The sequence below is a fragment of the Micromonospora sp. NPDC005252 genome (genome assembly GCF_042872475.1).
Taxonomy (GTDB): Bacteria; Actinomycetota; Actinomycetes; order Mycobacteriales; family Micromonosporaceae; genus Micromonospora.
Window position 1 is genome coordinate 141,491 of record NZ_JBIAKN010000010.1, and the last position, 53,294, is coordinate 194,784.

General features: G+C 73.0%; 50 protein-coding genes. 21 read left to right on the forward strand and 29 right to left on the reverse strand.

Annotation, left to right across the window (positions count from 1 at the left end):
* Positions 1-113: 113 nt before the first annotated feature.
* The 3 genes from ACFYPH_RS25070 to ACFYPH_RS25080 form a co-directional block, all read right to left on the reverse strand.
* Positions 114-1,517: a cellulose binding domain-containing protein gene (locus tag ACFYPH_RS25070; protein WP_354860452.1), complete on the reverse strand. Its 1,404-nt coding sequence runs from the start codon at positions 1,515-1,517 to the stop codon at positions 114-116.
* 133 nt (positions 1,518-1,650) lie between these two features.
* Positions 1,651-2,406: a membrane protein insertase YidC gene (locus ACFYPH_RS25075; protein ID WP_354860453.1), complete on the reverse strand. Its 756-nt coding sequence runs from the start codon at positions 2,404-2,406 to the stop codon at positions 1,651-1,653.
* A gap of 99 nt (positions 2,407-2,505) precedes the next feature.
* Positions 2,506-2,799, reverse strand: a complete 294-nt coding sequence (locus ACFYPH_RS25080; protein ID WP_354860455.1) for a DUF6412 domain-containing protein — start codon at positions 2,797-2,799, stop codon at positions 2,506-2,508.
* A 209-nt stretch (positions 2,800-3,008) separates the two neighbouring features.
* Here ACFYPH_RS25080 and ACFYPH_RS25085 point away from each other — a divergent pair, with 209 nt between their 5' ends.
* The 3 genes from ACFYPH_RS25085 to ACFYPH_RS25095 are packed head-to-tail and all read left to right on the forward strand — an operon-like array spanning position 3,009 to position 6,590.
* Positions 3,009-4,145: a glutamate--cysteine ligase gene (locus ACFYPH_RS25085; RefSeq protein WP_355063594.1), complete on the forward strand. Its 1,137-nt coding sequence runs from the start codon at positions 3,009-3,011 to the stop codon at positions 4,143-4,145.
* A 24-nt stretch (positions 4,146-4,169) separates the two neighbouring features.
* Positions 4,170-5,549, forward strand: coding sequence for an FAD-dependent oxidoreductase (locus ACFYPH_RS25090; protein ID WP_355063596.1), 1,380 nt, complete (start codon positions 4,170-4,172; stop codon positions 5,547-5,549).
* A 27-nt stretch (positions 5,550-5,576) separates the two neighbouring features.
* Positions 5,577-6,590 (forward strand): LacI family DNA-binding transcriptional regulator, encoded by a 1,014-nt coding sequence (locus ACFYPH_RS25095; protein ID WP_387185045.1) that lies wholly within the window; start codon positions 5,577-5,579, stop codon positions 6,588-6,590.
* Positions 6,591-6,697: 107 nt separating this feature from the next.
* Here the strand turns inward: ACFYPH_RS25095 and ACFYPH_RS25100 are convergent, their stop codons facing one another.
* The 3 genes from ACFYPH_RS25100 to ACFYPH_RS25110 all read right to left on the reverse strand — a co-directional run bounded on the left by ACFYPH_RS25100 (position 6,698) and on the right by ACFYPH_RS25110 (position 9,568).
* Positions 6,698-7,651, reverse strand: a complete 954-nt coding sequence (locus ACFYPH_RS25100) for a carbohydrate kinase (protein WP_354860459.1) — start codon at positions 7,649-7,651, stop codon at positions 6,698-6,700.
* On the reverse strand, positions 7,648-8,913 hold the full coding sequence (locus ACFYPH_RS25105; RefSeq protein WP_387185048.1) for an AGE family epimerase/isomerase: 1,266 nt from the start codon (positions 8,911-8,913) through the stop codon (positions 7,648-7,650). The genes ACFYPH_RS25100 and ACFYPH_RS25105 overlap by 4 nt, the downstream gene beginning before the upstream one ends.
* 229 nt (positions 8,914-9,142) lie before the next feature.
* Positions 9,143-9,568 carry a nucleoside deaminase gene (locus ACFYPH_RS25110; RefSeq protein ID WP_387185051.1) on the reverse strand — a complete coding sequence of 142 codons (426 nt, stop codon included), beginning with the start codon at positions 9,566-9,568 and terminating at the stop codon, positions 9,143-9,145.
* A 186-nt stretch (positions 9,569-9,754) separates the two neighbouring features.
* Here ACFYPH_RS25110 and ACFYPH_RS25115 point away from each other — a divergent pair, with 186 nt between their 5' ends.
* Positions 9,755-10,621, forward strand: a complete 867-nt coding sequence (locus ACFYPH_RS25115) for an aminoglycoside phosphotransferase family protein (RefSeq protein WP_387185054.1) — start codon at positions 9,755-9,757, stop codon at positions 10,619-10,621.
* Between the two features lie 59 nt (positions 10,622-10,680).
* Here the strand turns inward: ACFYPH_RS25115 and ACFYPH_RS25120 are convergent, their stop codons facing one another.
* From ACFYPH_RS25120 to ACFYPH_RS25130, 3 genes are read right to left on the reverse strand one after another with little or no spacing between them, the layout of a single operon-like run.
* Positions 10,681-11,490 carry an Fpg/Nei family DNA glycosylase gene (locus ACFYPH_RS25120; protein ID WP_387185056.1) on the reverse strand — a complete coding sequence of 270 codons (810 nt, stop codon included), beginning with the start codon at positions 11,488-11,490 and terminating at the stop codon, positions 10,681-10,683.
* A 56-nt stretch (positions 11,491-11,546) separates the two neighbouring features.
* A complete protein-coding gene (locus ACFYPH_RS25125; RefSeq protein ID WP_387185059.1) occupies positions 11,547-11,747 on the reverse strand; it encodes a DUF397 domain-containing protein in 201 nt (66 codons plus the stop codon).
* Positions 11,740-12,627, reverse strand: a complete 888-nt coding sequence (locus ACFYPH_RS25130; protein WP_387185062.1) for a helix-turn-helix domain-containing protein — start codon at positions 12,625-12,627, stop codon at positions 11,740-11,742. The genes ACFYPH_RS25125 and ACFYPH_RS25130 overlap by 8 nt, the downstream gene beginning before the upstream one ends.
* A 376-nt stretch (positions 12,628-13,003) precedes the next feature.
* Here ACFYPH_RS25130 and ACFYPH_RS25135 point away from each other — a divergent pair, with 376 nt between their 5' ends.
* From ACFYPH_RS25135 to rocD, 4 genes are all read left to right on the forward strand, one after another.
* The gene (locus ACFYPH_RS25135; RefSeq protein ID WP_387185065.1) at positions 13,004-13,258 is read left to right on the forward strand and encodes a hypothetical protein; all 255 of its coding nucleotides are present in this window, start codon (positions 13,004-13,006) and stop codon (positions 13,256-13,258) included.
* 111 nt (positions 13,259-13,369) lie between these two features.
* Positions 13,370-14,239 (forward strand): thrombospondin, encoded by an 870-nt coding sequence (locus ACFYPH_RS25140; RefSeq protein WP_387185068.1) that lies wholly within the window; start codon positions 13,370-13,372, stop codon positions 14,237-14,239.
* Positions 14,240-14,896: 657 nt separating this feature from the next.
* Positions 14,897-15,712: a dimethylargininase gene (ddaH, locus tag ACFYPH_RS25145; protein WP_354860482.1), complete on the forward strand. Its 816-nt coding sequence runs from the start codon at positions 14,897-14,899 to the stop codon at positions 15,710-15,712.
* A complete protein-coding gene (gene rocD, locus ACFYPH_RS25150; protein WP_355063790.1) occupies positions 15,712-16,926 on the forward strand; it encodes an ornithine--oxo-acid transaminase in 1,215 nt (404 codons plus the stop codon). Before ddaH ends, rocD begins: the two co-directional genes overlap by 1 nt.
* A 129-nt stretch (positions 16,927-17,055) precedes the next feature.
* On the opposite strand, the gene ACFYPH_RS25155 is transcribed toward rocD, so the two are convergent.
* From ACFYPH_RS25155 to ACFYPH_RS25185, 7 genes are all read right to left on the reverse strand, one after another.
* Complete coding sequence (locus ACFYPH_RS25155; RefSeq protein WP_387185070.1) at positions 17,056-18,213, reverse strand: FHA domain-containing protein; 1,158 nt, start codon at positions 18,211-18,213, stop codon at positions 17,056-17,058.
* Positions 18,210-18,503: a 4a-hydroxytetrahydrobiopterin dehydratase gene (locus ACFYPH_RS25160; protein WP_354860475.1), complete on the reverse strand. Its 294-nt coding sequence runs from the start codon at positions 18,501-18,503 to the stop codon at positions 18,210-18,212. The genes ACFYPH_RS25155 and ACFYPH_RS25160 overlap by 4 nt, the downstream gene beginning before the upstream one ends.
* Positions 18,504-18,630: 127 nt before the next feature.
* On the reverse strand, positions 18,631-19,683 hold the full coding sequence (locus tag ACFYPH_RS25165; protein WP_354862674.1) for an acyl-CoA desaturase: 1,053 nt from the start codon (positions 19,681-19,683) through the stop codon (positions 18,631-18,633).
* A 134-nt stretch (positions 19,684-19,817) separates the two neighbouring features.
* A complete protein-coding gene (locus tag ACFYPH_RS25170; protein ID WP_387185073.1) occupies positions 19,818-23,252 on the reverse strand; it encodes an SCO7613 C-terminal domain-containing membrane protein in 3,435 nt (1,144 codons plus the stop codon).
* A 47-nt stretch (positions 23,253-23,299) separates the two neighbouring features.
* Positions 23,300-23,620 carry a divalent-cation tolerance protein CutA gene (cutA, locus tag ACFYPH_RS25175; protein ID WP_234590601.1) on the reverse strand — a complete coding sequence of 107 codons (321 nt, stop codon included), beginning with the start codon at positions 23,618-23,620 and terminating at the stop codon, positions 23,300-23,302.
* 9 nt (positions 23,621-23,629) lie between these two features.
* Positions 23,630-24,646 carry a 1-acyl-sn-glycerol-3-phosphate acyltransferase gene (locus ACFYPH_RS25180; protein ID WP_354862676.1) on the reverse strand — a complete coding sequence of 339 codons (1,017 nt, stop codon included), beginning with the start codon at positions 24,644-24,646 and terminating at the stop codon, positions 23,630-23,632.
* Entirely contained in the window at positions 24,646-25,479 is an 834-nt protein-coding gene (locus ACFYPH_RS25185; RefSeq protein ID WP_354862678.1) for a patatin-like phospholipase family protein, read from the reverse strand. Before ACFYPH_RS25185 ends, ACFYPH_RS25180 begins: the two co-directional genes overlap by 1 nt.
* A gap of 165 nt (positions 25,480-25,644) precedes the next feature.
* On the opposite strand from ACFYPH_RS25185, the gene ACFYPH_RS25190 reads away from it, so the two are divergent.
* Entirely contained in the window at positions 25,645-27,144 is a 1,500-nt protein-coding gene (locus ACFYPH_RS25190) for a serine/threonine-protein kinase (RefSeq protein WP_355138026.1), read from the forward strand.
* Between the two features lie 15 nt (positions 27,145-27,159).
* On the opposite strand, the gene ACFYPH_RS25195 is transcribed toward ACFYPH_RS25190, so the two are convergent.
* The 9 genes from ACFYPH_RS25195 to ACFYPH_RS25235 all read right to left on the reverse strand — a co-directional run bounded on the left by ACFYPH_RS25195 (position 27,160) and on the right by ACFYPH_RS25235 (position 36,697).
* The gene (locus ACFYPH_RS25195; RefSeq protein WP_387185077.1) at positions 27,160-28,272 is read right to left on the reverse strand and encodes a glycosyltransferase family 4 protein; all 1,113 of its coding nucleotides are present in this window, start codon (positions 28,270-28,272) and stop codon (positions 27,160-27,162) included.
* A 100-nt stretch (positions 28,273-28,372) separates the two neighbouring features.
* Positions 28,373-29,032, reverse strand: coding sequence for a BON domain-containing protein (locus ACFYPH_RS25200; protein ID WP_354862682.1), 660 nt, complete (start codon positions 29,030-29,032; stop codon positions 28,373-28,375).
* A gap of 187 nt (positions 29,033-29,219) precedes the next feature.
* On the reverse strand, positions 29,220-30,851 hold the full coding sequence (locus ACFYPH_RS25205; protein WP_354858524.1) for a trypsin-like peptidase domain-containing protein: 1,632 nt from the start codon (positions 30,849-30,851) through the stop codon (positions 29,220-29,222).
* A gap of 62 nt (positions 30,852-30,913) precedes the next feature.
* Positions 30,914-32,473, reverse strand: a complete 1,560-nt coding sequence (locus ACFYPH_RS25210; protein ID WP_355063620.1) for a HAMP domain-containing sensor histidine kinase — start codon at positions 32,471-32,473, stop codon at positions 30,914-30,916.
* Positions 32,470-33,171 carry a response regulator transcription factor gene (locus tag ACFYPH_RS25215; RefSeq protein ID WP_030336721.1) on the reverse strand — a complete coding sequence of 234 codons (702 nt, stop codon included), beginning with the start codon at positions 33,169-33,171 and terminating at the stop codon, positions 32,470-32,472. The genes ACFYPH_RS25210 and ACFYPH_RS25215 overlap by 4 nt, the downstream gene beginning before the upstream one ends.
* 86 nt (positions 33,172-33,257) lie before the next feature.
* On the reverse strand, positions 33,258-33,869 hold the full coding sequence (locus tag ACFYPH_RS25220; RefSeq protein ID WP_355063622.1) for a PadR family transcriptional regulator: 612 nt from the start codon (positions 33,867-33,869) through the stop codon (positions 33,258-33,260).
* Positions 33,866-34,690 carry a DUF4097 family beta strand repeat-containing protein gene (locus ACFYPH_RS25225; RefSeq protein WP_354858518.1) on the reverse strand — a complete coding sequence of 275 codons (825 nt, stop codon included), beginning with the start codon at positions 34,688-34,690 and terminating at the stop codon, positions 33,866-33,868. The genes ACFYPH_RS25220 and ACFYPH_RS25225 overlap by 4 nt, the downstream gene beginning before the upstream one ends.
* Before the next feature lie 295 nt (positions 34,691-34,985).
* The gene (locus ACFYPH_RS25230; protein WP_354858516.1) at positions 34,986-35,918 is read right to left on the reverse strand and encodes a lysophospholipid acyltransferase family protein; all 933 of its coding nucleotides are present in this window, start codon (positions 35,916-35,918) and stop codon (positions 34,986-34,988) included.
* On the reverse strand, positions 35,915-36,697 hold the full coding sequence (locus tag ACFYPH_RS25235; RefSeq protein ID WP_387185084.1) for a GNAT family N-acetyltransferase: 783 nt from the start codon (positions 36,695-36,697) through the stop codon (positions 35,915-35,917). Before ACFYPH_RS25235 ends, ACFYPH_RS25230 begins: the two co-directional genes overlap by 4 nt.
* Before the next feature lie 151 nt (positions 36,698-36,848).
* Here ACFYPH_RS25235 and ACFYPH_RS25240 point away from each other — a divergent pair, with 151 nt between their 5' ends.
* From ACFYPH_RS25240 to ACFYPH_RS25250, 3 genes are all read left to right on the forward strand, one after another.
* A complete protein-coding gene (locus ACFYPH_RS25240; RefSeq protein WP_387185087.1) occupies positions 36,849-37,496 on the forward strand; it encodes a hypothetical protein in 648 nt (215 codons plus the stop codon).
* A 140-nt stretch (positions 37,497-37,636) separates the two neighbouring features.
* The gene (locus ACFYPH_RS25245; protein ID WP_355063629.1) at positions 37,637-38,572 is read left to right on the forward strand and encodes an ABC transporter ATP-binding protein; all 936 of its coding nucleotides are present in this window, start codon (positions 37,637-37,639) and stop codon (positions 38,570-38,572) included.
* Positions 38,569-39,393, forward strand: coding sequence for an ABC transporter permease (locus ACFYPH_RS25250; RefSeq protein ID WP_355063631.1), 825 nt, complete (start codon positions 38,569-38,571; stop codon positions 39,391-39,393). Before ACFYPH_RS25245 ends, ACFYPH_RS25250 begins: the two co-directional genes overlap by 4 nt.
* Positions 39,394-39,469: 76 nt before the next feature.
* Here the strand turns inward: ACFYPH_RS25250 and ACFYPH_RS25255 are convergent, their stop codons facing one another.
* The gene (locus ACFYPH_RS25255) at positions 39,470-39,877 is read right to left on the reverse strand and encodes a hypothetical protein (RefSeq protein WP_354858505.1); all 408 of its coding nucleotides are present in this window, start codon (positions 39,875-39,877) and stop codon (positions 39,470-39,472) included.
* Entirely contained in the window at positions 39,874-40,212 is a 339-nt protein-coding gene (locus tag ACFYPH_RS25260) for a hypothetical protein (RefSeq protein ID WP_354858503.1), read from the reverse strand. The genes ACFYPH_RS25255 and ACFYPH_RS25260 overlap by 4 nt, the downstream gene beginning before the upstream one ends.
* Before the next feature lie 266 nt (positions 40,213-40,478).
* On the opposite strand from ACFYPH_RS25260, the gene ACFYPH_RS25265 reads away from it, so the two are divergent.
* From ACFYPH_RS25265 to ACFYPH_RS25285, 5 genes are all read left to right on the forward strand, one after another.
* Positions 40,479-44,228: a multifunctional oxoglutarate decarboxylase/oxoglutarate dehydrogenase thiamine pyrophosphate-binding subunit/dihydrolipoyllysine-residue succinyltransferase subunit gene (locus tag ACFYPH_RS25265; RefSeq protein WP_387185092.1), complete on the forward strand. Its 3,750-nt coding sequence runs from the start codon at positions 40,479-40,481 to the stop codon at positions 44,226-44,228.
* A 122-nt stretch (positions 44,229-44,350) separates the two neighbouring features.
* Positions 44,351-44,530, forward strand: a complete 180-nt coding sequence (locus ACFYPH_RS25270; protein WP_355063637.1) for a DUF6104 family protein — start codon at positions 44,351-44,353, stop codon at positions 44,528-44,530.
* 105 nt (positions 44,531-44,635) lie between these two features.
* Positions 44,636-45,331: a DUF998 domain-containing protein gene (locus tag ACFYPH_RS25275; protein ID WP_355138037.1), complete on the forward strand. Its 696-nt coding sequence runs from the start codon at positions 44,636-44,638 to the stop codon at positions 45,329-45,331.
* Between the two features lie 138 nt (positions 45,332-45,469).
* The gene (pta, locus tag ACFYPH_RS25280) at positions 45,470-47,539 is read left to right on the forward strand and encodes a phosphate acetyltransferase (RefSeq protein WP_354858496.1); all 2,070 of its coding nucleotides are present in this window, start codon (positions 45,470-45,472) and stop codon (positions 47,537-47,539) included.
* Positions 47,536-48,651, forward strand: a complete 1,116-nt coding sequence (locus ACFYPH_RS25285) for an acetate kinase (protein WP_363937247.1) — start codon at positions 47,536-47,538, stop codon at positions 48,649-48,651. Before pta ends, ACFYPH_RS25285 begins: the two co-directional genes overlap by 4 nt.
* Before the next feature lie 43 nt (positions 48,652-48,694).
* On the opposite strand, the gene ACFYPH_RS25290 is transcribed toward ACFYPH_RS25285, so the two are convergent.
* Positions 48,695-48,868, reverse strand: coding sequence for a hypothetical protein (locus ACFYPH_RS25290; protein ID WP_234588635.1), 174 nt, complete (start codon positions 48,866-48,868; stop codon positions 48,695-48,697).
* A 157-nt stretch (positions 48,869-49,025) separates the two neighbouring features.
* Here ACFYPH_RS25290 and ACFYPH_RS25295 point away from each other — a divergent pair, with 157 nt between their 5' ends.
* Together ACFYPH_RS25295 and ACFYPH_RS25300 are read left to right on the forward strand one after the other, a co-directional pair.
* Positions 49,026-49,916 carry an alpha/beta hydrolase family protein gene (locus tag ACFYPH_RS25295; protein ID WP_387185098.1) on the forward strand — a complete coding sequence of 297 codons (891 nt, stop codon included), beginning with the start codon at positions 49,026-49,028 and terminating at the stop codon, positions 49,914-49,916.
* Positions 49,917-50,002: 86 nt separating this feature from the next.
* Complete coding sequence (locus ACFYPH_RS25300; protein WP_355063644.1) at positions 50,003-50,548, forward strand: nucleotidyltransferase domain-containing protein; 546 nt, start codon at positions 50,003-50,005, stop codon at positions 50,546-50,548.
* On the opposite strand, the gene ACFYPH_RS25305 is transcribed toward ACFYPH_RS25300, so the two are convergent.
* Complete coding sequence (locus ACFYPH_RS25305) at positions 50,430-50,891, reverse strand: MerR family transcriptional regulator (RefSeq protein WP_355138047.1); 462 nt, start codon at positions 50,889-50,891, stop codon at positions 50,430-50,432. The genes ACFYPH_RS25300 and ACFYPH_RS25305 overlap by 119 nt on opposite strands.
* 90 nt (positions 50,892-50,981) lie before the next feature.
* Between ACFYPH_RS25305 and ACFYPH_RS25310 the strand changes: the two genes are divergently transcribed.
* Both ACFYPH_RS25310 and ACFYPH_RS25315 read left to right on the forward strand, forming a co-directional pair.
* Positions 50,982-52,031, forward strand: coding sequence for an aldo/keto reductase (locus ACFYPH_RS25310; RefSeq protein WP_387185102.1), 1,050 nt, complete (start codon positions 50,982-50,984; stop codon positions 52,029-52,031).
* A 126-nt stretch (positions 52,032-52,157) separates the two neighbouring features.
* Positions 52,158-53,123 (forward strand): alpha/beta hydrolase family protein, encoded by a 966-nt coding sequence (locus ACFYPH_RS25315; RefSeq protein WP_387185105.1) that lies wholly within the window; start codon positions 52,158-52,160, stop codon positions 53,121-53,123.
* Positions 53,124-53,294 lie beyond the last annotated feature (171 nt).

Genomic DNA, 53,294 nt, shown 5'->3' on the forward strand with positions numbered 1-53,294 from the left:
CCCGGCGGGGGGGGCGGGGGGGGGGGGGGGGGGGGGGGCGCGGCCGGGGGGGGGGGGGGGGGGGGGGGCCCGCGGGGGGCCCCCCCCCCCCCCGGGCCGGGCGCCCCCGCCGCTCAGGGCAGGGTGTCCAGGTGCGGGGCCACCGTGCGGGCGAAACCGTTGCCGTTGCTGACGTCCCAGTTCACCGACCAGGTCATCGCTCCCCGGATGCCGGGGTAGGTGCGCGGCGGCCGGAAGCTGCCGCAGTTGGTGCCCCGGGCCAGACAGTCCAGCGCGGCGTTGACCACGCTGGGCGCGACGATGCCGCCACCGGCCGCGCCCGGTCCGGCGGGCAGGCCGAGACCGACCTGGTCGGGGCGCAACCCGGCCTCCAGTTGGATGCAGGCCAGCGCGACGATGAAGTTCACAGTGCCCTGGGCGTACGCGGCGTTCTGGTCGCAGCCGAGCATCGCCCCGGAGTTGTAGAACTGGGTGTTGACGACTGTGAGGATGTCCTTGATGTCGAGCGCCAGCTTGAAGTAGCCGCCGGCCGGGTTCTGCATGTCGATGGTCTGCGGCGCCATCGCGATGATCAGACCCGACCCGACCTTGGCCCGCAGCGCGCGCAGCGCCTGCGCCATGTACGTCGGGTTGAGCCCGTTCTCCAGGTCGATGTCGATCCCGTCGAAGCCGTAGCGGGCGATCAGCGCGGCGGCCGTGTCGGCGAAGACGGTGGCCGAGGCGGCGTCGTTGACCGTGACCCGCCCGGCCTCGCCGCCGACGGAGAGGATGACCCGTTGGCCGCGGCTGTGCAGGGTACGCACATCGGCGGTGAAGTCCGCGTCGGTGTACCCGCCCAGCGCGGCGGCGAGCCCGGGGTCGATGCCGAAGGTGAGCGCGCCGGGCGTCGTGGTCGCCTCGGCGAAGGCGACGGCGACCAGGTCGTACTCGATGGGGACGTCGCGCAGCCGCAGCTCGACGGCGGGGTTGTCGAAGTTGTGCCAGTAGCCGGTGAGCAGGTGCTTCGGCAGCCCGCCGGTGGGCGGTGGGGTCGTCGGGGGTGCGGTGGTCGGGGGTGCGGTGGTCGGCGGCGGGGTGGTCGGCGGCGCCGTGGTCGGCGGAGGCGTGGTCGGTGGGGTGCCGCCGCCGCAGGGCGCCCCGTTCAGCTGGCAGCCGCTCGGCGAGCCGGAGCCGCTGGCCAGGAAGCCGAAGGAGACCGAGGCGCCCGGGGCGATGGTGCCGTTCCAGGACCGGTTGGTGAAGGTGTGCCGCTGCCCGGCGGAGGTGAGCAGAGCGTCCCAGTAGCTGCCCAGGGTGGTGCCGGCCGGCAGGTCGAAGGCGAGGCTCCACCCATTGATGGTCGAGCCTCCGCCGTTGGTGATGGTGTACTTCCCCTCCCAGCCGGAGCCCCACTCGGCGGTCTTGACGAAGCTGGCGGTGGCGCCGGCCGCGAGCGCGGGCAGCGCGACCCAGACCGCGCCGAGCGTCGCGGCGAGCGCGGTGACCAGGGACAGGACAAGGGATCTGGCAGGCTTCATGCGGCCCTCCGCGCCCGACTGGGCATCCATGGACGTCAACGTTGCCGCTAATTATTAAGACAGTTAACTGTTTCTGTCCAGGGGTGCCGGGCAACGGGAGGGCCCCGGCGGTCACCAGGGCCCTCCCCGGCCGTCAGCGGTGGGAGTTGTCGGCGGGCGACGGGGCGGCCTGGGGACGGCGCAGCACCGCCTGCTCCAGCGCCGACCAGGCGGTCGTCGTCACCAGATAGATCACTGCCGCGAGCGGCAGCACCAGCGCCACCAGCACGGTCGTGAACGGCAGCAGGGGCAGCAGCCGGCCGAGCGTGGCGGCGCCCGGCCCCTCGGTGGGCGTACCGGCCACCGTGCCGACCGCCGCCGACGCCCGGCGTGCCCGCCGCGACGACCACCAGGCCAGCACCAGCAGCGCGACAAGCAGGACGACGAAGAGCGGCCCGGCCGCCCCGGCCAACCCGTCGCTCACGTGATGGCCCAACGGCACCCCGGCCAGCCGTTCGTCCAGCAGCCCCGTGCCGCCCTCGTCGGTGGCGAACAGCCGGTACAGCACCAGCAGGAACGGCGCCTGGAGCAGCAACGGCAGGCAGCCGGCGACCGGGTTCGCGCCGGCCGAGCGGTACAGCGCGAACACCTCGCGCTGGAGGGTCGCCGGGTCCTCGGCGTACCGCTGCTGGAGATCGCGCACCCGGGGAGCGAGCGCCGCGCGGCGCCGTTCCCCGCGGACCTGCGCGACGGTCAGCGGTGCGATGAGCAACCGGACGGCGATGGTGAGCAGCACGATGGCGACGACTGTCGCCGTGCCATCGGCCAACGGTTCGAGCAGATCGGTGAGCCAGGACAACGCGGTGCCGGCGGCGCCGACGACGTCGTGCAGTGGTGCGAAAGCGAGCATGGGAAACCCCTCGGTCCGATTCCGGTGGGTCCTCCCCCGGCGGTGGCCGCCGGCGCGAAGGACCGGTGACGGTGGGATCGGCCGCGCGGCGGTGTGGCGCTACGCGGCGAAGGGGCGTCCGGGTGCGCGGGGGCGAGGTCGTCCGGCGGCGTCCGGGTCGATCTGGCGGGGAACCCGGCGACCTCGGGCGCGGGCGCGTAGCCCGGCCCAGCGTCGTGCGACGCCCGTTGCCCCCGCGTGGGCGGGCACGTGCGCGGCGAGCAGCGCGGCGAACAGGACCAGGGCGGTCAGGGCGGCCCCCGCCAGCAGGTCGGCCGGGCGGTCCGCCAGCATGGTGAGCTGGGCGAACGCGGACATCCACGCGACCCAGAGGAAGCCCAGCGGCACCGGCACGGGGCTCAGCATAGGACCGGCTGTCACGCCGCCCGGCCGAATCGAGATCGCCCCGACCGGCTGATCCGCGCGGCACCACGCGCCAGTTGTGGCCGACACGCGCGGGCAGCGCGCCGTCCCACGTTTCCGGGCGTTGCCACTGTGGGTAACCAAGCGGCCGACCGACGCGGACGGACCCGCGAGAGGCAGAAACGGACGGTGGTGTCGCGATGACGGGCCAGCTGGCGGAGGCACCCGGCGGGACGACCGCGGGGACCGATGTGCTCACCGTGGGTGTCGAGGAGGAGTTTCTGCTCGTCGACCCGCACACCGGAGCCGCGGTGCCCGCAGTGGACCTGGTGCTGGAGCAGGTGCCGGCGGAACTGCGCGGTCAGGTGGAGCGCGAGTTCCAGACCAGCCAGATCGAGATCGGCAGTCCACCCGGCCTTGAGCTGTCCTCGATCCGGCACTCCCTCGGCGTACTGCGTAAGGCCCTCGCCGACGCGGCCGAGCGGGCCGGCGTACGACTGCTGGCCATCGGCACCGGCCCGGTGGACGGCCCGGTGCCGCCGGTGGTCGACAAGCCCCGCTTCGACCGGATGATCGAACGTTTCCGGCTGCTCGTTCCCGGCCCCGGCAACAACGGCATGCACGTGCACGTGGGCGTCCCCGATCCGGAGACCGGCGTGCAGGTGCTCAACCACGTCCGGCCGTGGCTGCCGATGCTGCACGCCATCACCACCAACTCGCCGTTCGCCGGCGGCGAGGACACCGGCTACGCGAGCTGGCGCTCGGTGGAGTGGGAGCGCTGGCCGTCGGTGGCGCCGACGCCCTGGTTGGAGTCGCACGAGCACTACCAGCGGCTGATCCGTCAGTTGATCTCCAGCGGGGTGATGCTCGACGAGGGGATGCTCTACTGGTACGCCCGGCTGTCGGCGAAGTACCCGACCGTGGAGCTGCGGATCGGCGACGTCTGCCCGACGGTGGACGATGCGGTGCTGGTCGCCGCGCTGGTCCGGGCACTCGTGGCCACCGCCATGGCCGACGTCGAGGCCGGCCGGCCGGCCCTGCGCACGGACCACCACCTGCTGGTCGGCGCGCACTGGAGGGCCGCCCACGACGGCCTGGAGGGCGACGGCGTCGACGTCACCACCGGCGAGCTGCGCCCGGCCTGGGAGCTGCTGGACCGGTTCGTGGAGCGGGTGCGGCCGGCGTTGGAGCAGCACGGCGACTGGGCGGAGGTGTCCGACCTGTTGGGCGGGCTGCGCCGCCACGGCACCGGCGCGGCCCGGCAGCGTGCCGTGTACGCCCGTACCGGACGGCTCGTCGACGTGGTGCAGGACGTGGCGCGACAGACCCGCGGCTGAACACGCCCGTGACAGGATGATCCCGTGGCGCAACGACTGATCGTCATCGGCGGGGATGCCGCCGGCATGTCGGCGGCATCCCAGGCGCGACGCCGCCGCGGTCGTGACGACCTGGAGATCGTGGTCTTCGAGCGCGGTCACTTCACCTCCTACTCGTCGTGCGGCATCCCGTACTGGATCAGCGGGGTGGTGTCCGGCCCGGAGGAGCTGATCACGCGGACGCCGGAGACGTTCCGCACGCAGTTCGCCATGGACGTGCGGATGCGGCACGAGGTGACGGCCATCGACCTCGAACGGCGCGAGGTGGTCGCCCGGGACCTGGAGGGCGGCGGCGAGGTCCGCGAGCGCTTCGACGACCTGGTGTACGCCGCGGGCGCGGTGCCGGTGCAGCCACCGTGGGCGGACACCGACGCGGGCGGCGTGTTCGGGATGCAGACCCTCGACGACGGCGCGGCCCTGCGCGCCTGGCTGGACGCCGAGCCGCAGCCGCGCCGGGCCGTGGTGATCGGTGGCGGGTACATCGGCGTCGAGATGGCCGAGGCGCTGATCGAGCGCGGCCTCGCGGTGACCCTGATCGAGGCGAGCGAACAGCCCATGGCGACGGTCGACGGCGACATGGCCGAACTGGTCGCCGAGGCCATGCGCGGCCTCGGCGTCACGATCCGCACCAGCCTGCGGGTGACCGGCCTGGAGCAGCGGGACGGCCGGGTGTCCGCCGTGGTCACGGCCGAGGGGCCGATGCCGACCGACGTGGTCGTCCTGGGTCTGGGCGTACGCGCGAACACCGCGCTCGCCACGGCTGCCGGCTTTCCGATCGGGCCGACGGGTGGCATCCGGGTGGACCGCCGGATGCGGGTGCCGGGGCTGCCCGGGGTCTGGGCCGCGGGCGACGCCGTCGAGACGCTGCACCGGGTCAGCGGAATGCCGGTGCACGTGCCGCTGGGCACGCACGCCAACAAGCAGGGCCGGGCGGCCGGCATCAACATCGGCGGCGGGTACGCGACCTTCCCGGGCGTGATCGGCACGGCGGTGACCAAGGTCTGCGACCTGGAGGTGGGTCGCACGGGCCTGCGCGAGTCCGAGGCCGAGGCGGCCGGCTTCGAGTTCGTCTCGGTGGTCGCCGAGTCGACCAACCGGGCCGGCTACTACCCCGGCGCGCGGATGATGACCGTCAAGCTGATCGCCGAGCGACCCAGCGGCCGGCTGCTCGGCGCGCAGATCGTCGGCTGGTCCGAGGCGGCCAAACGGATCGACACGTTGGCCGTGGCACTGTGGAACGGCATGACGGTGGATGACATGACCGCGCTCGACCTCGGCTACGCTCCGCCGTACGCGCCGGTCTGGGATCCGGTGCTGATCGCCGCCCGAAAGGCGGTCGACGCGCTCGCCGCTCTCGACCGCTGACCCGCGCCCGCCGTGGAGGACCACCCCGTGACCCAGACTCCGACCAGGTCGGCCGCCCGCCGACGCCCGACCATGGTCGATGTCGCCCGGCACGCCGGGGTCAGCCTGAAGACGGTCTCCCGGGTGGTCAACGACGAGCCGGTGGGGCAGGAGCTGCTCGGCCGTGTGCTGGCCGCCATCGCCGAGCTGGGTTTCCGGCGCAACGACATCGCGCGCAACCTGCGCTCGCGGCAGCTCAACGCCACCGTCGGGCTGCTGATCGAGGAGATCGCCAACCCGTTCTACGCCACCATCGCGAGCGTCGCCGCCGAGATCGCCGCCGCGCACGGCACCATGTTGATCACCGCTTCCTCGGAGGAGGACCCGGAGCGGGAACGCGCCGTCCTCCAGGACTTCACCCAGCGTCGGGTCGACGGGCTGCTGGTGGTGCCGGCCGGTCCCGACCACTCGTTCCTGCGCCGCGAGGTCGAGCTGGGCATGCCGGTGGTCTTCCTGGACCGGCCGCCGCAGGGACTGGTCGCGGACGCCGTGCTGCTGGACAACCGAGGTGGCGGCCGGGCCGGGGTCGGCGCACTGCTCGACGAGGGGCACCGGCGGGTGGGTCTCCTGCTCGGCGCGCCGAGCGTCCCCACCATGCGTGAGCGGCTGGTCGGCGCGCGGGCCGCGCTGGCGGCGGCCGGAGTCGAGCCGGACGACTCGCTGGTCCGCGACCGCCTGATCGCTCCCGAGGACGCCGGCCGGGCGGTCGCCGCGCTGCTCGACCTTCCCGACCCGCCCACCGCGTTCTTCTGCGGCAACAACCGGCTCACCGTCGGCGCCCTCGCCGAGCTGCACCGCCGGGGCAGCGACGCGGCGTTGGTCGGCTTCGACGACTTCGAGCTGGCCCACCTGATGCCCCGGCCGTTGACGGTCGTCGGGTACGACACGCGGGAGCTGGCCCGCGTGGCGACGGAGCGCCTGTTCGAACGCATAGCCGGCGACGACTCCCCGCCGTCGACGACGGTCCTCCCCACCCGCCTCCTACACCGAGGCCTCTCCTAACCAACCCACCCCCGAGGCGATCATGGACTTGTGGTGCCTCGCGTATGCCGCGAAGTGGTGGTAAACGCCCACCACAAGTCCATGATCGCCCCGGGCAGGGCAGCGGGTCAGGTTGCCGTGGTCAGGAGGGCTTCGACTTCTGCTCGGGTCGGAGGGCTGGCACCTCGGCGGGCGCAGGTCAGCGCGGCCACCGTGGCCGCCTGGCTTAGCACCGTCGTCCACTGCGACTCGGTCACCGCGGCGAGCCGGTCGGCCGGCCGGTCACCGAGCGCGTCGATGTCGGCCAGCGCGGCCAGCAGGCCACCGGTGAACGAGTCGCCGGCGCCGACGGTGTCGACCACTGTGGTGCGTACCGCCGGTTGTTCGTGCAGTGAACCGTTCGGGGCGAGCAACCACGCGCCCTCGCCGCCCCGGGTGACCACCGCACAGGACACCCCGGCCTCGCGCCATTCGGCAAGCACGTCGCTTACCGAGCGGTCCGGGTAGAGCCAGGTCAGATCCTCGTCGCTGGCCTTGACCAGGTGCGCGAGGCGGATCTGGCGGCGTGTCCTCTCCTGCTCCGCGGCCCGGTCCGTGACGATGCTCGGGCGGAGGTTGAGGTCGATCGAGATGGTCAGCCCGTCACGGTCGCGTTCGCGGGAGAGCAGGCCCTCCAGCACCTGCGCGCCGGGCGCGAGCGCCAGCGCCAGCGACCCGGTGTGCAGGGCCGTCGCCGACGAGCCGGCCAGGTCGGGCAGCTCCTGCGGGGTCCACTGCCAGTCCGCCGCGCCGTCGAGTCGGAACTCGTAGCTGGCCTGCCCGGTGGTGTTCAGGGTGGCGACCGCCACCGAGGTGGGCTCCTCGGCGCGGACCGCCCACCGCAGGTCCACCCGGTTGGCCGCCAGGTACTCGGCGATCTGCCGGCCGTACTCGTCGGGGCCGATCCGGGCCAGCAGCCGCACCGGCTCGTCGAGCCGCGCCAGGGTGACCGCCACGTTCGCCGGGGACCCACCCGGCACCGCCCGCTGCCCCTCGGCGGTGACCACCAGGTCGATGAGGGCCTCGCCCGCCACCACGATCATGCGGTCACCGGGCCGGGGGCGAGCGGGCCGGGACCACCGAGCGCGCCGGCCGAGCGGGACAGCAGCACCGCCTGGTACGCGTGGTAGACGTCCGGCCGGCCGTGCCAGACCGTGTCGGCGGGCAGGTTCCGCTCGTCCAGCTCGTGCCGCCAGCCGGTGCCGTCGATCAGGTAGCGGCGCGCGTACGCCCAGAAGACCCGGTACCAGTCGGCGTAGACCGCGTCCCCGGTGCGGCGGTGCAGGGTGATCGCCGCGCCGATGGCCTCGGCCAGCACCCAGTGCATCCGGGAGCGCACCACCGGCCGGTCGTCCCAGTCGATCGTGTAGACGAAGCCGTCGGCGCCGTCGACCGCCCAGCCGCGCCGCACGGCGGCCGCGAAGAGGGTACGGGCGTCGGCGAGCAGCCAGCCCGGCGGCTGCGGCAGGACCGCCTCCAGCTCCAGCAGCAGCCGGGCCCACTCCAGCCAGTGACCCATCGTCGAGCCGTACGGCCGGAACGGGTCGGCGGGCTGGTCCCGGTTGTAGTCGAGCAGGGGCGTCCAGTCGGCCGTGAAGTGCTCGGGCAGCCGCCAGTCGTGCCGGGCGGCCTCGGTGTGCACCAGGTGGGTGGCGATCCGCAGGGCCCGGTCGGTCCAGCTCGCGTCGCCGGTGGCGGCGGCAGCGGCGAGGAACGCCTCGACCATGTGCATGCTGCTGTTGGCGCCGCGGTAGTCCTCGGTGACCGTCCAGTCCCGGTTCCACGATTCGCGGACCGCGCCCGCGTCGTCGTCCCAGAACCGGTCCCGCACCACGGCGAGCACGTCGGCGAGCAGGCGGTCCGCGCCGGGTCGTCCGGCCCGGGCGGCGCTGGACGCGGCGAGCAGCACGAACGCGTGGTCGTAGCCGGCCTTGCGCTCGTCGGTCGGCGTGCCCTGCTGGTCCACGGCCCCGAACCAGCCGCCGTACCGGTCGTCGCGCAGCAGCGTGCTGAGCGCGGCGACGCCGTGGTCGACGAGGGCGGCGGCATCCGGGTCGCCGTTGCGGTGGGCGAGCGCGGCCACGTGGGTCATCCGGCAGGTGATCCACGTGTAGAGGGGTTCGCCACGGTCCGGGGTGCGGTCGTCGGTGAGCCACCAGAACCCGCCCTCGGGGCGGACCGCGCGGCGGGCCGTGTCGAGCAGCGTGTGGGTCTGGTCGGCGAGGAACCCGTCCAGGTCGGGCAGGTCGGGCGACCCGGCCGGGGCAGGGGTCGTTGCGGCGTCGGAGCGGGGCACGTCGGTCATCTCAGCTGGTCACCGTCGAGGAGCGAAGGGGCATACGGCAAGGATCGGCGGACGAACCGGGTCCGCGCCGGAAAACCCGCTTACGGTACGCCGGGAGCCGGCCGTCCGACCGTGGTGCGACACGGAGGGAATCAAGAGGGCCATTATTCCCTTTTGTCCGTTGACATCGTTGTCACTCATCAACCCTGCTCCGGCAGCCGGGCCACTGTCAACTTCCGGTGCGCTGCGACTAGTAGTAGTTGTCGATCGGCTGACGCGCCTCGTCGAACAGCGCCGGCCCCTCGTAGCGGACCGGAGGCAGCGCCGGGGTGGCCGGCTTGACCTCCTCGAACTGCTCGCCGGACAGGGCGTACACCACCCGACCGAGGCCGGACCGGTCGATCGCTGTCGCGCACATCGGGCAGGGCTGGCAGCTGGTGAACATGGTGGTGCCGGCGGCCACCTCGGGCGAGAGTTCCCGAGCGGCCCAACGGGCCAGCTTCAGTTCCGGATGAGCCGTGATGTCCGCGTCCGAGACCACGGTGTTGTGATCCTCGATCAGAACGGTGCCGTCGGCGTCGACAAGCAACGAGCCGAACGGCCGTTCGCCGGAGGCCCCCGCCTGGTTGGCGAGTTCGACGGCGCGGCGGAGAAAGGTCTCGTCCTCGGGTGTCATCGGTCCTCCTGAGATGAGTGGTACGCGGCCACGGCCGCAAGGGTCCGCCAGGCACGTTCGGGCTCGGGATCGGTGCCCGGGGCGAAGTTCGGTACGGTCACGCCAATCCGCACGGGTCCCACGCTAGCCACAGTGGACCCGGCACGCGAACACGGTGGTCGCACGGTGGATGCCACGGGAGGCTGGATGGATCTGCCGAAGGGACTGGGCTGGATACGGGGGTCAGCGGTCGGCCGGGCCTGGCTGGCCACACTTCCGACGCTGCTGGCGCAGTGCGCCGAGCGGTGGTCGCTGCGACTCGGCCCGCCCTTCCGGTACGCGTACGCCTCCCTGGCGCTCCCCGCCGACCTGCCCGACGGCACGGCGGCGGTGCTCAAGCTCCAGTTCCCGACCGGGGACAGCCAGCACGAGGCCCACGCGCTGGCCCACTGGGACGGCGACGGCGCGGTCCGGCTGCTCGCGCACGACCCGCAACGGCACGCCCTGCTGGTGGAACGCTGCCAACCCGGCACGCCGCTGTACGAGCTGCCGCTGGACCGGGCACTGGACGCGGCGATCCACGTGCTGCCCCGACTCTGGCGGCCGGCCGGTACGCCGTTCACCCCGCTCACCGAGGAGGCCGCCGGCTGGCTCGACCGGATTCCCCGGAGTTGGGAACGGACCGGCCGGCCGTACGAGCGGCGGCTGCTCGACGCGGCGTGCGCCCTGCTCGTCGACCTGGCGTCGAGCCAGGGCGAGCAGGTGCTCGTCAACCAGGACCTGCACGCCGGCAACATGCTCGCCGCCGAGCGGGAGCCCTGGCTGGTCATCGACCCGAAGCCGCTGAGCGGCGAGCGGGAGTTCTCGGTCGTGCCGCTCGTGCGCGGTCAGGAGCTGGGCCACTCGCCGGCCGCCGTCCGGCACCGGCTGCACCGGCTCAGCACCGACCTCGGGCTGGACGCCGAGCGGGTCCGGGGTTGGACGATCGGCCACACGATGGCCTGGAGCATCGACGGCGAGGTCGTCTTTCCGCACCAGATCGAGGTGGTCCGCTGGCTGCTCGACGGGGACTGACGCCCGGCCGGCGGCCACGCTGGCCCCGCATCCCGCGATCAAGCGCGGGCGGCGGCCGGTCAGCCGGCCTGGCAGGTGCGGCACCAGTAGAGGTTGCGGCCGGCCAGTTCCCCGCGACTGACCTCGGTGCCGCAGATGTGGCAGGGCGCGCCGGGGCGGCGGTAGACGTACACCTCGCCGCCGTGGCGGTCGACCCGCGGCGGGCGGCCCATCGCCTCCGGCAGGTGCGCGTCGCGCACGGTGTCGATCCGCCCGTGCCGGAGGGCGAGGCGCATCAGCTCGACCAGGTCGACCCAGAGCGCGTCCCAGCCGGCGCGGGTCAGGTTGCGGCCGGGCATCGTCGGCGACAACCCGGCCCGGAACAGCGCCTCGGTCACGAAGATCAGCCCGGTGCCGGCCACCACCGACTGGTCCAGCAGCAGCGCCGCGAGGGGCGTCGGGCTGCGGGAGATCCGGGCGTACGCCCGCTCGGGGTCGGCGTCGGCGCGCAGCGGATCCGGCCCGAGGCGCTCGCGCAGGGCGGTGACCTCGGGCGGGGTGAACAGCTCGCAGGCGGTCGGCCCGCGCAGGTCGAGCCAGTGCCGGTCGCTGGCCAGCCGCAGTCGTACCTGGCCGACGGGCTCGGGCGGCTCCCCCGGCCCGTCGGTGAACTTCCCGTACAGGCCGAGGTGCACGTGCAGGGTCAGCTCGCCGGCGTAGTGATGCAGGAGATGCTTGCCGTACGCCTCGGTGCTCTCCAGGACCGTGCCGGACAGCCGGGCCGCGCCCTCGGCGAAGCGGCCCTGCGGGCTGGCGGCGTGCAGCTTGTCGCCGGCGAACAGCTCGGCGTGCCGGGCCGCCAAGCGATGAATCGTGTGTCCCTCTGGCACGGGACCCAAGGATAGTCAGCGGCAGCCGGCCGGACCGAATGAGCAGTGCGGTCACGTCAGCCCAGGCGCTGCTCCTTGACGTCGGCCACGAACGACGCCCAGGCGCGCGGAGGGAAGACCAGGGCGGCCCCGGCCGGGGCCTTGCTGTCGCGTACGGCAACGACGCCGGGGAGGTTGTCGGCCACCTCGACGCAGTCACCGCCGCTCCCGCCGCTGCGGGTGCTCTTGCGCCAGGTGGCACCGGCCAGGTCAGTCATGATGCTCCTCGATGATCGAAGTGATCATTTTCTCTGATTCTGCCTCAGTCGACGCCAGCGTCTCCAGATCAGACCAGACATGTTCGAAGGCGGCCACCTCGGCTGGCTTGTCGAGATAGAGCGCTCCGGTGATGTTCTCCAGGTAGACGGTGGTCGGCTCGGTCGACGCCCTCCCGAACGCCTGCGGGAAGCCCAGCAGGACGAACGTGCCGGTCTCGCTGGCCAGCGGCGGACCGGCGGCGAGCGGCAGCACCCGCAGGCTGACGTTCGGCAGCAGTGCCGCGTCGAGCAGGTGGCGCAACTGCCCCACCATCGCCCGCCGGTCGGGGATCGTGCGCCGCAGCACCGCTTCGCTCAGGACGACCCGCAGGACAGGCGCGGTGGGCAGCCGGCGGACGAGGATGCCCTGCCGTTGCAACCGGACCTCGACCAGCTTCTCCCGATCCTGGGCGCTCATGGTCGGGTTCTTGCGGCGGAAAAGCTCGCTTGCGTATTCGCGGGTTTGCAGGAGGCCGGGGATCAGCTCGGAGTCGTATCGGCGAATCAGACTCGCCGACGATTCCAGGCCGACGTACAGCGAGAACCACGACGGGACGACATCGCCGTAGGAATGCCACCACCCTTTGGCACGAGTCTCTTTCGCGAGCGCGGCGACGATCTCCCGCATATCTTCCGGCACCCGGTAGAGAGCGCACATCGCTCGGGCGTCCACCACGCGCACCGGGACCAGCCCCTTCTCGATGCGCCACACCTTCTGCCGCGAGCAGTCCAGCGCCGCGGCCGCGGCGTCCAGCGTCACCGAGGCGTCCTCGCGGAGCTGGGTGAGCAGCCGGCCGAGCTGTCGCCGAGGGACCGTGGACCCGCCTGTTTCATCCGTCATGCAACATCACCGCACCCTTCCTGCAACACCGATTGTTTCGCCCCGCACACATTTCTTTTCCATTCCTCGTGCGTCAATACGGCTTGAGAGTAGGACGGGGTGGAGTTGTTGCACAAGGGGGCCAGCGTGGAACAGGCTGTCACGTATCGGGGCCTCGAAAAGAACGCCGGGAATGGCGTCGGCAACAATTCGGCGGGAAGGATGCCGCGGTGCGCGTGTCGTACAACCAATACCTCTTGGTCACCGCGCTGACCCTCGCCCGTCGGCATCGCCCGGTCTGGAGCTGGACGCGCTGGCGCAGGGTGTGCCGCTGCGGCGCGGAGCTGCCCTGCCGGGCCCGCCACCGCATCCCGATCAACCGTGGGCACTGGCCGACGTGACCGAGCTCAGGCCCGGCGACCTCCTGCTGATCGGGGCGGCCTGCTCGGTGCAGTTCTCCGGCGACCGCGAGCTGCGGCTGCGACTGGTGAGCGTGGACGCGCGCCCCACGTACCACGGGTGGGTCTGGCTGACCGGCTACGTGCTGGACGCCAAGGGCCTGGCCGTCGACAAGCGGGAGCTGTACGTGCAGCGGGCCGGGCTGCGGGTGCTGAGCGCCGCCCCGGTGCCGGGCAGGGCGGTCCGCGCGTGATGGGCGTACCCGGAATTGGTGTCAGGAAACGCCCAACGGGGTAGTTGAGGGCGGTACCGCGTGGGTGCCACCCGTTTCGTCGGCCACCACGCATTCATCAGGAGGTGTGTAGTGGTCAGGATTCCTTCGCTGTCCCGCCGGTCCGAGCCGGCGCCGACGCGGGACGAGAACCTCGACGGGCGCGTCGACGGCAACGACACCCCGGTCGCCGACCGGGACAGCAGCACTGCGGTCACCGACACCGGCCGGTCCGACGACGTCACCGGCCGACCGGTGGCAACCGACCGGGACACCGACCAGACGACGTACCGCAGCACGACGGCGACCGGCGACCAGGCCGGCGAGGCCGAGCGGCGTGCCGCGGAGCGCGCGGCCGTGGCCCGGGCCGCCACCGCACGCCCGGTGGAGGGCGACTCCCGGCCCGACGCGGTCCGGTCGGACGGCCCGACCCGGGCGAGCAGCGCCGCGGCGACCGCCCCGACCATCGAGCGTGCCACCGACCTCGACCGCGACCGCACGACCCGACGCCCCGAGAGCGACACGGACCTCGACCGGACGACCCCGCGACCCGACCCGACGGACCGCGTCGCGACCGACCGCCCGGTCGACCCCACCCCCGGCCACACCGAGCCGGAGCCGCCGGTGACGCGCGGCCCGAAGCCCCGGGCCAGCCTGCTCGCCACCCTCGGCCTGATCGTCTCCGTCGCCGGTGCGCTGTTCGTGCTGACCGGCACCCTGGCCGGGTACGGCATCGGGCTCGGCGCGTTCGGCGCGGTGCTCTCGGTGCTCGGCCTGATGGCCACCCGCCGCAGGCACGTCGCCGGCAAGACCGACGCCCTGTTCGGTGTGCTCATCGGCCTCGCGGCGGTGGTGATCGGCGTGCTGGCGATGACCGGTCAGTTCGACTGGCCGACCACCGACGGCGACTGGGTGCAGCGCTTCCGCGAGTGGCTTGACTCACAGTTTGTCGACCGTTTCTAGCGGGCACTTTTCGGCTCGCCGGTGATGCACCGGCGCGGCCGGCGGTTCGCCGGCAGCCCGCAGGTGGTTCACCGATCGGGCAACACCCTTTCAGGGGCGGCGATTCGCCGCCCCTGAAGTGTGTCCGGGGTCCGCACAGGCCGTCTCCAAGAGGGGCCAGCGCGCGCACCCGCGCCTCCCTCCGCTCCCTCTCTTGAGCCCCTCTCCGCCTCCCTCTTCCTCTTCCTCCTCTTCCTTCTCGCTCCTGCCTTCCGGCTCACCTTCCTCCTCCTTTCGTCCTTTGCTCTGCTTCACCCCAGGCAACACGTTGCGTCCGATTACCGGACGGCAGGTGTTGCCTCCGCTGAAGCAGAGCAAAGGATGCGCCCACTGCCCCCGCAGCCGGCCCGCACGTTGACCCGCAGACGGACGGTGTCACGCACACGGACGGTGTCGTCGCACAGGCCACGTCGGGTGACGCGGAGCACCAGCCAGCCCTGACCGGCCTATCTACGCAACGAATCGCGGCCGCGCAGGCCTCACACGCAACGGATCTGCGGTCTGCGCAAGTTCTGGTGGTGGATCCTGCCGGTCGCGCCGCATACCGTTGAGCAACGGCGCCAGCCCGTGGGCCACGGTGGCCGGGCGCGCCCGACCCCTGGGAGCAGGACAATGACGATGGACGCCACCAGCCAGCGCCTGTTGATGTGCCGGCCGACGTACTTCGCCGTCGACTACGCGATCAACCCGTGGATGGACCCGAGCGCTCCGGTCGACGCCGCGCTGGCCGTCCGACAGTGGGAGCAGCTGCGCCAGACGTACCTTGACCTGGGCCACACCGTCGAGGAGATCACTCCGGTGCCCGGCCTGCCCGACATGGTCTTCGCCGCCAACGGCGGCACCGTGATCGACGGCAAGGCGATGGCCGTGCAGTTCCGCGACCCGCAGCGCGCCGACGAGGCGCCGGCCTACCGGGCCTGGTTCGAGGCCGCCGGCTTCGAGATGTACGACCCGAAGCACGTCAACGAGGGCGAGGGCGACGTCCTGCTGGCCGGTGACCACCTGCTCGCCGGCACCGGCTTCCGCACGGCGCACGCCTCGCACGCCCAGTTGCAGGAGGTCTTCGGCTACCCGGTGATCACCATGCAGCTCGTCGACCCGCGCTTCTACCACCTGGACACCGCGCTGACCGTGCTCGACGAGCGGACCGTGGCGTACCTGCCGGAGGCGTTCTCCCCCGGCAGCCAGGCCGTGCTGCGCCGGCTCTTCCCCGACGCGGTGCACGCCACCATGGCCGACGCCGAGGTGCTGGGCCTGAACGCGGTCAGCGACGGACGGCACGTCGTGCTGCCCGCGCAGGCCACCGACCTGGCCGCCAAGCTGCGCGACCGGGGCTACGAGACCATCGGTGTCGACCTGTCCGAGCTGCTCAAGGCCGGCGGCGGACCGAAGTGCTGCACGCTGCGACTCCGTCAGGGAAAGGCAAGCAAGTGATCGTGGATGACATCCTGCGTACGCCGGGAGCGGTCCGGGACGCCGAGCGCTGGACGGCGCACAACTACCACCCGCTGCCGGTGGTCATCTCGTCCGCCGAGGGCGCCTGGCTCACCGACGTGGACGGCCGCCGCTACCTGGACTGCCTGGCCGGCTACTCGGCGCTGAACTTCGGCCACCGGCACCCGCAGCTCATCGCCGCCGCGCACGCGCAACTGGATCGGCTGACGCTGACCAGCCGCGCGTTCATCCACGACCAGTTCGCCGACTTCTGCCGGGAACTGGCCGAGCTGTGCGGCAAGGACCTCGTGCTGCCGATGAACACCGGCGCGGAGGCGGTGGAGACCGGGATCAAGGTGGCCCGCAAGTGGGGCTACCAGGTCAAGGGCGTCACCCCGGGCCAGGCCAACATCGTGGTCGCCGAGGGCAACTTCCACGGCCGGACGACCACCATCGTGAGCTTCTCCACCGACGAGGACGCCCGCGCCGACTTCGGGCCGTACACCCCGGGCTTCACTGTCGTGCCGTACGGCGACCTGGAGGCGCTGACCGCCGCGATCGACGAGAACACCGTGGCCGTGCTGCTGGAGCCGATCCAGGGCGAGCAGGGCGTGGTGGTGCCGCCGGAGGGCTACCTGCCGGGCGTACGACAGGTCTGCACCGAGCGGAACGTGCTCTTCATCGCCGACGAGATCCAGTCGGGTCTGGGGCGTACCGGTCGGACGTTCGCCTGTGACCACGAGGGCGTCGTGCCGGACATGTACCTGCTCGGCAAGGCGCTCGGCGGCGGCATCGTGCCCGTCTCCGCGGTGGCCGCGAACGCCGACGTGCTCGGCGTGCTCAAGCCCGGCCAGCACGGCTCCACCTTCGGCGGCAACCCCCTCGCGTGCGCGGTGGCGATCGAGGTCGTCCGGCTGCTGGCCACCGGCGAGTTCCAGCGCCGCTCGGCCGAGCTGGGCGAGCGGCTCCGGGCCGGCCTGGAAGGGCTGGTCGGCAAGGGCCTCGTCGAGGTACGCGTACGCGGCCTGTGGGCCGGTCTGGACATCGACCCGGCCCTGATGAGCGGCCGGGAGGCCTGCGAGCGGCTCGCCCAGCGCGGCATCCTCGCCAAGGACACCCACGGCTCCACCATCCGGCTCGCCCCACCCCTGGTGATCACCGAGGAAGAGATCGACCTCGCGGTGGCGCAGCTCGCGGAGGTACTGACCGCCTGACCCTCGCGTTGATCATGAAGTTATTGCCCGACGCCGCGGCGTGTCGTGGCAATAACTTAATGATCAACCGGGGTGGGGCAGCGCTGGACAAAAGGCGGGCGTCGGGGTTCCCGACGCCCGCCTTTTGTGTTAGGGGCGGGGTAGGCGCATGGCCATCGTGGGGGCCTCGGCCATCACCGACGTGGGGGTGAACGGGGCGCCCGTTGGCAACTCCTCGGCACGGCCGATCTGCACGCCGGGGTACAGCTCGATCATGTCGTTCTCGCCCAGCACCCGGGACTGCTGCGGGGCCAGGGGGATCCGGTCCGCCTCGTTCATCGACCCGGCCGGCCGGATGCCGGAGCCGTTGGTGCTGACGTCGGTCACGATGACCTCACCGACCCGCAGCTCGAAACGGACGTGACCCCGGCTGATCCACCGCCGGGCCTCGTCGTTGAGCCACTGCCCGAGCATGATCCCGCCCTCCTGCTCGGGTGCCCGGCCGGCCACCACCGGCTGCTCCTCGCTCAGTACGAACCGCCGTCGCACCAGGCCACCCACGCGCACGGCCAACACCTCCGTACGCGGACGCGGGCCGCCGTCGCCGAGCCGCGCGCCGTGTCGCGGGCAGGTCGGCACGCCGTTGCGCAGCGAGGGCGGCGGCTGCGCGGCCGGGCTGCGGTCCGCTCCGCCGGCCAGGTCGGCGAACGCGCCACCCCCGGCGCCACCACCGCCGAACAGCGCGCAGCCCGACTCGGGGCAGCGCCACTGCCGGGCCAGCAGCTTCGCCCCGGTCGGCGAACGCTTGCCGGCCACCGGTGCGTGCCCGCCGCCGACGTGCGCGATGAACACCGGCCCACCGGCGCCCGGCACCGGGGCGACCACCCGGCCGGGCTGCTCGACCAGCCACGGGAACCGCCCGCGCAGCCCGTCGAAGCGCACCCGGGTGAGCACCGGAAGGCCGAGCAGGTCGGCGACCTCCAGCATCCGGTCCCCCGGGTTGTCGAGCACCTCGACGAGCCCGTCGTCGGCCCAGCGGCGAACCACCATCCGCTCGTTCGAGGTCAGGTCGGCGTCGGAGAGCAGCGCCCGGTGCACCACGGCGTACACCTGGACGCTGTCCTCCTCCAGCTCGCGGGAGAGCGCGTCGATGACCATGCCGAGGCGCAGCAGGCTCGCCGGCCGGCCACCGTCGATGTCCTGGTAGCGGATGATCTCGGCCAGGTCGAGCACCGCGCGGGCCAGCGACGGGTCGGTGCAGACCCGCCCCTCGATGGCGTCCAGAACCTTGCTGATCTCGAATCTCATGCCGCACTCCGGACGATGTCGTCAATCCGCCGGGCCAGCTCGATGTCCCGGTGGGTTACCCCGCCGGCCGAGTGCGTGACACAGCGGAAGGTCAGGGTCCGCCATCGGATGTCGATGTCGGGATGGTGGTCGAGCTCCTCGGCCACCGCCGCCACCCGGTCCACGACCGCGATGGCGTCCGGGAAACTGCCGAGCTGGACGGTGCGGCCGATGCCGGTCGGGTCACCCGACCAGTCGGCCAACCCGCCCAGCTCTTTCCGCACCGCGTCCGCGGTGAGCAGGTCTGCCATGACCAGACCCTACCGGTGGCGCGTCCAGCGAGCCGTAAGCGCCACCGCCAGTTGACGCACGCAGACGCCGGCGGGGCGGCATCACCCGATGCCGCCCCGCCTGTCGATCTCACGTCAGCCGCTCTGTTCAGCCGCGCAGCGGCCGGCCCACCTCGTGCAGGTGGCCGAGCGCCTGCCGGTACGACTCGATCAGCCCGGTCTCCGCGTACGGGATGCCCTGCTCGACGCAGTAGGCGCGGACGATCGGCTGCGCCCGGCGCAGGTTCGCCCGGGGCATGTTCGGGAACAGGTGGTGCTCGATCTGGTAGTTGAGCCCGCCCAGCGCGGTGTCGACCAGCCGGCTGCCCCGCACGTTGCGTGAGGTCAGCACCTGCTTGCGCAGGAAGTCCAGCTCGTCCTCGGCGGTCGGCATCGGCATGCCCTTGTGGTTCGGCGCGAACGCGCAGCCCATGTAGAGGCCCCACAGCCCCTGGTGCACGGCGGCGAAGAGCAGCGCCTTGCCCGGCGACATGACCGCCAGCAGCAGCGCCACGTAGCCGGCGGTGTGCGCGAGGAGGAGCCCCGCCTCGACCGCGCGGTGCCGCATCGGGGTCGCGTACCGGCCACTCTGCTCGCGGCCGATGATCGCCCGGATGCTCGCCACGTGCAGGCTCAGACCCTCAAGGAAGAGCAGCGGGAAGAAGAGGTACGCCTGCCGGCTGGCCATCCAGCGGTGTGCGCCCCGGGTCTCCAGCGCCTGTTCGGGAGTCCACGCCAGGGCGCCCGCGCCGACGTCCGGGTCCTCGTCCTCGTGGTTCGGGTTGGCGTGGTGCCGGTTGTGCTTGTCGACCCACCAGCCGTAGCTGATCCCCACCGCCGCGTTGCCGGCGACCAGCCCGACGACCTGGCTGGGACCGCGTCGACGGAACATCTGGCGGTGCCCGGCGTCGTGACCGAGGAACGCGACCTGGGTGGTGGCCACCGCCATCACGGCCGCGAGCGCCACCTGCCACCAGGAGTCGCCGACCAGGAACACGGCGACCCAACCGGCCACGAAGGCGCCGAGGGTGAGCACGAGGCGGGCAACGTAAGAGGCAGGTCGCCGCTCCAGCAGGCCGGCCTGACTGATCCGTCGGGACAACTGTGCGTAATCACTACCCCGCCGTCGTACCGGCGGTTCCGCCACCGCTCCGAGCGCCATTGGTGCTCCTGTTCCGCTTGCGCCCGAACCAGGATGGTTCGGGGTCAATGTCAGTCTCCCCGCATCGGTTGCGGTGAGTAACCCTGACAACCCCCGGATGGGGGGTAGGGCGGGCCCTACCCCCGGCCTTGCGTTCAGCCCAGCCGGGCCACTGCGGCGCGCAGTCGGGCCAGGTCACGACGCCGCCGCTCGTAGCTGGCGGCCAGCCCGATCAGCGCCAGCCCGCCGGCGCCCAGGTAGATCCACCGGGGCAGCAGGTCCCAGCCACGGGCGATCTCGTGCAGCGCCAGGACGGCCAGCACCGCACCGCCGAGCAACACCGGGGCCTGCCAGCGGCGGCTGGCGCCGGCCAGCACCGCGCCCAGCGCCGCCGCGCCGAGCAGCAACCGTCGCCACGGCTGCGGATCCGGCCCGGCCATTACCGACACCAGGCTCGGCAGCAGCGCCGCGACCAGCCCCGGGCCGAGCGCCGGCCAACTCGTCAGCCCCGGCCGGGTACGCAACGCCAGCAGGCCCGCGCCGAGGGCGAGCCCCGCGGCCGGCAGGGTGTACGCCTCCAGCACGGTCACCCCGCCGGCGGCGAGCAGCACCCACGCACCGAGCAACTCGCTGCCCGCGGCGATGGCGGCGAACCGCCACCGTCGACCGGCCGGCTCCCCCCGGCGCAGCAGCCGCAGCGCGACGGCCGCACCCCACAGCACGCAGACGGTCGCGAGCTGCTGCGCCACCTCGACGGTGAGCGCCGCAGCCACCCCCGCCACCGCCTGCGCGGCGGCATCCAGCACGCGCCCGACCGGTGCCCGCCGCCGGCTGGACGTGGCCGCGGCGGCGAGGACCAGCACGGCCACCCCCAGCAGCGGGTACGCCGCCGCCCGCAACCCCAGCCCGTTGGCGAGCGGAGCTGTCACCGCCAGCGCGCACGCCGCTCCCACGGCGGCGACGCTTCCGACGACGCGCACCTCGACCATCCGCGCTCCGACGGCGACGACCACCGCCGTCACCAGAAGCGTGCCCTCGGCCGCGAGCGTGCCGGACCTGGTGGCCAGGAGCACCGCCACGCCCGCCGCGGCCAACACCGCTCCCACGGGCACGGCGATCGACGCGAGCCCCGGACGGGGCGCCACCAGGGCGGCGAGCAGCAGCGTGGACACCCCGACGAGCAGGGTGGCGGCCGGCAGCACCGGCCAGGGCACACCGATCGCGACGAGCAGCACCGGCAGCGCGGCGGCGGCGAACGGCAGGCCGGCCAGCAGCGCTGGGCGCACCCGCCGACCGGCCAGCGCCGCGGCCACCGCCAACCCGACAAGCGCCAGCCCGGTGGGGAACAGCCCCCGATCGGCGGTCGCGGTCGGCGCCCCGGACCAGACCGGTTCCCAGATGCCGTACGGAAAGACCAGCGCGATGAGGATCGTCGGCAGCGCGGCCAGCACCGCGACCCCCGCCAGCACGGCACCCGACGCCCTCAGCAGACCCCCGATCGCCGACGGCCCCCCGACCGCCGTCTGCTTTGCGAGACCGTCCCGCTCGTCGCCGAGCGCCGGCAGGCCCCAGCGGGCGACGAGCGCGACGCCCAGCGCCGCCAGCGCGGCGTACAGCGTCACGGGTTCGTTCCCTGCCGCCACCAGTGGCGCGACCCCGGCCGCGAGCACCGCGACCACGGCGCCCGGCACCGCGTACTCGATCAGGTCGACCCGGTGGCGACGCACCGCGAGCGTCGCGACCAGCGACAGCCCGGCGGCGATCAGCGCGGCCCGGGCCTGCCACCAGGGCTGCGCGCCGGCCGCGAAGAGCGCCACCGCGGCGATGGCGGGCAGCGCCAGGTGCGCGGCCAGCAGACCGACACCCGCCACCCATCGGTACGGCCCGTCGGCCGTCCGCACCGCCAGCGCCACCCCGAGCACGGTGCTGATGCCCAGCACCACCACGACGCCGAGCGGATCGGCCAGGGCCACCAGCAGCGCGTGCCCGATCAGAACGGCGCCGCCAGACGCCCAGCCGAGCAGGGTGGCCGGTCGGGTCGCCGGACGGGCCAGTACGGCGAGCACCAGAGCTACCCCGCCGGCCAGGTCCACGGCCACCACAGTCGCCCACGACGCCGTCCAGCCGATGGGCACGGCGAGCAGCACCACCACCGCGCCGGCCGTGGCCAGCCCCGCCCACGCGCGGCGGGGCAGCAACGACGCGGCCGCGCCCAGCGCCAGCGCCACGGCGGGCGCCACCTGCCAACCCCAGCTCAGATCCGGCCCCCACCCGGCCCCGTGCCAGGGCGGCAGCGACCGGGCGGCGGCGGCCACCGCCAACACACCGGCGATCGCCACGGCGACCTGCGCCGCACCGGCCGCGACCAGCAGCGCGCCGGCGCGCGGCCCGGGACGCCAGCCGGTCGGCAACAGCCGCACCGCCCCGGCCAGGACGAGCGCGACCGTCGCCGCCGCGAGCAGCAGCAACGACGGCCGCAGCTCACCCACCGGGCGCAGCAGCGCGGCGGCGAGCACCGGCATCAGCAGGCCGGCGGCCACCGCCCGCGACGCCGTGCCGCCGACCAGCAACGCCGCGACGAGCCCGGTCACCGCGACCAGCAGCATCGGCACGCCGGCCAGCAACGGCGACCCCGCCGACCGCCCCAGCACCAACGGCACCAACGCACACGCGCCCGCGCCGACCAGCGCGCCGACGTGACCCAGCCCGGCGAGCACCCGACCGGCGAGCCGGCGTGCGTCGTCCCCATCGCGCAGCGCGACCAGCACCGCCAGATTCAGCACGGCCACCCCGAGCAGCACCAGCACCCAGCCGTCCGCGCCGGGCTCGGCCGGCGCCGCGAGCAACGGCAGCACCGGTTGCGCGACCACGAGGCCGGCGAACCAGGGCCCGGTCAACCCGCTCAACCGGCCGTACGCCACGAAGACCGCCGCGCTGGCCCCCCCGACCAGCGCGGCGTACCGGGTGCCCGGCCACCCGGCCACGTGACCCAGGTCCACCGACCAGGCGGCGTACCCGTCCAGCAACACCAGCAGCAGCCCCACCGCGGCGAACGTCTCCGCCGTACCCCGCAACCCCCGGCGGACCGCCAGCAGCGGGCCGGCCAGGACGAGCGCCGTGACCGCCGCCAGGATCAGCGCCCGGCCACCGACCCCCACGGACGCCCAGGCCACCGCCGTGAAGACCACGGCCGCGGTGCCGAGCAGAAGTCCACCGAGGACGAACAGCAACCCCTGGACCGTCCGGGTCGAGGTCTCCGCCGCGCCGGGCCGCGCGTGCTCCCCCGCGCCACCGGGCGACGCCGACGCGACGAGCTGCGCCGGCCCGACGACCGGCGCCCCCGCCGCCAGCCCCGCGCGGACGACCGCCGCCAGCTCGGCCCGCCGCCGCGAGGTGGCCGCCAACAGACCAGCCAACTCGGTGTACGTCCGGCGGGCCCGCTCCACCTCCGGACCGAGCCGATCCACCTCCCGCCCCAGTCGGACCACCTCGGCCGCGACCGGGTCCGGCGGGCGGCGGCAGCCGGCGCAACCGGCGGTCAGGTCGGCCGGGGCGCCGCAGGCGGGGCAGGGATAGCGGGTGTCGTCCACCCGGTCATCATCGAAAACCGACGGCGGACGGCCCAGAGTGCGCGTACCTAGGGTCGGGTGTGGTCGTGCACCCAGGCCGCGTACCCGGGATCACCACTGTCCACCCGCGACACCAGGATCTCCGGGACCTCGTACGGATGGCTGGCCCGGATCTGGTCCACCAGCGCGGCCAACCGATCCGGCGCGGTCTTGAACTGCACGGACCACTCGGTGCTCGTCTCCACCCCGGAGCGCCACCAGTAGGTGCTGTCCACCTGACCGCCGACCTGGGCACAGGCGGCGAGCCGCCCGGCGACGGCCGCGGCCGCCAGCACGTCCGCAACCGAACGCGCATCCACCACCGTCGTCACCACGCAGATCTGGTCCACGAGCGCACCCTACGCGGCGCTGTCCCGATTGGCCGCGATCCACGTGTCAATCTGCGCCCACCAGTCGAAGAGCCAGTCGATGCGCTGCTGCCGCCCGGTCGGCACCTCCTCCGGGGGCACCGACCAGAACCGCATCACGATCCGCTTGTCCATGGGCAGCTCCCGCCACACGTCGGCGACGGTGCGCATCCGGTCGAGTCCGGTGTGGGCGACGAAGATGACCCCGGCGTCCGGGGCGGCGTCCAACGCGGCGAGCACCCCACCGGGCTGCGGGGCGAGCACGTGGCGCATCCGTTCGGCGCGCTGCGCCATCCGTTCCAGGCCGAGGGACCGCAGCCGGGCGATGGCCCGCAGTCGGCGCTTGGGGGTGAAGTTGCCGCCCTCCGGGAAGATCACGAAGGCGTCGTTGTCGTCCAGGCCGGTGGCGAGGTGCCCGACCTGGCGTACCGTCTCCTCGCCGCGCTCCGGTGTGGGCGCGATGAACCGGTTGGGCAGGCGGTTGAGCAGCACGTCAATCGCCGGATCCCACTGGAGACTGTCCTTGAGCACGATCCGCGGCTCCCGGTTGAACCAGTTGACCAGACCGTGGATCAGGATGAACGAGTCACCCGGCCCGGCGTGCCGGCAGAGCACCAGCTCGGGCCGACCGGGCAGCGCGGTGTCCGGGTCCGTGCCGACCACGTCGATGTGCAGCCGCAGCGACCAGCGGGCCTGCCAGAACAGCACCCGCAGGAACCAGCCGGCCAGCACGTAGTGCGCGCGCTGGAAGGCCGGGGACCGGCTGCGCCAGCCGAACCCGGACGCCAGCCACAGGACGAACAGCGCGAGCAGCGCGGCAGCGTCCCAGACCAGGTAGACGCAGCCGATCCAGAGCAGACGCAGGGGGCGTAGCCGGCCCGGGACCAGCGGTGAGACGGCCGCCGCGAGCAGCGCCCAGACCGGCAGCGTGGTCACCACGGCGATCGCGAGCAGCACCACGCCGGGGGCGATCAGCAGCCGCCGCAGCCACCTGGGGGGCAGCGGCATCAGCGCTCCACGTGGGTGGCGAGGTAGCGGCGCGAAGCGGTGTACGCCCGGCTGATCCGCCGTCCCACCGCCGCGATGTCCCGGTACGCCCACGGCGTGTCGTCACGTGGGTTCAACCCACCGGTCGGCAGGACGTGCACCTCCACCCCCTCGGGCAGCGCGGCCATCTCGCGGAAGAAGCGGTGCCGGCGGGATATCTCGAACGCGACCTGGGCGATCTCCCACGGTCGCCGGGGTGGCGTCAGCTCCCGTTCGATCCGGCCCACCTGGAGGACGAAGATCTGGCCGGCGCCCGCGGCCACCGCCTCGCCGATCGGGATGGAGTTGACGATGCCGCCGTCGACGTAGTGCGCGCCGTCGATCTCGGTGGGCGGGAGCAGGCCCGGCACCGAGGCCGACGCCAGCACGGCCGGCACCACCGGGCCGCTGGAGAACCAGTGCTCGGCGGCCCGCTCGATGTGCGCGGCGCAGCAGCGGAACGGCACCCGCAGGTCGGCGAAGGTGGTGTCGGCGCCCAGTTCGGATTCCAGCAGCCGGCGCAGCGGCCGGGGCGAGTGCAGGTGGGTGCGGGCGGCGAAGCGGCGCAGTTGCCGGGCGACCGAGTCGCCGTACACCTCGCTGGCCTCGGGTGAGGCCCAGAGCCGCACCAGCCGGTCGGTCACCGCCTCGGACGGGTCGGCAGCGACCAGCGCGCCGTTGACCGCGCCGATCGAGGTGCCGAGCACCATGTCGGGTTGGATGCCAGCGCGGAACAGGGCCCGCAACATGCCCACCTCGACGGCGCCGAGCACCCCTCCGCCACCGAGAACGAACGCCACCGGTCCCCCCGCCATGTCCTCATCCTGGCACGCGCCCGCCGCCACCAGTCGGCCGCCGCCCACCGGGCGGTGGGCGCACCCCGCCCGCCGTCCGCCACCATCTGGCACATCGGCCGTTGACAGGCAGGACACATTCGCGCAACCTGATACGGCTCCCACCCCCGAGGGCAGGTGCGATCCGTGAAGGCAGCGCTGCATCCGGGCCGATTGCTGGCCCGCAGGTACCGACTCATCGACCAGATCGGCTCCGGCGGCATGTCGGTGATCTGGCGGGCGCGGGACGAGGTGCTCGACCGCGTCGTGGCGCTCAAGGTGCTCGCGCCGTCACTCGCCGCCGACGCGCGGTTCCGCGACATGGTGCGGGAGGAGGCGCGCGCCGCCGCCCAGTTGGTGCACCCGCACGTGACGGCGGTGCACGACTACGGCGAGACGGTCGACCCGGACGGGACCATCACCTCGTTCGTGGTGATGGAGCTGCTCAGCGGCGAGGAGCTGGAGCTGCGGCTCACCGAGGGCCCGCTGCCGTGGCCGGAGGCGGTCGAGCTGGGCGCCCAGGTCGCGGACGCGCTGGCCGCCGCGCACCGGCTGGGCATCGTGCACCGCGACATCACCCCGGCCAACGTCATGATGACCGCGATGGGGGTGAAGGTCCTCGACTTCGGCATCGCCACCCGGATCGGCGCCCCGGACGAGGACGAGGACGGCGGCACCTTCGGCACCCCGGCGTACGTGGCCCCGGAACGGCTCCATGGCGCACCCGCCCAGCCGGCCACCGACGTCTACTCGCTCGGCGTGCTGCTGCACGAGGCGTTGACCGGCCGGGTGCCCTACCCGGCGGACACCTGGGAGCAGCTCAGCGCCGCGCTGGCCGGCGGCCCGGCGCCGACCCTGGCCGACGTGCCGGAGCTGCCCGCGGCGGTGGCCCGGATCTGCCTGCGGAGCCTCTCCCGGGACCCGGCGGACCGGCCGACGGCCCGGCAGCTCGCCACCGAGCTGCGCGGCCACCTCCCGCCGCCCGACCCACCGACCGCCACGATCCGGGTGCCCACCCTGGCCCTGCCGCCGTCGACGACGACCCCGCCGCTGAGCGCCGCGGGGACGGCGCACGCGGGCGACGCGACGGCACCGCTGGCGGACGAGGTGACGGCGCTGTCCGGTGCGGGGCCCGGCCGGTCCCGCCGGCGGGTGGCGCTGCTGCTCCTGATCCCGGTGGTGCTGGCCGTCGGTGTGGCGCTGGCCGGTGCGGCACTGCTGCCCGACCGGCAGCCGGATCGCCGGGCCCAGCCGTCGGCCGGCCCGGCGACGCCCGTGCCGCCCGACCCGCCGACCGACCCGCCGGCCACCGAGCCGTCCCGGCCGACCCCGGCACCGTCGTCGCCACCGGCCACCCGCGCGCCCACCGGCGAGCCGGGCACCCTCGTGGAGGCCGCCAACCGTGTCGACGGGCTGATCGACGCCGGCCTACGCGACGGGGAGATCCGCGACGATGTCGGCCTCGACCTGCGCAACGAGCTGCGCAACCTGCTGGCCGCCGCCGGCTCCGGCCGGGACGAGCTGGCCCGACCGGTGGCCCGGCTGCGCGAGAAGGTCACGGTCCGGCTGGGCGAGGGGGCGATCAGCCCGGCGTACGCGCAGCGGCTGGACGCCGCCATCGCCGAGCTGGGCGCGGCCCGGGTCTGAACCGGGGCGACACCGTCAACGGACCGCGACGGGGGCCGTCTCGCGGGCAGCGGGCCGCCCGAGGGCGAAGCGCCGGTAGACGTCCTCATAGCCGTACGCCATCCGCTCGACCGAGAAGTTCTCGGCGACGTGCGCCACACAGTCCAGCGGGTCCAGCTCCCGAACGGCCAGCAGTGCGGCGGGCAGCTCGGCGGGCTGCCGACAGACCAGCCCGGTGATCCCGGGTCGAACCAGTTCGGGCACCGCGCCCCGGTCGAGCGCGACCACCGGCGTACCCGTCGCCATCGCCTCCACCATCACCATGCCGAACGGCTCCTCCCACTGGATCGGCATGATCAGGCAACGGGCGTCGACGAGCATCCGCAGGGTCTCGGCGCGGTCGGCGTTGAGCACGACGGACACGTCCTCGTCGACCAGCGGCGCGACGACCTGCTCGAAGTAGCGCCGCTCAGCCGGCTCGTTGCACTTGCCGGCCAGCAGCAGCGGCAGGCCGGCCTCCCGGCAGGCGCGGATGGCGATGTCCGGGCCCTTGTCCGGGCTGAACCGGGCCAACCACAGCACCGGCCCGGGGCCGGGCGCGGTCTTGCGCGGGAAGCCACGCAGGTCCAGTGCGTTGTGCACGGTGCCGGCCCAGGGCAGGCTCGGGTTGAGTCGGCGCTGCGCGTGCGAGATGGCCACCAGGGCGACGTCCTCGCCGGCCTCGCCGAGCACGTCGCCGTACTCCCCCACCGGGTTGCCGTGCACCGTCGCCACCGTCGGCACGGACCGGCGGCCGGCCACGAGCGGGCCGATCGTGGTGTGGTCGTGGATCACGTCGAAGTCGGCCGGCGTGATCATGCGGTTCACCCGGGCCAGGTGCGCAAGCTCCGGCAGCGACTCGCCGAGCCGCTCGTACTGGACCTCGGCGACGGTGGAGACGAAGCCGCTGGCGTCGGTGCCGTGCTGCTCGCCGGCACCGAACAGCGTCACCGCGTGGCCGTGCGCGGACAACTCGTCCACCAGGCAGGCCACCACCTGCTCCAGGCCGCCGTAACCGGGCGGCGGCACGGACAGCCATGGCGGGACCACCATCGCTATGCGCAACGACCGCTGCGGCGAGCGGTCGGCGGGCGGGTGGTTCACGGCCACGAGTCCTCCCCGTTGATCCCCGATCGGGTATCGCCGTCGGTCGGCATGGTCCGCGGCGGTTTCCCCACCCGGCCTCCGGTAAACCGGACAAGACGGACGCCTACCCGCCGACCAGGAGTTGGTCGTGCACGGCTCGTACGCCCGGCGCCGACCACGCCACCCGATCCACCTGGTCCCGTTCCCACCACGAGCGGACCACCCCGGCGAGGACCAGCGTGTCGCCGTCCACCTCCACCGTCACCCGCTCGGCGCCGAGCGTGCGCGCCAGGGCACGTCGGACGTCCTGCCGCAGCCGCTCGCCGGCCGGTGGCGCGGACGGCCGCACCTCGACCAGGTTGGTGATTCCCCGTACCCCGTCCAGCCGGCGCAGCTCCCCCTCGGCGGCCCGGCGCTGCCACCCGAACTCGACCTCGCCGCGCAGCATCAACCAGCCGTTGGCGACGGTGACGTCCAGCCGTTCGGCGGGCACGAAACTGTCCCACTCCAGGGCCCGGGCCGCGGCGAGGGCGATATCGCCGTCGGTACGCCCCGGTGTCCCCGGCAGGCGTACCTCGATCTCGTCGGCCACCACGCGTACCCCCCGCACCCGTTGGGCGCAGCGGGTCGCCGCCCACGCACGGGCCGCGCCGTCCACGAAACCGGTCAGGGTGACCACTCCCTGGTCGACGGCCACCCCGATCTCGTTCGGTCGCAGCCGCGGATCCCAGGCCAGCTCGGCCAGGACCTCGCGCTGGATCCACTCGTCGTCGTCGACATCCACCCTGCTCACGGCCCACCCCCCGTACGCTCGCCGGCTCGCCTGCCGACCGTGCCGCTCGCACGGGTGACGGCGGTTCACCCCAAGAGGGTGAACCGCCGTCCGGGCGGAAAAAAGCGGCGGGTGACGGAGCCGACCCCCTCGGCCCCGCCACCCGCCGCCGGAGGGAGGAGGCAGGTTCAGTTGTCGGTCAGGACGTCTCGGCGAGCGTCACGGTCGCCGTCTTCTCGGCGCCGTTGCGCTTGAAGTGCACCTCGACCCGGTCGCCGACCTTGCCGGCCTGCACCGCGCCGACCAGGTCGTCGGAGTCGTTGATCACCTTGTCGCCGAAGCGGGTGACCACGTCGCCGCGCTGCAGGCCGGCCTTCTCGGCGGCGCTGCCCGCGGTGACCGAGGCGATCAGCGCGCCGCCGCCCTCGGCCTGGTTGACGCCGACCCCGAGCGACGGGTGGCTGACCTTCTCGCCGCGCTGGAGCTTGCCGGCGACGTCCTTGGCCTTGTTGCTGGGGATGGCGAAGCCGACGCCGATGTTGCCGGTGCTCTGCCCGGAGGTGGCGATGGCGGTGTTGACGCCGATCACCTCACCCCGGGTGTTGACCAGCGCGCCACCGGAGTTGCCGGGGTTGATCGGCGCGTCGGTCTGCAGCAGCCCGGAGATCGAGCTGACCGCCTGGCTCTGCTGGTTCGGGTCCTGCTGCTGGCCCTCGCCGGCCCGGATGGTGCGGTCCCGGGCGCTGAGGATGCCCGCGGTCACCGAGCCCTGGAGGCCGAGCGGGCTGCCCAGGGCGAGCACCTGGTCGCCGACCTGCATGGCGTCGCTGTCGCCGAACGTGGCCGGCTTGAGGTCGCTCACCCCGTTGGCCTTGACCACGGCCAGGTCGGTCTTCGGGTCGGTGCCGACGATCTTCGCCTGGGCGTTCTTGCCGTCGGCGAAGACGACCTGCACGGTGTCCCCGCTGGCGGAGGCGACCACGTGGTTGTTGGTGAGCACGTAACCGTCGGCGCTGAGCACCACGCCGGAGCCCTCGCCGCTGTCGGTGGCGATGGAGACGACGCTGTCCTGTACGGACGCGGCGATCTTCGGCAGGTCGGCGCTGTTGAGCACGGGAGCCGCGGAGTAGGTGCGGGTGACGCCGCCGTTGTCGCCGTCGAGGGCGAGCGCGAGCGCCCCACCGGCGACGCCGGAGCCGAGCATCAGGGCGAACACCGCGACGCCGGCGCCGGCGAACTTGGCGATCCGGCCCGGCCGGGGCCCGGCGCCGGGCGGCGTGGCCTGCGGACCCCAGGGCGGCACGGGCTGCCCCGGCTGGTGCTGCGGGTGCTGCTGGTGCTGGGCGTGCTGGGGGTAGGCCGCGCCCGGCTGGCCCCCGCCGGCCCAGCCGGACTGCTGGCCCGCGTGCCAGCCGGCGCCCGGGTACTGGCCGGCGGCCGGCTGCGGGTAACCGGAGTAGCCGGGCTGGCCCGGGTAGCCAGGCTGGCCGGAGTGGCCGGGCGCCGGGTGGCCGGAGACCGGGTACGGCGGCGCGGATCCACCGGCGGCGGCCGGCGTCTCGTACCCAGTGGGCTGGCCCACGGTCGGCGGCTCGTACCCGGTCGGTTGCCCGGTGTGGGGGGCGGATCCGGTCGGTCCGTCGGGGGCGGCGGACGCGGCCGGAGTGGCGACGGTGGGCGCGGTGTCCCCGTCGGTCGAGACGACCGGAACGGGGGTGGTCGGAGAGTCGGACTGCGCGCGCGCGTCGCGCGGCAGCTCGGCGGTGGGGTGCGACGGCTCGGCGTCGGTGGGGGCCGGCCGGCGCTGCGGGTCGGACTCGAACTCGGTCATGGGACTACCTTCTCCCCCGGCACTGCAACCAACCTGGAACCGTCCTGGAAGTTGGCTGAAAGTCACTCGCCCGGGTCGTCGCCCTTGGGCACCTGCGGCAGCCGGACCCGGAAGGTGGCTCCGCCACCGGGTGTCTCGAGCACCTCGACCGAGCCGTGGTGGGCGGCCACCAGCGCCGCCACGATGGCCAGGCCGAGGCCGGTGCCGGTGTTGCCGTCGGCCCGTCGGGTCCGGGCCGCGTCGGCCCGGTAGAACCGCTCGAAGACCCGCTCGGACTGTTCCCGGGAGAGACCGGGGCCGGTGTCGACCACCTCCACGACGGCGAGGTTGCCCGGCTCGGCGCGCAGGCGCACGCTGACGTCGGCTTCCGGCGGGGTGTGGGTCAGCGCGTTGGTCACCAGGTTGCCGATGATCTGCCGCAGCCGCGCGTCGTCGGCGTAGACGACGAGCGGGCCGGAACCGGGCTCGATCTCCAGCTCGATCCGCCGGTCCGGAGCGATCGCGCGCGCCGCCTGCACGGCGTCGGAGGCCAGCACCGGCAGCTCCACCGGGGCCAGCGAGAGCGGGCGTTCCCGGTCCAGCCGGGCGAGCAGCAGCAGGTCCTCCACCAGCAGACCCATCCGGGCGGCCTCGTCCTCGATGCGGCGCAGCAGCCCGGCGGTCTGCTCCGGCGCGCGGGCCGCGCCCTGGCGGTACAGCTCGGCGAAGCCACGGATGGTGGTCAGCGGGGTGCGCAGCTCGTGCGAGGCGTCCGCCACGAACTGCCGCATCCGCTCCTCGGAGCGTCGGGCCCGCGCCTCGGACGCCTGGGCGGCGGCGGCCGCGTCCCGGGCGGTGCTCTCCGCCGAGCGGGCCGCCGTCTCCGAGGCCGCCCGGGCGGTGAACGCCGCCTCGATCTGGGTGAGCATCGCGTTCAGCGCGCGGGAGAGCCGGCCCAGCTCGGAGGTGGGATGCTCGTGGCCCTCTTCGGGGTCGGGCACCCGGCGGGTCAGGTCGCCGCCGGCGATGGCGGCGGCGGTCCGTTCGATCTCCACGAGGGGCTTGAGGCTGGTCCGCACGATCGCCGCGCCGACCGACGCGAGCAGGATCAGCACCGCCCCGCCGACCAGCAGGTCTATCCAGGCCAGCCGCTTGACGGCGAGGTCGACGTCGGTCAGGTGCTCGCCGATCGCCGCCATCTGACCGCTGGGTAGCTCCGTGTAGAGCATCCGCCAGCGCACCGAGCTGTCCCGGGCGCGAACGGTGAACGGATCACCGTGGCTCTGCTCCTGCGTCTGGAACCCGGCGGCGTCGCTCGGCCACGGCGGCAGATCGCTCACCGAGAAGCGAGAATCGTCGTAGACGGAGATCTGCACCTTGCCGGTGGTCGGGCTGGTCAACACCACCAGGTAGTCGCTCGGCAGCGAGACACCTGTCGACTTCGGCGTGATGGACTGGATCCGGTTGGCCGAGTCCCGCAGTTCGAGGTCGATCTGGCCGACCAGATAGCTGTGCAGGAAGTACGCGGTCGAGACACTGATCACCACCAGGGCACCGGAGACCAGCGCGAGCACCGAGGCGACCAGCTTCACCCGCAGCGGTACGCCCCGCAGCCGCCCCTTGGCCTGCTGGACCGCGTTCACGCCGCCGGCTTGCGCAGCACGTACCCCACGCCGCGGAGGGTGTGGATCAGCCGAGGCTGGGTGGTGTCGACCTTGCGCCGCAGGTAGGAGATGTAGGACTCGACGATGTTGTCGTCACCACGGAAGTCGTAGTTCCAGACGTGGTCGAGGATCTGCGCCTTGGACAGCACCCGGTTGGCGTTGAGCATCAGGTAGCGCAGCAGCTTGAACTCGGTCGGCGAGAGCTGCACCCGCTGCCCGGCCCGGTGCACCTCGTGGGTCTCCTCGTCCAGCTCCAGGTCGGCGAAGGTGAGCCGGGACGGGGCCTGCTCGCCGGTGGTGGTGCGGCGCAGCACGGCGCGAATCCGGGCGGTCAGCTCCTCCAGGCTGAACGGCTTGGTGACGTAGTCGTCGCCGCCCAGGGTGAGCCCGCGGATCTTGTCGTCGGTGGCGTCCCGGGCGGTCAGGAACACCACCGGGGTACGCGTGCCGCCCTCGCGCAGCATCCGGATGACCTCGAAGCCGTCCAGGTCCGGCAGCATGACGTCGAGCACGACCAGGTCGGGCCGGTGGTCCTTGGCGGCGTTGAGGGCCGCGCTGCCGCTGGTCGCGGTGGCCACGTCGAAGCCCGCGAAGCGCAGGCTCGCGGAGAGGAGTTCGAGGATGTTGGGGTCGTCCTCGACGACGAGAAGTCGCGCCTCGGTCTGGGTAGCGGGCATGGGCCCAATCATCGGTGACCTCACTGCACCGGCGCTGGACGCTCGCTGGAAAAAACCTGTGAGTCGCCGGGGCGGGCGGGCGGACGTCAGCGCAGCAGCCGGCGCAGCCCGTCCAGGGCGCCGTCGAGCAGCCGGATCGCCGTGCGCAGTTGAGTGTCGCTGAACTGCCGCGCCCGCGCCAGACGGCTCACCTCGGCGGTGAACGAGGCCAGCCGCTGATCGAACTCGTCGAGCAGGGCGGCGCGCGGCACGTCGGCCGACGGGGGCCGGTACGGCGACGCGGGGGGCTCCCACCGCGTACGCCGGGTCTGCCGGGTGGCCTCGCTCAGCTCCCGCTTGAGGTCGCGCGTCGAGCCGCGCACCTCGCTGCGGATCTCGCCGGCCAGGGTGGAGAGATCCGCCACCGAGGCCGCGATGTCCGCTTCCAACGCGGTCAGCTCACCGGCGCGCTGGCGCAGCTCGGCGAGGCCGGCGTCGGTGATGGCGTACGTCTTGCGGCCCCCGGCGGCGGTGTGGCTCACCAGACCCTCGGCCTCCAGCCGTTGCAGTCGGGGGTAGATGGTGCCGGCGCTGGGCGCGTAGAGCCCGAGGAACCGGTCCTCCAGGAGGCGGATCAGCTCGTAGCCGTGCTTGGGGCCGTCGTCGAGGAGCTTGAGCAGGTAGAGCCGGAGCCGCCCGTGGCTGAACACGGCGGTCACGGCAACTCCTCCTCGTCGGCGGTCACCGGTCGGGCGAGGAGCGAAATGCTCCCCGACGTCGCGGAGGCCCAGAGCTTACCTTCGCCGGCGCCGAGCACCCCCTCGCTGCTCGGAAGCGGGAATCGCGAGTTGCGCACCTGCGGGAAGCCGCTGGTGATCCGGCCGGAGGCGGTGTTCAGCCGGACGGCGAGGTCGCTGTCCTCGCGGACCCGGACGGTGATGCTGCCCGAGATGGTGGTGAGCCGGATCTCGCTGCGTCGGGGGTTGTCCAGGTCGCAGGTGATGGCGCCGGAGACGGTCTGCGCCCGTACCCGGTCGGCGGCGCTGTCGGCGAGGGTCACCTCCCCGGAGACGGTCTCCAGGGTGAGGTCACCGCGCACGCCGAGCGCCTCCACCGGCCCGGAGGTGATCTTCGCGGAGGTGCTGCCGCGCAGGCCCATCAGGGTGATCTGGCCGGAGACGACGTGGGCCGTGGTCTGCCGCCGCAGACCGGAGGCGACCAGCGACCCGGAGACCAGGTCCAGGTCGGCGAGGACATCGGCGGGCACGGCGACGGAGACGTCCACCCGCGGATAGCGGTGGATCATCTGGAACCACCGCAGGACCTCCGACCAGCCGTGGCCGCGTTCCTGACGGATGGTGAGCCGGCCGTCGGAGTGGTCGATCAGGACGGGCCGACGGCCGACGTGGGTGACGTCGATCCGGGTCGGGCCGTCGGTGGCGACGACGTTGAGTCGTCCACTGATCAGGCGGACGTCCAGCCGGGTGACCGGGCCGTCCACGGTGAGCCGCTGCGGGCTGTCGACCGTCCATCCGGCCATGACGTCCTCCCCTCGGCGACGCGCCCACGCGCGCCGACGAGGAAACCCTAACGCGATACATCGCGACACACAAGACTGTCGCGAGTCGTCACCGCGACCCTGACCACGGCGCCAGCCACCAGCCCCGGCCTTCCAACGACGAGGGGAAGGGATGCTCCGGTCGCCTCCTTTGCTCTGCTTCAACCCAGGCAACACAAGCGGGCCGCAAGTGTTGCGTGGGTTGAAGCAGAGCAAAGGGCGATCCGACCTACTCCGGCGCCGGAATCGGCGCGTGTTCAAGCGATGAATCCTCCTCTCAGGCCGCCAGGTCCAGGTCCCGGCCGGCAGGCACCTGCGGCACGGAACCCGCCGGGGTCATGGTGGGGACCGGCCGCAGCCGGGTCCGCGTCGGGACAACCGGCATCAGGTGTACGGCAGACTCGGCGGCCCGGGCCAGCAACCGCCGGTCGGCGTCGCCAGCCGGGTGCAGCGCGGCGGCGATCGTCACCGACACCACCAGTTGCCGCGCCGCGACCACCCGAGCGACCGAGCACAGCAGGGTGTCCGCGCCGAGGAAGGCGGCGACCGTCGTGACCGCGCCGGTGGCGTCGCACCGGTACCCGAGCCGCAGCGGCACCACCGGGCTGCCCGCGTCGACGGCGGCCTGGAACATCGCGGGCCGGAAGCCGCCCCCGGGGCGGCACCCGTCCGCGCCGTCCCCGGCACACCAGGTCGTACCCTCGGGAAACACCGCGACCGACCGGCCGGCGCGCAGCGTGTCGGCGAGCCGGCGCACGGTGGCCGGCAGCGCCCGCGGCCGGGACCGGTCCACGAAGACCGTGCCCGCCGCCGCAGCGAGCAGCCCGACCACCGGCCAGGACCGGATCTCCCGCTTCGCCACCATGCGGGTGGGCGCGACCGCCAGGACGGCGAGGATGTCCAGCCACGAGACGTGGTTGGCGACCAGCAGCGCGCGCCGCCGGGGCAGCCGACCCCGGATCACCAGCCGGACGCCGAACGCGCGAACGGTGCCGCGGGCCCAGCCGCGCAGCACCGCCTGCCGCTCACGCGCCGGCAGCACGGGCAGCAGCACCGCCACTCCCACCCCGGCCAGCAGCATCCCGCTCGCCGCGACCAACCGGAGCACCCGGCGAACCACCGGCACCGTGGGCACCTCGCCGGCCGCCGGCAGGCAGTCGTCGTCGCAGCCCGAGAAGGGCCGCCACAGGTCCCGCGCTCCGAGGGTCACCGCTGGTCCCCGCCCAGGAAGTGCCGCAGGTAGCGCGGGCTCATCCGGTCCAGGGAGAAGAGCACGTAGAAGTCCGCGCACCCGAAGTCGGGGTCGTACGCGGGCTCACCACAGATCCACGCGCCGAGCCGCAGGTAACCACGCATTAGCGGCGGCACCGCCACCCGAGCGGCCGGGTCGGTGGCGCAGGCCGGGGCAGCCGGGGCGGCGGCCGGCTCGGCGAACCACGGGCGCAGTGGGCGCACCCGCAACGGCGGGGGCGACAGGTGCCGGGCCTGGGCCTGGGCCCACACCCCGGCGACCGTCCGACCACCGTCGTCGACCGGCACCGAGGCGCAGCCGCCGAGCCAGCGGGAGCCGCGCAGGTGCAGGTAGCGGGTGAGCCCCGCCCACATCAGGTTGATCACCGCACCGGAGCGGTGGTCCGGGTGCACGCAGGACCGACCCGTCTCGACGAGGTCGTCGCGCAGCGGGTCCAGCGCGCCGAGGTCGAACTCGTCCTCGGCGTACCGCCGGTCGGTACGCCCCGGCGGCAACAACCGGTACGTGCCGACCACCTGCCCGGTGCTGTCCTCGCGGACGATGAGGTGGTCGCAGTGGACGTCGAAGGGGTCCACGTCCAACCCGGCGCCGCCGGGTGCGAGGGTGGCACCCAACTCGGTGGCGAACACCTCGTGACGCAGGCGTTGCGCGGCCGCGACCTGGGTGGGGTCGTCGGCGATCAGCAGGGTGTATCCGCTGGTCGTCAGGGGTGCGCCAGCGACATGCAGAACGGCCATGGGATCTGTGTAGGTGCCCCGGGTTGCCATCGGATCGCACCACTGGTGTCGATCGGATGAACGCCGGCCGGCGGATGCCTCCGACCCGGTCCGTGCGAGGCTGCCCAGCGGGCCGGCGACGGCGCCGCCCCACGCCACACGGAGGTCGCCCATGCGCATCGAGTCCCGCTACAACGGGCCCACCGGCTCGGGCAACGGCGGCTGGAGCGCCGGCCTCTTCGCCGCCGCCGCCGGTGGATCCGGACCGGTGGAGGTGACGCTGCGTCGGCCACCGCCGCTGGAGACGGCGCTGAGCCTGGTCGACGGCGAGGTCCGGGACCCGGCCGGCGAGCTGGTGGCCGAGGTCCGCCCCGCCGGTGTCGTGGACGCCGTCGTGCCGCCGGTCGACCGGGAGACGGCGGTGCAGGCGTCGACCCGCTACCCCGGGTTCGTCGAGCATCCGTACCCAGAGTGTTTTGTCTGCGGTCCGAGCCGGAACGACGGGTTGCGGATCTTCCCCGGCCGGTTGCCGGACGGCCGGACCGCCGCGCCGTTCCGCGCACCCGAGCAGGTCAGCGATGCCACGGTCTGGGCCGCGCTGGACTGCCCCGGCGGCTGGACGGTGCTCGCGCCGGGCCGCCCGTACCTGCTCGGCCGGATCGCCGCGGTGGTCACCGCCCGGCCGGCGCCGGGCGACGAGTGCGTGGTGACCGGCGCGCTGATCGGTGTCGACGGCCGCAAGGCGCTGGTGCACACCAGCCTGTACGGCCCCGGCGGCGCGCTGCTCGGCGCGGCCCGGGCCACCTGGATCGCCCGCTGAGGACCCGCCGTCGTCCGCAGGGAGGAGACGACTCCACCCCAAGGGGGACCACGCCGTAGGGACCGAGCCTGATTGACCTTGTTGCTCGGTACCGTCACGCTGTGCCACGGCGTACCTCGACGCCACACGGGAGGAGAACGATGACTGACGGGCAGCGAAGCCCCACCAGCGACGGTCAGATCGTGGTGTCCGGTCTGACGAAGCAGTACAAGAACGTGCGGGCGGTGAACAACCTGTCCTTCACCGTGGCACCGGGGCGGGTGACCGGCTTCCTCGGCCCGAACGGCGCCGGTAAGACCACCACGCTGCGCATGCTGCTCAACCTGGTCACGCCGACCGGGGGCACCGCCACCATCAGCGGGCAGCGCTACGCCGATCTCGCCGACCCGCTGCGGCACGTCGGCGCGATCCTGGAGGCGTCCAGCGCGCACAAGGGCCGCACCGGCATCAACCACCTGCGGGTGATCTGCGCGGCGGCCGGCCTGCCCAAGTCCCGGGCCGACGAGGCGCTGGAGCTGGTCGGGTTGACCCCGGCGGCGAAGCGCAAGTTCAAGGGCTACTCGCTGGGCATGAAGCAGCGGCTCGGTATCGCCGCCGCGATGCTCGGTGACCCGCGGGTGCTGATCCTCGACGAGCCGGCCAACGGGCTGGACCCGGAGGGCATCCGGTGGATGCGCGGGTTCCTCAAGAACCTCGCCCACGAGGGCCGCACGGTGCTGGTCTCCAGCCACCTGCTGTCGGAGATGCAGCTGCTCGCCGACGACGTGGTGATCATCGCGGCGGGCCAGCTGGTCCGGCAGGGTCCGGTCGAGCAGGTGCTCGGGTCGATGGCACAGGGCGCCCGGGTCCGGGTCCGCACCCCGCAGGCCGAGGCGCTGACCACCGCGTTGAAGGCGCAGTCGGCCACGGTCGACACCGACGAGCAGGGCATCCTGCTGGTCTCCGGGGTGGACGCCCCGACGATCGGCCGGGCCGCGTTGGCCGCCGGCGTGGAGCTGCACGAACTGACCACCGAACGGCCCGACCTGGAACGGGTCTTCCTGGAGCTGACGGCCGGAAAGGCGGGCATCCGATGAACCTCGTCCGATCCGAGTTGCTCAAGATCCGTACCACCAACACCTGGTGGGTCTTCGCGCTGATCAGCCTGCCGCTGTGGGCGCTCACGCTGCTCATCAACTGGTTGCAGGCCGACGCGTTGACCAGCAACAACCTCGGCGAGGTGTCGGGCGAGCAGGCGGACCAGATCGCTGCGGCGGCCACCCCGGACGCGCTCTCGTCGAACCTGTTCACCACCGGGCAGTTCTTCGGCCTGCTGATCGTGATGCTGCTCGGCATCATCGTGGTGACGAGCGAGTTCTTCCACCAGACGGTCACCACCACGTTCCTGACCAACCCGCACCGCACCGCGGTGATGATCGCCAAGCTGGTCGCGGCGGGTGTGCTGGCGCTGCTGTTCTGGCTGGTCACCACCGTGTTCAATTTGATCGCCGGCTCGGCGGTGCTGAACGCCGTCGGGGTGGACTCACAGTTGGGCAACGACGCGGCCTGGCGGGCGATCGGGTTGAACCTGCTCGCGTACCTGCTCTGGGCGGTGTTCGGCGTCGGCATCGGCGTGCTGATCCGCAGCCAGATCGGCGCCACCGTGACCGGCATCCTGCTCTACCTGGGCGGCTCGATCGGCGCCATCCTGGTGATCACCATCCTGGCCAACCGGTGGGGTGACTGGATCAACAACCTGCAACTGCTGGTGCCGTCGCTGGCCTCGTCGCTGATGGTCACCGGGGCGGACATCCCGGGTAACCCGCCGCGCTGGGCGGGCGCCGCCGTGCTCATCGGGTACGCGGTGGTCACCGGCGTGGTCGGCACCCTGCTGATGCGTCGGCGCGACATCTCCTGACCGACGCGAGTTCCGGGGTGGCGGCGGCACGGCCGCCACCCCGGGCCGGCTCCGGCCCCGCCGGGCTGCCGGCACCTCACCCGCCCGGGCAGCCCCGGCCGCCGCTGATCGGAATGCACTGGGTGACCACCGGGTCGGGCTCCTGGTCGGCGGGAATGTGCCCGGTCAGCCCACTGGTGGTCAGGCTGGCGACCAGGGCGACCGCCACGTACAGCAGCACCGTCCCGCCGAGCGCCCCGGCGAAGTGCCGACGCCAGAGGGCCTCCCCCGCCAACCCGGCCAGCAGCAGGCCGAGCACCGGAAGCACCGCGTTGAGCACGAGCCCGGTCGTCAGCAGGGCGTCCGTGGTCGCGCCGAACGCCTGCGCCTCGTCCGCGGTCGGCGTGTACGGCCTGGCCAAGCGCCGGATCAGGCCCACCAGCAGCAGGAACGGCACCCCGTAGAGCCAGGCGAAGAAGAGCCCGCCGAGGCCGAGCCGCTTCACGAGCGACCCAGGTACACGGCGGCGCAGACCCCGACGCTGAGCACCGCGGCCGTGGTGCCGGCGAGCACCGCCGAGGGGACGAGTCGGACGACCAGCGCGGTCACCAGCGCCGTCACGACCAGCAGCCCGAGGAGCACCGGCGTGCCCCACACCAGAGCGACGAACACCAGCGACTCGCCCGGCGACAGGCAGCTGAACCAGGCCGCGCAGTCGTCGTGCGGCGCGCTCGGCACGCTCGTCGTGCCCACCGCCATGGCCGCGATCGCGGTGACGTACCAACCGGACGCCACCGCCATGCTCCGGCCGTAGCGCCCCCGTACCCCGTCATGATCCATGCGCCCGATCGTCGCGGACGGCGTTGGCCCGGGACATCCGTACCGGTACTCAATCTGGCGGTACCAGCCGTACCAGCCGGCGACGGGTCGCGCAGGGGTTGGTGAACTTCTGGCATCTTCTGTGAAACCGGCCACCCGACCGAGGCGGAAATGCCGCCGGGATCCTTACGGCGTAGCCTGGGAGTCGTCCTGTCCGTGGTCCATCAACTGGACGCGACGGACACCGCGTGACACATAAACCCGCGTGAAAGAGGCGATTACCGGCCGTGTCGACCCAGCAGACTTCGCAGGAGAACCCACTGGCGGGTTTCGGCCCGAACGAGTGGATCGTCGAGGAGATGTACCAGCGGTACCTCGCCGACCCAACGAGCGTCGATTCGGCCTGGCACGACTTCTTCGCCGACTACCGGCCGGCGCCCGGCGCCGGCACACCGCGCAGGGCTGAGACGTCGGGCAAGCCCGCCGCCGCGCCCGAGCCGGACGGCCAGCCGGAGCCGGCGGCCACGGTCAGCCAGCCCAGCGCCCCGGCGAAGCCGGCCGCCGCCGCCAGCAAGACGGCCGCGGCGCCGTCGGCACCGGCCAAGGCCGCGCCCGCGAAGGCCACCCCGGAGAAGGCCGCACCGGCCAAGCCGGCCGCGAAGGCCGCCGCGCCGAGCGCCGACGGCCCGCAGACCACCCCGCTGCGGGGTGTCGCCGCGAAGATCGTGCAGAACATGGACGCCTCGCTGAGCGTGCCCACCGCGACCAGCGTCCGCGCGGTCCCGGCGAAGCTGCTGGTCGACAACCGCATCGTGATCAACAACCACCTCGCCCGGGGGCGCGGTGGCAAGGTCAGCTTCACCCACCTGGTCGGCTACGCGATGGTCCGGGCGCTGGTCCAGCACCCGGAGATGAACAACTCCTTCGCCGAGGCCAACGGCAAGCCGGCCGTGGTCCGCCCGGCGCACGTCAACCTCGGCATCGCGATCGACCTGGCCAAGCCGGACGGCAGCCGCAACCTGGTGGTCCCCTCCATCAAGGGCTGCGAGCAGATGGACTTCCGGCAGTTCTGGCAGGCGTACGAGGACGTGGTCCGGCGGGCGCGGCGCAACGAGCTGACCATGGAGGACTACTCCGGCACCACGATCTCGCTGACCAACCCGGGCGGCATCGGCACAGTGCACTCCATGCCGCGGCTCATGCAGGGGCAGAGCGCGATCATCGGCGTCGGCGCGATGGAGTACCCGGCCCCCTACCAGGGCATGTCCGAGGCGACTCTCGCCGAGCTGGCGGTCAGCAAGGTCATCACGCTGACCAGCACGTACGACCACCGGATCATCCAGGGCGCGCAGTCCGGCGAGTTCCTCAAGGTCATGCACGAGCTGATCCTGGGCGAGCACAGCTTCTACGACGAGATCTTCACCTCGCTGCGCATCCCGTACGAGCCGGTGCGCTGGGTGCGCGACGTGGCCGTCAACTCCGAGGGTCAGATCAACAAGACCGCCCGGGTGCACGAGCTGATCCACGCGTACCGCGTGCGCGGTCACCTGATGGCCGACACCGACCCGCTGGAATTCACCATCCGCAAGCACCCCGACCTGGACGTCCTCCAGCACGGGCTGACCCTGTGGGACCTGGACCGCGAGTTCCCGGTCAACGGCTTCGCCGGCCGCCAGCGGATGAAGCTGCGCGAGATCCTCGGCGTGCTGCGCGACTCGTACTGCCGGCGCGTCGGCATCGAGTACATGCACATCCAGGACCCGGAGGAGCGGCGCTGGATCCAGGAGCGGATCGAGCGCAAGTACGAGAAGCCGTCCCCCGACGAGCAGAAGCACGTGCTCAACCGGCTCAACGCCGCCGAGGCGTTCGAGACCTTCCTGCAGACCAAGTACGTCGGCCAGAAGCGCTTCTCGCTGGAGGGTGGCGAGTCGCTGATTCCGCTGCTGGGCGAGGTGCTCGAGTCCTCCGCCGAGAGCGGGCTGGACGAGGTCGTCATCGGCATGGCCCACCGGGGCCGGCTCAACGTGCTGGCCAACATCGTCGGCAAGCCGTACGAGAAGATCTTCTCGGAGTTCGAGGGTCACCTCGACCCGCGCTCGACGCAGGGCTCCGGCGACGTGAAGTACCACCTGGGTCAGAACGGCAAGTTCACCACCCCGGACGGCGAGCACGTCGTCAAGGTGTCCCTGGTGGCGAACCCGTCGCACCTGGAGGCCGTCGACCCCGTGCTGGAGGGCATCGTCCGGGCCAAGCAGGACCGGATCGACCTCAAGCTGGAGGGCTACACCGTGCTGCCGCTGGCGGTGCACGGCGACGCCGCGTTCGCCGGGCAGGGTGTGGTCGCCGAGACGCTCAACCTGTCGCAGCTGCGCGGCTACCGCACCGGCGGCACCGTGCACGTGGTGGTCAACAACCAGGTCGGCTTCACCACCGCCCCGGAGTACAGCCGGTCCAGCCTCTACAGCACCGACGTGGCCCGGATGATCCAGGCGCCGATCTTCCACGTGAACGGCGACGACCCGGAGGCCGTGGTCCGAGTGGCCCGGCTGGCCTTCGAGTACCGGCAGGCGTTCAACAAGGACGTCGTGATCGACATGGTCTGCTACCGCCGGCGCGGCCACAACGAGGGCGACGACCCGTCGATGTCCAACCCTCAGATGTACAAGATCATTGACTCGAAGCGTTCGGTGCGCAAGCTCTACACCGAGGAGCTGATCGGTCGCGGCGACATCACCGTGGAGGACGCGGAGGAGCTGCTGCGCGACTACCAGGCGCAACTGGAGAAGGTCTTCAAGGCCACCCGGGACGCCGCCGCCACGCCGCGCCAGCTCAACCGCCCCCGCCACGAGGAGGAGCCGGAGCCGGCGGTTGACACCGCCACCGACGCCGCCGTGGTGAAGGCGATCGGCGAGGCCCACGTCAACCTGCCCGAGGGCTTCACTCCGCACAAGCGGATCCAGCAGCTGCTCGACCGGCGGGCCAAGATGTCCGTCGAGGGCAACATCGACTGGGGCTTCGGCGAGATCATCGCGTTCGGGGCGCTGCTGCACGACGGGGTCACCGTCCGGCTCGCCGGGCAGGACTCGCGGCGCGGCACCTTCGTCCAGCGGCACGCGTCGGTGGTCGACCACCGCACCGGCGACGACTACCTGCCGTTGAAGTCGCTCACCGGCGATGGCGAGCGCTCCCGGTTCTTCGTGCACGACTCGCTGCTGAGCGAGTACGCGGCGATGGGCTTCGAGTACGGGTACTCGGTGGAGAACGTCAACGCGCTGGTCGCCTGGGAGGCCCAGTTCGGTGACTTCGTCAACGGCGCCCAGTCGGTGATCGACGAGTTCATCTCCTCCGGTGAGGTGAAGTGGGGTCAGCGCTCCGCGGTGACCCTGCTGCTGCCGCACGGCCACGAGGGCCAGGGCCCGGACCACACCTCCGGTCGCCCGGAGCGGTTCCTGCAGATGTGCGCCGAGGACAACATGCGGGTGTCCATTCCGACGACCCCGGCGAACTACTTCCACCTGCTGCGACGCCAGGCCCTGTCGCCGAAGCGCAAGCCGCTCGTGGTGTTCACGCCGAAGTCGCTGCTGCGGCACAAGCTCTGCGTCTCGTCGGTGGAGGACTTCACCACCGGCACCTTCCAGCCGGTGCTGCGCGACACCGCCGCCCCGGCACCGGAGTCGGTGAAGCGGGTGCTGCTCTGCTCGGGCAAGGTCTACTACGACCTGTTCCAGGCCCGGCAGGAGCGCGGCATCACCGACACGGCGATCATCCGGATCGAGCAGCTGTACCCGCTGCCGGTGGAGGAGATCCGGGCCGCCCTGGCGCAGTTCCCGAACGCGGAGGACTTCGCCTGGGTGCAGGAGGAGCCGGCCAACCAGGGCGCCTGGTCGTTCGTGGCGCTCAACCTGCTGGAGCACCTCACCGACGTCCGGCTGCGGCGGATCTCCCGCCCGGCCGCGGCGGCCCCGGCGGTCGGCTCGGCCAAGACCCACGAGGTCGAGCAGACCGCGCTCATCGAGGCGGCACTCCCCCGCCCGTGACCTGACCGCGCCACGCGAGCCGGGGCAGGGCCGTTTCCCACGGTCCTGCCCCGGCTCGCGTCGGTCCATCCGAACCACCGACCCGCCCGGCCCGCGCCGGGCCGAGCACGAGGACGTACGCCGTGTACTTCACCGACCGTGGCATCGAGGAGCTGGTCGAGCGCCGGGGCGACGAGCAGGTGACCCTGGAGTGGCTGGGCGAGCGCCTGCGCGACTTCGTCGACCTCAACCCCGAGTTCGAGACCCCGATCGAGCGCCTGGCCACCTACCTGGCCCGCCTGGACGACCCCGACGACGAGTGACCCTCAGCGGTTGACCCGTCTCTCTGTGTGATGTGCACTGGTGGGGCGGCGTGCGCGGGTCTCCTCGACCCTCACCGGACGCCACCCCGGCGCCAGGAGACGACCATGAAACACCAGCCCGGCAACCCGCCGCAGGACACCGCGACCGTACGCCACCTGCGCCTCGGCATCGGCTCGGTCGGCTTGGCCCTGCCCGTCGCACTGGTGGTCGGCCACATGGTCGCCAGCCGCCGCGTCGTCGTCCTCGACTCGCTCAGCGCCTATTACCACACCGAGATGCGCAACATCTTCGTCGGCGCACTGTGCGCGATCGGGGTGTTCCTGATCGCCTACCGCTACCGCTGGCCGGACGACCTGTTAGGCACGATCGCCGGGACGCTCGCGATCCTGGTGGCCCTGTTTCCGGTACACGGGCCGACCGGAGGCGACAGCCGGCTGGTCGGTCTGGTGCACCAGGCCGCCGCCGGGTCGCTGTTCGTCCTGCTCGCCGCCTTCTGCATGTTCCTGTTCACCCGACCCGACCGTGCTGGGGTGCCGCCCCGACGCGCCGCCAACCGCTGCTACCGCGCGTGCGGCCTGCTCATCCTGGCGGCGATCGCAGGCGCGCTGGCGAGCGGGGCGCTGCCCACCGACGTCCGCCACGCCCTCCAGCCGCTGCTGTGGTGCGAGACCCTCGCCGTGGCCGCCTTCGGCACCGCCTGGGTCGTCAAGAGCGACGCGATCTTCCGGATGGCCGGGCTGCCCGACGCGCCACCGTCCGCCGAGACGATCGGGCCGACGTCCGCGACAGCCGCGTCCTGAACGGACGGGACTCGCCCTGAACCCCGACAGGAACAGGTGCGGGAGCGCAACCTCCAGCGGACACTCTGGCTGGCCCGCCGGGTCGACGTGCTGACGAGCGGACCGACGACGGCCACCACGATCTTGTAGCGTGGGGCCGTGGCGCGCAGCGTGTATCTGACCAGCGTCGGTTCGGGCGGGGGCAAGTCGACCATCGCCCTCGGGCTGGCCGAGTTGCTGTCCCGCCAGGTCGGGCGGATCGGTGTGTTCCGGCCGCTGGTGGCCGACACCGGCCCGGACCCGATCCTCGCGCTGCTGAGCGAGCGGTACCGCGTCGAGGTGCCGCTCGCCGAGCTGGCCGGATCCACCTACGCCGAGGCGGCCAGGCTGGTCGCCGACGGCCGACGGGAAGAGCTGATCTCCGCTGTCGTCCAGCGGTACCGGGCGGTGGAGCGGCAGTGCCCGGCGGTGGTCGTGGTGGGCAGTGACTTCGACGAGCCGGGCGACCCGGCGCACCCCCGCGAGCTGGCCTTCAACGCCCGGCTGGCCACCGAGTTCGGCAGCGTGGTGGTGCCGGTGGTGGACGGCTACGAGCAGGAGCCGACGGCCGTCGCGGCGGCCATGCGCGGGGCGTACCACGATCTGGCCGACCTGGGCGCGACGGTGCTCGCGGTGATCGCCAACCGGGTGTCCGAGCCGATGACGCTGCCGGAGCTGCCCGTGCCGGCGTACGCCATCCCGGAGGTGCCGAGCGTGTCGGCGCCGACGGTGGCCGAGGTGGCGGCGGCGCTCGGCGCCACCCTGCTGGCCGGGGACGACGCGGCGCTCGGCCGGGACGTGCTGGACTTCGTGGTCGGCGCGGCACACGTGCCGACCCTGCTGGGCCACCTCACCGAGGGCGCTCTGGTGATCACCCCCGGGGACCGGGCCGACCTGCTCGTCGCCGCCAGTGCGGCGCACGTGGCCGGGCAGGTGTCGGTGGCCGGGCTGGTGCTCACCCTCGGCGAGCAACCCGACCCCCGGGTGATGCGGCTGGTGGAGGGCCTCAACACCGGCCTGGCCGTGCTCTCCGTCGGCAGCGACAGCTACGACACGGTGGCCGCGTCCAGCCGGATCGAGGGGCGGCCCAGCGTGGCCAACCCCCGCAAGGTGGAGGCCGCGCTCGGCGCGTTCGAACGCTGCGTGGACACCGACGACCTGGCCCGCCGGCTGCGGGTCAGCCGCTCGACGCGGGTCACCCCGCTGATGTTCGAGAACGAGCTGATCGACCGGGCCCGCTCGAAGCCCCGGCACCTGGTGCTGCCCGAGGGCGCCGAGGAGCGCATCCTGCGGGCGGCGGAGATCCTGCTGCGCCGGGGCGTGGCCGACCTGACGCTGCTCGGCCGCCCGGACGACATCGCCCGGCGCACCCGCGAGCTGGGCATCGACCTCGGCGACGCGCGGCTCGTCGACCCGGCCACCAGCGGGTGGCGCGACGAGTTCACGGCCGAGTACGCGCGGCTGCGCGCCCACCGGGGCGTCACCGCCGAGCTGGCGCACGACATCGTGGCCCAGCCCAACTACTTCGGGACGCTCATGGTGAACGCCGGGTACGCCGACGGCATGGTCTCCGGCGCCACGCACACCACCGCCGCCACCATCCTGCCCGCGTTCGAGATCATCCGTACCGTGCCGGAGGTCTCGGTGGCCTCCAGCGTCTTCTTCATGCTGCTCGCCGACCGGGTGCTGGTCTACGGCGACTGTGCGGTCAACCGCGACCCGGACGCCGCCCAGCTCGCCGACATCGCGATCTCGTCGGCCGACACCGCCGCCCGCTTCGGCATCGAACCCCGGGTGGCCATGCTGTCGTACTCCACCGGCAGCTCCGGCGCGGGCGAAGACGTGGAGAAGGTCGCCGCGGCCACCGCGCTGGTCCGGGAGCGTCGGCCCGACCTGCTGGTCGAGGGGCCGATCCAGTACGACGCGGCGATCGACCCCGCCGTGGCGGCGACGAAGCTGCCCGACAGCCCGGTCGCCGGCCAGGCCACGGTCTTCATCTTCCCGGACCTCAACACGGGCAACAACACGTACAAGGCGGTGCAGCGCTCGGCCGGGGCGGTCGCCGTCGGCCCGGTCATGCAGGGCCTGCGCCGGCCGGTGAACGACCTTTCCCGCGGCGCGACCGTGCCGGACATCGTCAACACGGTGGCGATCACCGCCATCCAGGCGGCCGCCGAGGAGGCGTCATGAGTCGGGTGCTGGTGCTCAACTGCGGGTCGTCGTCGGTGAAGTGGCGCCACTACGACGGGGACCGGCCCCTCGACCAGGGCACCGTCGAGCGGGTCGGTGAGCCCGGCGGCGGCCCGGCGGACCACGCCAGCGCCGTCCGGCAGATCCTGGCCGGTCTGGACCTGAACGGGCTCACCGCGGTCGGGCACCGGGTGGTGCACGGCGGACGGAAGTTCACCACCCCGGTCCTCATCGACGACGCGGTGCTGGCCGCGATCAAGGATCTGGTGCCGCTCGCCCCGCTGCACAACCCGGCCAACCTGGCCGGCATCGAGGTGACCCGGGCGGCGCTGCCGGACGTCCCGCAGGTCGCCGTCTTCGACACGGCGTTCCACCACACCCTGCCGGAGGCCGCCGCGACCTACGCGATCGACCTGGACACCGCGCAGCGGTACGGCATCCGCCGGTACGGCTTCCACGGCACCTCGCACGCGTACGTCTCCCGGCGTACCGCCGAGCTGCTGGGCCGCCCGTACGAGCAGCTCAACACCATCACCCTGCACCTGGGCAACGGGGCCAGCGCCTGCGCGGTCGCGAACGGCCGCAGCGTCGCCACCTCGATGGGGATGTCGCCCCTCCAGGGGCTGGTGATGGGCACGCGCAGCGGCGACCTCGACCCGACCGTGATCTTCCACCTGCGGCGGGAGGGCGGGCTGTCGGTCGACGACATCGACGACCTGCTCAACCACCGCAGCGGGCTGCTGGGGTTGACCGGCGTCAACGACATGCGCGAGGTGCTGCAGCGCAGGGCGGCCGGGGACCGGGCAGCCGCGCTGGCCTTCGACGTGTACTGCCGGCGGATCACCGGGTACGTCGGCGCGTACTACGCGCTGCTCGGCCACGTGGACGCGATCGCGTTCACCGCCGGCGTGGGCGAGCACGCCGCGCCCGTCCGGGCCGCCGCGCTGGCCGGGCTGGCCCGGCTCGGCATCACCGTCGACGAGGCGCGCAACAACGGTGACGGCGACCGGCTGATCTCGCCGGACGACGCCGAGGTGAGCGTCTGTGTCATCCGCACCGATGAGGAACGGGAGATCGCCCGACAGACCCGGGATGTGGTCGGGGCGCACTGAAGCCCCCCGACCCGCCCGGTCAGCGCACTGCCGCGCCGGCTGGTCAGCGCATCGCCAGCCAGGCGACGAGGGCCACCAGCAGTACGACGACCACCGCCGCACCGACGATGAGCGGCAGGCGGGACGGCGCGTCGGCCGGGCCGGCGGCCTCCGGCGTCTGGGTGAAGGCGCGGAACGCCTCGGTGTTGCCGCTGGGGTCGGTGTAGTTCTCAGCCATGTCGGTGACCCTAGCGAAGCCGGTCGCCGAGCGCCGCCCCCGCCTCCGCCGTCCCACCGGGTCGAACCGGCCGGCGGAGGCGACCCGACCGGGTGGCGGGCAGAGCCGGGCCGGACGGCGGGGCCGCCGGACGTGCCCGGGCACCTACGGTGAAACGGTGGGGGCGGGACGGCTGGTCGCCGTACTGGTGACAGCGCTGCTGGCCGGTTGCGCGCCGGCCACCGCCGTGGCGGGCGGCTCCACCGGGCCGCCGTCCGCGCGCCGAGCGCCCGAGGGGTCGTACGTCGTCGGCGTGCGTACGCTCACCCTCGATCCGCGCTCGGCGCGCCCCCTGCCGGTGACCATCTGGTATCCGACCGGGACCGACGGGGTGGCCGCCGGCCGCTTCCCGGTGGTGATCTACAGCCACGGGCTGCACAGTCGACCCGAGCTGCACGCCGGGCTGACCACCCGCTGGGCGGCGGCCGGTTTCGTGGTGGCGGCGCCCGCGTACCCGCACACCAGCGCGGGTGCCGCGCACTTCACCCGGGCCGACGTGCGCAACCAGCCCGCCGACGGTTGGCGGCTGATCCGGCACCTGGGCCGCCTCGACGGCGACCCGGGTGATCCGCTCGCCGGCCACCTGGACCTCACGTCGATCGCCGCCGCCGGTCACTCGGCGGGCGGCTTCACCACCTCCGGCATGTTCACCGAGGGCCACCCGGCCCGGCTGCGCGGGGGCATCGTGATCGCCGGCGGCGGGCTGCCGGGCAGCTTCGCCGGACCGACCGCACCGGTGCTCTTCGTGCACGGCACGGCCGACCCGGTGGTGCCGGTGACGGTCGGCCGGGCGGCGTACGCGCGTACCCCGGGACCGGCGGTGTTCGTCAGTGTGCTCGGCCAGGACCACGGCGCGTACCTCACGCCGGGCAACCCCGGATTCGCCGCCGTCCTCGCCACCACCACCGACTTCCTGCGCTGGACCCTCTACGGTGACCGGACCGCCGGCGCCCGCCTGCCCACCGACGCGCGCACGCCCGGCACCCACTACGAGTCCCGCCTCACCTAGCGGCGGTGGCGGTGGCCGCACACGACAAGCGCTGCTGCCCACTGAAGGCTCCCCCGCGCACCCGGACGTGCCGCTAGGGTGCCCCGGTGGACGACCTCGCGCGCCGCCAGTTGGCGAGCATCGCCGAAGTGGTCGAGGTGGCCGGATCGGCCGGCATTCCGGTGTGGTTGCGTGGCGGCTGGGCGATGGACTTCCAGCTCGGCCAGGTGTCCCGACCGCACGTCGACGTCGACTGGTACTGCTGGCGCGAGGACGCGGCCCGGCTGGCAGCCCTGCTGCTGGCCCGGGGCTGGCGACCCGATCCCCGGATGCCGGTGGAGCTACAGCTCGACCTGTTCGCCGCCGACGTGGAGGTGAGCTTCGCGTACCTGGGTCGCGACGACGCCGGTCGACCGACGGTGGGTGCCGGGTCCTGGGCCGGCACGCCACTGCCGGTCGGGATGCTGGACGCACCACCCGGCCGGCTCGGCCCGTTGACCGTGCCGACGATCTCGGTGCCGGCCCAGATCGAGTTCAAGCAGATGTACCCGGTGTGGATGCCGGAGCGGCCCCGCCGTCCGAAGGACGCGGACGACCTGGCTCGACTGCGGGCTGGGCCCCGTCGAGAAGGTCCTCGTACACCCCGACCTTGAAGCCGATCAGGTCCAGGCACTGGGTGAGCCTGCCGATCTGGCTGGTGACGCGCTCCCGGTGCTCGCGCAGGAGGGCGAGACGTTCCTCCTCGTTGCCGGCGCCCTCCCGGACGAGGTCGGTGTACCGGCGGAGCGCGGGCAACGGCATGCCCGAGGCGCGGAGAATGATGCAGACGGTCAGCCAGTCGACGTCGTCCTGGCTGTAGACACGACGCCCACCGGGCCCACGGCGTACGGGATCGACGAAGACGCCCTCCTGCTCGTAGAAGCGGAGGGCGTGCACGCTCAAGCCGGTACGTTCGGCGACCTGCCCGATGCTCAGACTCACGGTGTCCTCGGCCATGCCGAGCAGGGTAACGAGGCTTGACCTAGAGCCGACTCCAGCTCCTAGGGTCCCCCGTGATCGTTACGACATCGCCAAGGGAGCATCGGCATGCGCTATCGCACACTCGGCGGCACCGGCATCGAGGTGAGCACCCACTGCCTCGGGACCATGATGTTCGGCGCCGTCGGGAACCCGGACCACGACGACTGCGTCCGTATCGTCCGCGCGGCCCTGGACCAGGGCATCAACTGTGTCGACACCGCCGACATGTACGGCCGGGGCGAGTCCGAGCAGATCGTGGGCAAGGCGCTGCGGGGGCGTCGGGACGACGTCGTCCTCGCCACCAAGGTGCACTTTCCGATGGGTGAGGGGCCCAACCAGGGTGGCAACTCGCGGCGCTGGATCCTCAAGGCGGTCGAGGGGAGCCTGCGGCGCCTGGGCACCGACTGGATCGACCTCTACCAGGTCCACCGCCCCGACCCCTCGACCGACATCGAGGAGACGCTCTCGGTGCTCACCGACCTCGTGCGCGAGGGAAAGATCCGCGCCTTCGGGTGCTCGACGTTCCCCGCTGAGGAGATTGTCGAGGCGCACCAGGTCTCCGAGCGTCGCGGCCTCGGGCGGCTGCGCACCGAGCAGCCGCCGTACTCGATCCTGGCCCGCGGGGTCGAGGCGTCGACCCTGCCGGTCTGTCAGCGCTACGGCATGGGGGTGCTGGTCTGGAGTCCGCTCGCCTTCGGGTTCCTCAGCGGGAAGTACCGCAGGGACCGGCCCGTCGACCTGTCGACCGGGCGTGCCGTGCTCCGGCCGGCGCAGTTCGATCCCACGCTCGCCGAGAACGCCGCCAAGCTCGACATCGTCGAGCAGCTCGTCGACCTCGCGGCGGGCATCGGCTGCACGCTCCCGCAGCTCGCCATCGCCTTCACCGTGGCCCATCCGGCGGTCACCTCGGCGATCATCGGACCGCGGACCATGGCGCACCTGGAGGACCTGATCAAGGGCGCCACGCTCACCCTGGACGACGCGACCCTCGACCGGATCGACGAGATCGTGCCGCCCGGAACCAACCGGTACGACCCCAACGCCGCCTTCCCGCCACGCTCCCTGACCGACACCGCCCGGCGGCGGCGCCCGCTCCCCGACCGCGCCGCGGCCTGAGCGAGCCGGTCACGGCGTGGCCTGAGCGAGCCGGTCACGCCGCGGCCTGAGCGAACCGGTCACGGCGTGGGCACCGCGCGTCGAACCGCGCCGAGCCGGTCGGCGCGGCAGGGCACAATTGGCTTCATGTCGCGTCGCGTCACCTCCACGCTGCTGGCCAGCGTCCTGCTCATGGCCGGCCTGGTCGGCTGCTCCGCCGACGCCCGCAAGACCGAGAGCTGGCGGGCGCCGGCCGAGCCACCGCCCGCCGCCACGCCGACGCCGCAGGTACCCGCCGGGACCGCACCGAAGAGCGCCTTCGGCGTCGGCGTACGCCAGCTCAAGCTGAACCGGGACGGCCGCGCGCTGCCGGTGACGCTCTGGTATCCGGCGGCCGGGGAGTCCGGCGGCGCGGTCAAGCGGTCCGCGGCGGCGGCACAGGGCCGGTTTCCGGTGGTGATGTTCAGCCACGGCCTCACCGGGCGGCCGGAGGACTACGCCACCCTGCTGACCCGCTGGGCGGCGGCGGGCTTCGTGGTGGCCGCGCCGACCTTCCCGCACACCTCCCGGGGCAGCGACGGCAACATCCTCGACGTGCTCAACCAGCCGGCCGACGTGTCGTACGCGCTGACCCAGGTGCTGGCGCTCGACGGCAAGGCCGGCGACGGGCTGCGCGGCCGGCTGGCCACCGACCGGGTCGCCGCGGCCGGGCACTCGGCCGGCGGGGTGACCACCATCGGCCTCTTCACCGCCAGCCGGGACGAGCGGCTGGACGCCGGGGTGGTGTTCGCCGGTACGGCCGTCGGCGTGGGTACGGCGTTCGCAGGGGCGACCGCGCCGCAGCTGTTCGTGCACGGCGAGCTGGACGAGGTGGTCGACTACGCGGCGGGCAAGGCGGCGTACGACAAGGTGCCCTGGCCGAAGGCGCTGCTCAGCCTGCCCAAGGGCGACCACGGGCGGGCGCTGCTCAGCGACGCCGCGACGCTGCGGGTCGTCTCGGACACGTCCGTCGAGTTCCTGCGCTGGTCGCTGTACGGCGACGCGGAGGCCAAGAAGCGCATCCCCACCGACGCGACGCGCGGCGACATCGCCACCTTCGACGATCACCTCTGAGATCCCGACCGCTCAAGATCGCGCAACAACCAGGAAACAGTGGCCTCCCACGACGCGGAGGCCACTATTTCCATGACAACGCTGTTGCGTTTGGCGATCGGGACTTGAGTCAAGGGCTTTGGAGACGCGAACGGGACTTCTGATAGATCAGCTTGTGTCGAGCAAGGTGAT

Coding starts and splice junctions, on each gene's coding strand:
- ACFYPH_RS25070 (WP_354860452.1), bottom strand. CDS start 1,517: ATGAAGCCTGCCAGATCCCTTGTCCTGTCCCTGGTCACCGCGCTCGCC.
- ACFYPH_RS25075 (WP_354860453.1), bottom strand. CDS start 2,406: ATGCTCGCTTTCGCACCACTGCACGACGTCGTCGGCGCCGCCGGCACC.
- ACFYPH_RS25085 (WP_355063594.1), top strand. CDS start 3,009: ATGACGGGCCAGCTGGCGGAGGCACCCGGCGGGACGACCGCGGGGACC.
- ACFYPH_RS25100 (WP_354860459.1), bottom strand. CDS start 7,651: ATGATCGTGGTGGCGGGCGAGGCCCTCATCGACCTGGTGGTCACCGCC.
- ACFYPH_RS25105 (WP_387185048.1), bottom strand. CDS start 8,913: ATGACCGACGTGCCCCGCTCCGACGCCGCAACGACCCCTGCCCCGGCC.
- ACFYPH_RS25110 (WP_387185051.1), bottom strand. CDS start 9,568: ATGACACCCGAGGACGAGACCTTTCTCCGCCGCGCCGTCGAACTCGCC.
- ACFYPH_RS25115 (WP_387185054.1), top strand. CDS start 9,755: ATGGATCTGCCGAAGGGACTGGGCTGGATACGGGGGTCAGCGGTCGGC.
- ACFYPH_RS25125 (WP_387185059.1), bottom strand. CDS start 11,747: ATGACTGACCTGGCCGGTGCCACCTGGCGCAAGAGCACCCGCAGCGGC.
- ACFYPH_RS25130 (WP_387185062.1), bottom strand. CDS start 12,627: ATGACGGATGAAACAGGCGGGTCCACGGTCCCTCGGCGACAGCTCGGC.
- ddaH (WP_354860482.1), top strand. CDS start 14,897: ATGGACGCCACCAGCCAGCGCCTGTTGATGTGCCGGCCGACGTACTTC.
- ACFYPH_RS25155 (WP_387185070.1), bottom strand. CDS start 18,213: ATGAGATTCGAGATCAGCAAGGTTCTGGACGCCATCGAGGGGCGGGTC.
- ACFYPH_RS25160 (WP_354860475.1), bottom strand. CDS start 18,503: ATGGCAGACCTGCTCACCGCGGACGCGGTGCGGAAAGAGCTGGGCGGG.
- ACFYPH_RS25165 (WP_354862674.1), bottom strand. CDS start 19,683: ATGGCGCTCGGAGCGGTGGCGGAACCGCCGGTACGACGGCGGGGTAGT.
- ACFYPH_RS25180 (WP_354862676.1), bottom strand. CDS start 24,646: ATGCCGCTGCCCCCCAGGTGGCTGCGGCGGCTGCTGATCGCCCCCGGC.
- ACFYPH_RS25185 (WP_354862678.1), bottom strand. CDS start 25,479: ATGGCGGGGGGACCGGTGGCGTTCGTTCTCGGTGGCGGAGGGGTGCTC.
- ACFYPH_RS25205 (WP_354858524.1), bottom strand. CDS start 30,851: ATGACCGAGTTCGAGTCCGACCCGCAGCGCCGGCCGGCCCCCACCGAC.
- ACFYPH_RS25215 (WP_030336721.1), bottom strand. CDS start 33,171: ATGCCCGCTACCCAGACCGAGGCGCGACTTCTCGTCGTCGAGGACGAC.
- ACFYPH_RS25225 (WP_354858518.1), bottom strand. CDS start 34,690: ATGGCCGGATGGACGGTCGACAGCCCGCAGCGGCTCACCGTGGACGGC.
- ACFYPH_RS25235 (WP_387185084.1), bottom strand. CDS start 36,697: ATGGCCGTTCTGCATGTCGCTGGCGCACCCCTGACGACCAGCGGATAC.
- ACFYPH_RS25240 (WP_387185087.1), top strand. CDS start 36,849: ATGCGCATCGAGTCCCGCTACAACGGGCCCACCGGCTCGGGCAACGGC.
- ACFYPH_RS25245 (WP_355063629.1), top strand. CDS start 37,637: ATGACTGACGGGCAGCGAAGCCCCACCAGCGACGGTCAGATCGTGGTG.
- ACFYPH_RS25250 (WP_355063631.1), top strand. CDS start 38,569: ATGAACCTCGTCCGATCCGAGTTGCTCAAGATCCGTACCACCAACACC.
- ACFYPH_RS25260 (WP_354858503.1), bottom strand. CDS start 40,212: ATGGATCATGACGGGGTACGGGGGCGCTACGGCCGGAGCATGGCGGTG.
- ACFYPH_RS25275 (WP_355138037.1), top strand. CDS start 44,636: ATGAAACACCAGCCCGGCAACCCGCCGCAGGACACCGCGACCGTACGC.
- ACFYPH_RS25285 (WP_363937247.1), top strand. CDS start 47,536: ATGAGTCGGGTGCTGGTGCTCAACTGCGGGTCGTCGTCGGTGAAGTGG.
- ACFYPH_RS25290 (WP_234588635.1), bottom strand. CDS start 48,868: ATGGCTGAGAACTACACCGACCCCAGCGGCAACACCGAGGCGTTCCGC.
- ACFYPH_RS25305 (WP_355138047.1), bottom strand. CDS start 50,891: ATGGCCGAGGACACCGTGAGTCTGAGCATCGGGCAGGTCGCCGAACGT.
- ACFYPH_RS25310 (WP_387185102.1), top strand. CDS start 50,982: ATGCGCTATCGCACACTCGGCGGCACCGGCATCGAGGTGAGCACCCAC.
- ACFYPH_RS25315 (WP_387185105.1), top strand. CDS start 52,158: ATGTCGCGTCGCGTCACCTCCACGCTGCTGGCCAGCGTCCTGCTCATG.